Origin of the sequence: Bacillus sp. FSL L8-0528, from assembly GCF_038593085.1 — a bacterium.
Classification (GTDB): Bacteria; Bacillota; Bacilli; order Bacillales; family Bacillaceae; genus Bacillus; species Bacillus paralicheniformis.
This window is the reverse complement of sequence record NZ_CP151961.1, coordinates 1599947-1657617: the sequence shown is the minus strand read 5'-3', so window position 1 is coordinate 1657617 and position 57671 is coordinate 1599947. Positions and strand designations below refer to the sequence as shown.

Annotated in this window: 59 protein-coding genes and 1 other annotated feature (2 of these 60 running past the window's edge); of the genes, 5 read left to right on the top strand and 54 right to left on the bottom strand. The window is 47.0% G+C overall.

Annotation, left to right across the window (positions count from 1 at the left end; genetic code table 11):
• The 34 genes from ileS to MHI30_RS08290 form a co-directional block, all read right to left on the bottom strand.
• On the bottom strand, positions 1–1500 hold the 5' portion of the coding sequence (ileS, locus tag MHI30_RS08455; RefSeq protein ID WP_075752926.1) for an isoleucine--tRNA ligase. It extends 1269 nt beyond the left edge of the window; the window shows 1500 of its 2769 coding nt (coding positions 1–1500); the start codon lies at positions 1498–1500; its stop codon lies beyond the left edge, outside the window.
• 51 nt (positions 1501–1551) lie between these two features.
• Positions 1552–1781 (bottom strand) — a binding site (T-box leader).
• Between the two features lie 62 nt (positions 1782–1843).
• Positions 1844–2338 carry a DivIVA domain-containing protein gene (locus MHI30_RS08450; protein ID WP_020451319.1) on the bottom strand — a complete coding sequence of 165 codons (495 nt, stop codon included), beginning with the start codon at positions 2336–2338 and terminating at the stop codon, positions 1844–1846.
• 96 nt (positions 2339–2434) lie between these two features.
• Positions 2435–3211 (bottom strand): RNA-binding protein, encoded by a 777-nt coding sequence (locus MHI30_RS08445; protein WP_075752928.1) that lies wholly within the window; start codon positions 3209–3211, stop codon positions 2435–2437.
• 134 nt (positions 3212–3345) lie between these two features.
• Positions 3346–3612 (bottom strand): YggT family protein, encoded by a 267-nt coding sequence (locus MHI30_RS08440; RefSeq protein WP_252606919.1) that lies wholly within the window; start codon positions 3610–3612, stop codon positions 3346–3348.
• 10 nt (positions 3613–3622) lie between these two features.
• The gene (gene sepF, locus MHI30_RS08435) at positions 3623–4075 is read right to left on the bottom strand and encodes a cell division protein SepF (protein WP_003181594.1); all 453 of its coding nucleotides are present in this window, start codon (positions 4073–4075) and stop codon (positions 3623–3625) included.
• A complete protein-coding gene (locus MHI30_RS08430; protein ID WP_075752932.1) occupies positions 4072–4767 on the bottom strand; it encodes a YggS family pyridoxal phosphate-dependent enzyme in 696 nt (231 codons plus the stop codon). Before MHI30_RS08430 ends, sepF begins: the two co-directional genes overlap by 4 nt.
• A gap of 7 nt (positions 4768–4774) precedes the next feature.
• Positions 4775–5614 (bottom strand): peptidoglycan editing factor PgeF, encoded by an 840-nt coding sequence (gene pgeF / locus MHI30_RS08425; RefSeq protein WP_075753452.1) that lies wholly within the window; start codon positions 5612–5614, stop codon positions 4775–4777.
• Positions 5615–5837: 223 nt separating this feature from the next.
• Positions 5838–6071: a YlmC/YmxH family sporulation protein gene (locus MHI30_RS08420; protein ID WP_011197962.1), complete on the bottom strand. Its 234-nt coding sequence runs from the start codon at positions 6069–6071 to the stop codon at positions 5838–5840.
• Positions 6072–6155: 84 nt separating this feature from the next.
• Positions 6156–7043, bottom strand: coding sequence for a putative RNA methyltransferase (locus MHI30_RS08415; RefSeq protein ID WP_081379900.1), 888 nt, complete (start codon positions 7041–7043; stop codon positions 6156–6158).
• 264 nt (positions 7044–7307) lie between these two features.
• The gene (locus MHI30_RS08410; RefSeq protein ID WP_075752934.1) at positions 7308–8105 is read right to left on the bottom strand and encodes an ABC transporter ATP-binding protein; all 798 of its coding nucleotides are present in this window, start codon (positions 8103–8105) and stop codon (positions 7308–7310) included.
• A gap of 133 nt (positions 8106–8238) precedes the next feature.
• Positions 8239–9018, bottom strand: a complete 780-nt coding sequence (gene sigG / locus MHI30_RS08405; RefSeq protein ID WP_075752936.1) for an RNA polymerase sporulation sigma factor SigG — start codon at positions 9016–9018, stop codon at positions 8239–8241.
• Between the two features lie 139 nt (positions 9019–9157).
• Positions 9158–9877, bottom strand: a complete 720-nt coding sequence (gene sigE / locus MHI30_RS08400; protein WP_003181573.1) for an RNA polymerase sporulation sigma factor SigE — start codon at positions 9875–9877, stop codon at positions 9158–9160.
• Between the two features lie 59 nt (positions 9878–9936).
• Positions 9937–10866, bottom strand: coding sequence for a sigma-E processing peptidase SpoIIGA (spoIIGA, locus tag MHI30_RS08395; protein ID WP_075752938.1), 930 nt, complete (start codon positions 10864–10866; stop codon positions 9937–9939).
• A gap of 181 nt (positions 10867–11047) precedes the next feature.
• On the bottom strand, positions 11048–15346 hold the full coding sequence (locus MHI30_RS08390; RefSeq protein ID WP_075752940.1) for a S8 family peptidase: 4299 nt from the start codon (positions 15344–15346) through the stop codon (positions 11048–11050).
• A gap of 192 nt (positions 15347–15538) precedes the next feature.
• Entirely contained in the window at positions 15539–17047 is a 1509-nt protein-coding gene (locus MHI30_RS08385) for a S8 family serine peptidase (RefSeq protein ID WP_075752942.1), read from the bottom strand.
• A gap of 370 nt (positions 17048–17417) precedes the next feature.
• Positions 17418–18551, bottom strand: a complete 1134-nt coding sequence (ftsZ, locus tag MHI30_RS08380) for a cell division protein FtsZ (RefSeq protein ID WP_075752944.1) — start codon at positions 18549–18551, stop codon at positions 17418–17420.
• 34 nt (positions 18552–18585) lie between these two features.
• Complete coding sequence (gene ftsA / locus MHI30_RS08375) at positions 18586–19884, bottom strand: cell division protein FtsA (RefSeq protein WP_075752946.1); 1299 nt, start codon at positions 19882–19884, stop codon at positions 18586–18588.
• 183 nt (positions 19885–20067) lie between these two features.
• Positions 20068–20421 (bottom strand): small basic family protein, encoded by a 354-nt coding sequence (locus tag MHI30_RS08370; RefSeq protein WP_003181559.1) that lies wholly within the window; start codon positions 20419–20421, stop codon positions 20068–20070.
• The gene (locus MHI30_RS08365; RefSeq protein WP_223254806.1) at positions 20421–21107 is read right to left on the bottom strand and encodes a DUF881 domain-containing protein; all 687 of its coding nucleotides are present in this window, start codon (positions 21105–21107) and stop codon (positions 20421–20423) included. Before MHI30_RS08365 ends, MHI30_RS08370 begins: the two co-directional genes overlap by 1 nt.
• A 64-nt stretch (positions 21108–21171) precedes the next feature.
• Entirely contained in the window at positions 21172–21864 is a 693-nt protein-coding gene (locus MHI30_RS08360) for a DUF881 domain-containing protein (RefSeq protein WP_075752948.1), read from the bottom strand.
• Positions 21861–22649, bottom strand: coding sequence for a cell division protein FtsQ/DivIB (locus MHI30_RS08355; RefSeq protein WP_020451304.1), 789 nt, complete (start codon positions 22647–22649; stop codon positions 21861–21863). The genes MHI30_RS08360 and MHI30_RS08355 overlap by 4 nt, the downstream gene beginning before the upstream one ends.
• Positions 22650–22853: 204 nt before the next feature.
• Positions 22854–23765, bottom strand: a complete 912-nt coding sequence (murB, locus tag MHI30_RS08350) for a UDP-N-acetylmuramate dehydrogenase (protein WP_075752950.1) — start codon at positions 23763–23765, stop codon at positions 22854–22856.
• A 28-nt stretch (positions 23766–23793) separates the two neighbouring features.
• On the bottom strand, positions 23794–24894 hold the full coding sequence (murG, locus tag MHI30_RS08345; protein WP_075752952.1) for an undecaprenyldiphospho-muramoylpentapeptide beta-N-acetylglucosaminyltransferase: 1101 nt from the start codon (positions 24892–24894) through the stop codon (positions 23794–23796).
• Between the two features lie 71 nt (positions 24895–24965).
• Positions 24966–26066: a stage V sporulation protein E gene (gene spoVE / locus MHI30_RS08340; protein ID WP_075752954.1), complete on the bottom strand. Its 1101-nt coding sequence runs from the start codon at positions 26064–26066 to the stop codon at positions 24966–24968.
• 52 nt (positions 26067–26118) lie between these two features.
• Positions 26119–27474 (bottom strand): UDP-N-acetylmuramoyl-L-alanine--D-glutamate ligase, encoded by a 1356-nt coding sequence (gene murD, locus MHI30_RS08335; RefSeq protein ID WP_075752956.1) that lies wholly within the window; start codon positions 27472–27474, stop codon positions 26119–26121.
• Positions 27475–28449, bottom strand: coding sequence for a phospho-N-acetylmuramoyl-pentapeptide-transferase (gene mraY, locus MHI30_RS08330; protein ID WP_075752958.1), 975 nt, complete (start codon positions 28447–28449; stop codon positions 27475–27477).
• Between the two features lie 127 nt (positions 28450–28576).
• The gene (locus tag MHI30_RS08325; protein ID WP_075752960.1) at positions 28577–30043 is read right to left on the bottom strand and encodes a UDP-N-acetylmuramoyl-L-alanyl-D-glutamate--2,6-diaminopimelate ligase; all 1467 of its coding nucleotides are present in this window, start codon (positions 30041–30043) and stop codon (positions 28577–28579) included.
• Between the two features lie 207 nt (positions 30044–30250).
• Positions 30251–32185 carry a stage V sporulation protein D gene (locus MHI30_RS08320; RefSeq protein WP_075752962.1) on the bottom strand — a complete coding sequence of 645 codons (1935 nt, stop codon included), beginning with the start codon at positions 32183–32185 and terminating at the stop codon, positions 30251–30253.
• 146 nt (positions 32186–32331) lie between these two features.
• The gene (locus tag MHI30_RS08315; protein WP_075752964.1) at positions 32332–34467 is read right to left on the bottom strand and encodes a penicillin-binding protein; all 2136 of its coding nucleotides are present in this window, start codon (positions 34465–34467) and stop codon (positions 32332–32334) included.
• Between the two features lie 6 nt (positions 34468–34473).
• Positions 34474–34827: a cell division protein FtsL gene (gene ftsL, locus MHI30_RS08310; protein ID WP_043927563.1), complete on the bottom strand. Its 354-nt coding sequence runs from the start codon at positions 34825–34827 to the stop codon at positions 34474–34476.
• 31 nt (positions 34828–34858) lie between these two features.
• Positions 34859–35797: a 16S rRNA (cytosine(1402)-N(4))-methyltransferase RsmH gene (gene rsmH / locus MHI30_RS08305; protein ID WP_075752966.1), complete on the bottom strand. Its 939-nt coding sequence runs from the start codon at positions 35795–35797 to the stop codon at positions 34859–34861.
• Positions 35798–35863: 66 nt separating this feature from the next.
• The gene (gene mraZ, locus MHI30_RS08300) at positions 35864–36295 is read right to left on the bottom strand and encodes a division/cell wall cluster transcriptional repressor MraZ (RefSeq protein ID WP_009328555.1); all 432 of its coding nucleotides are present in this window, start codon (positions 36293–36295) and stop codon (positions 35864–35866) included.
• A gap of 125 nt (positions 36296–36420) precedes the next feature.
• Positions 36421–38037: a bacillithiol biosynthesis cysteine-adding enzyme BshC gene (gene bshC, locus MHI30_RS08295; protein ID WP_075752968.1), complete on the bottom strand. Its 1617-nt coding sequence runs from the start codon at positions 38035–38037 to the stop codon at positions 36421–36423.
• A gap of 78 nt (positions 38038–38115) precedes the next feature.
• Complete coding sequence (locus tag MHI30_RS08290; protein ID WP_075752970.1) at positions 38116–39003, bottom strand: 2-dehydropantoate 2-reductase; 888 nt, start codon at positions 39001–39003, stop codon at positions 38116–38118.
• 182 nt (positions 39004–39185) lie between these two features.
• Between MHI30_RS08290 and MHI30_RS08285 the strand changes: the two genes are divergently transcribed.
• Positions 39186–39665, top strand: coding sequence for an N-acetyltransferase (locus MHI30_RS08285; protein WP_075752972.1), 480 nt, complete (start codon positions 39186–39188; stop codon positions 39663–39665).
• 35 nt (positions 39666–39700) lie between these two features.
• Here the strand turns inward: MHI30_RS08285 and gerR are convergent, their stop codons facing one another.
• The 3 genes from gerR to MHI30_RS08270 all read right to left on the bottom strand — a co-directional run bounded on the left by gerR (position 39701) and on the right by MHI30_RS08270 (position 41165).
• Positions 39701–40306: a sporulation-specific transcriptional regulator GerR gene (gene gerR / locus MHI30_RS08280; protein ID WP_075752974.1), complete on the bottom strand. Its 606-nt coding sequence runs from the start codon at positions 40304–40306 to the stop codon at positions 39701–39703.
• Between the two features lie 146 nt (positions 40307–40452).
• Entirely contained in the window at positions 40453–40626 is a 174-nt protein-coding gene (gene rpmF, locus MHI30_RS08275) for a 50S ribosomal protein L32 (RefSeq protein WP_003181522.1), read from the bottom strand.
• 23 nt (positions 40627–40649) lie between these two features.
• Complete coding sequence (locus tag MHI30_RS08270) at positions 40650–41165, bottom strand: DUF177 domain-containing protein (RefSeq protein ID WP_075752976.1); 516 nt, start codon at positions 41163–41165, stop codon at positions 40650–40652.
• 217 nt (positions 41166–41382) lie between these two features.
• On the opposite strand from MHI30_RS08270, the gene MHI30_RS08265 reads away from it, so the two are divergent.
• Positions 41383–42633, top strand: coding sequence for a nucleotidyltransferase (locus tag MHI30_RS08265; RefSeq protein WP_075752978.1), 1251 nt, complete (start codon positions 41383–41385; stop codon positions 42631–42633).
• 19 nt (positions 42634–42652) lie between these two features.
• On the opposite strand, the gene MHI30_RS08260 is transcribed toward MHI30_RS08265, so the two are convergent.
• The gene (locus tag MHI30_RS08260) at positions 42653–43675 is read right to left on the bottom strand and encodes a SepM family pheromone-processing serine protease (RefSeq protein WP_075752980.1); all 1023 of its coding nucleotides are present in this window, start codon (positions 43673–43675) and stop codon (positions 42653–42655) included.
• A gap of 321 nt (positions 43676–43996) precedes the next feature.
• Between MHI30_RS08260 and ylbJ the strand changes: the two genes are divergently transcribed.
• Positions 43997–45217 carry a sporulation integral membrane protein YlbJ gene (ylbJ, locus tag MHI30_RS08255; RefSeq protein WP_075752982.1) on the top strand — a complete coding sequence of 407 codons (1221 nt, stop codon included), beginning with the start codon at positions 43997–43999 and terminating at the stop codon, positions 45215–45217.
• Between the two features lie 8 nt (positions 45218–45225).
• On the opposite strand, the gene coaD is transcribed toward ylbJ, so the two are convergent.
• The 10 genes from coaD to MHI30_RS08205 form a co-directional block, all read right to left on the bottom strand.
• A complete protein-coding gene (coaD, locus tag MHI30_RS08250; RefSeq protein ID WP_020451285.1) occupies positions 45226–45720 on the bottom strand; it encodes a pantetheine-phosphate adenylyltransferase in 495 nt (164 codons plus the stop codon).
• Positions 45713–46279 carry a 16S rRNA (guanine(966)-N(2))-methyltransferase RsmD gene (gene rsmD, locus MHI30_RS08245; protein WP_075752984.1) on the bottom strand — a complete coding sequence of 189 codons (567 nt, stop codon included), beginning with the start codon at positions 46277–46279 and terminating at the stop codon, positions 45713–45715. The genes coaD and rsmD overlap by 8 nt, the downstream gene beginning before the upstream one ends.
• A 48-nt stretch (positions 46280–46327) precedes the next feature.
• Complete coding sequence (locus MHI30_RS08240) at positions 46328–46462, bottom strand: hypothetical protein (RefSeq protein ID WP_256700665.1); 135 nt, start codon at positions 46460–46462, stop codon at positions 46328–46330.
• A 108-nt stretch (positions 46463–46570) separates the two neighbouring features.
• Positions 46571–46843: a YlbG family protein gene (locus tag MHI30_RS08235; protein WP_009328559.1), complete on the bottom strand. Its 273-nt coding sequence runs from the start codon at positions 46841–46843 to the stop codon at positions 46571–46573.
• A 70-nt stretch (positions 46844–46913) separates the two neighbouring features.
• On the bottom strand, positions 46914–47363 hold the full coding sequence (locus MHI30_RS08230; RefSeq protein ID WP_020451283.1) for a YlbF family regulator: 450 nt from the start codon (positions 47361–47363) through the stop codon (positions 46914–46916).
• A 72-nt stretch (positions 47364–47435) separates the two neighbouring features.
• Positions 47436–47564 (bottom strand): hypothetical protein, encoded by a 129-nt coding sequence (locus MHI30_RS08225; protein WP_256700666.1) that lies wholly within the window; start codon positions 47562–47564, stop codon positions 47436–47438.
• A gap of 77 nt (positions 47565–47641) precedes the next feature.
• Positions 47642–47881, bottom strand: a complete 240-nt coding sequence (locus MHI30_RS08220) for a YlbE-like family protein (protein ID WP_075752986.1) — start codon at positions 47879–47881, stop codon at positions 47642–47644.
• 14 nt (positions 47882–47895) lie between these two features.
• A complete protein-coding gene (locus MHI30_RS08215) occupies positions 47896–48294 on the bottom strand; it encodes a YlbD family protein (RefSeq protein ID WP_075752988.1) in 399 nt (132 codons plus the stop codon).
• Positions 48295–48471: 177 nt separating this feature from the next.
• A complete protein-coding gene (locus MHI30_RS08210) occupies positions 48472–49515 on the bottom strand; it encodes a CAP domain-containing protein (protein WP_075752990.1) in 1044 nt (347 codons plus the stop codon).
• A gap of 141 nt (positions 49516–49656) precedes the next feature.
• Positions 49657–50103 carry a CBS domain-containing protein gene (locus MHI30_RS08205; RefSeq protein ID WP_075752992.1) on the bottom strand — a complete coding sequence of 149 codons (447 nt, stop codon included), beginning with the start codon at positions 50101–50103 and terminating at the stop codon, positions 49657–49659.
• A gap of 168 nt (positions 50104–50271) precedes the next feature.
• On the opposite strand from MHI30_RS08205, the gene MHI30_RS08200 reads away from it, so the two are divergent.
• On the top strand, positions 50272–50631 hold the full coding sequence (locus tag MHI30_RS08200; RefSeq protein WP_020451278.1) for a YugN family protein: 360 nt from the start codon (positions 50272–50274) through the stop codon (positions 50629–50631).
• Between the two features lie 56 nt (positions 50632–50687).
• Here the strand turns inward: MHI30_RS08200 and ctaG are convergent, their stop codons facing one another.
• From ctaG to cyoE, 6 genes are all read right to left on the bottom strand, one after another.
• Positions 50688–51587 carry a cytochrome c oxidase assembly factor CtaG gene (gene ctaG, locus MHI30_RS08195; protein WP_237562683.1) on the bottom strand — a complete coding sequence of 300 codons (900 nt, stop codon included), beginning with the start codon at positions 51585–51587 and terminating at the stop codon, positions 50688–50690.
• A 34-nt stretch (positions 51588–51621) separates the two neighbouring features.
• The gene (ctaF, locus tag MHI30_RS08190) at positions 51622–51951 is read right to left on the bottom strand and encodes a cytochrome c oxidase subunit IVB (protein ID WP_003181487.1); all 330 of its coding nucleotides are present in this window, start codon (positions 51949–51951) and stop codon (positions 51622–51624) included.
• A gap of 2 nt (positions 51952–51953) precedes the next feature.
• Positions 51954–52577 (bottom strand): cytochrome c oxidase subunit III, encoded by a 624-nt coding sequence (gene ctaE / locus MHI30_RS08185; protein WP_020451275.1) that lies wholly within the window; start codon positions 52575–52577, stop codon positions 51954–51956.
• A complete protein-coding gene (gene ctaD / locus MHI30_RS08180) occupies positions 52577–54448 on the bottom strand; it encodes a cytochrome c oxidase subunit I (RefSeq protein ID WP_026579767.1) in 1872 nt (623 codons plus the stop codon). The genes ctaE and ctaD overlap by 1 nt, the downstream gene beginning before the upstream one ends.
• A gap of 29 nt (positions 54449–54477) precedes the next feature.
• On the bottom strand, positions 54478–55545 hold the full coding sequence (gene coxB / locus MHI30_RS08175; protein ID WP_075752996.1) for a cytochrome c oxidase subunit II: 1068 nt from the start codon (positions 55543–55545) through the stop codon (positions 54478–54480).
• Positions 55546–55822: 277 nt separating this feature from the next.
• Positions 55823–56749, bottom strand: coding sequence for a heme o synthase (gene cyoE, locus MHI30_RS08170; protein WP_075752998.1), 927 nt, complete (start codon positions 56747–56749; stop codon positions 55823–55825).
• Positions 56750–57150: 401 nt separating this feature from the next.
• Here cyoE and MHI30_RS08165 point away from each other — a divergent pair, with 401 nt between their 5' ends.
• Positions 57151–57671, top strand: the 5' portion of a protein-coding gene (locus MHI30_RS08165) for a heme A synthase (RefSeq protein ID WP_075753000.1). It continues 388 nt past the right edge of the window; the window shows 521 of its 909 coding nt (coding positions 1–521); the start codon lies at positions 57151–57153; its stop codon lies off the right edge, out of view.

Here is a 57671-nt window from a genome sequence, read left to right as displayed (position 1 = left end):
ATTCGCTTCTTTTTCAAACCAAATGTTCGAACCGTGCTCCCTGAATAGTTCAGAAACGTGGTCGATCGTTTCATCCGTGATGATCGGCTCCCCGTTTTCGGCATAAAATACCGGAATCGGCACGCCCCATGCGCGCTGTCTTGAGATACACCAGTCGCCGCGGTCGCGGATCATATTGTAGAGGCGCGTTTCGCCCCATTCAGGCACCCATTTTGTTTCTTTCACCGCGTCAAGAAGCTCGTCTCTAAAGTCTTTGATAGAAGCGAACCATTGGGAGGTCGCACGGAAAATGGTCGGTTTTTTCGTTCTCCAGTCGTGCGGATAGGAGTGGGTGATGAAATCGAGCTTCAGCAAAGCGCCTTTTTCTTCGAGCTGTTCTGTAATCGGCTTGTTGGCCTGATCGTAAAACAGTCCTTCAAAACCAGGGGCTTCGCTCGTCATATGTCCTTTTTCATCAACCGGGCAAAGCACGTCAAGTCCGTATTTCTGACCGATGTTAAAGTCGTCTTCCCCGTGTCCCGGAGCAGTATGGACGCAGCCTGTACCGGCATCTGTTGTTACGTGTTCACCGAGCATGACAAGCGAATCTCTGCCGTATAAAGGATGAACCGCGACAATATGCTCCAGGTCTTTTCCTTTAACGGTTTGAACGACTTCATGATCTTCAAAGCCGATCGCTTTTGCCACGCTTTCAATCAACGCGCTTGCCATCACATAGCGCGCGCCTCCGGCAGCAACGACGCTGTACTCCAATTCAGGGTGTACGGCGATGCCGAGGTTGGCCGGGATCGTCCACGGCGTTGTCGTCCAGATGACGATTTTTTCGCCGTTTGTTAATACACCTTTTCCATCTTTTACATCAAATGCAACATAGATAGACGGCGAGCGTTTATCATGGTATTCGATTTCAGCTTCAGCCAGAGCGGATTCGCTTGAAGGGGACCAGTAAACCGGCTTCTTCCCTTTGTAAATATAGCCTTTTTTCGCCATTTCGCCGAATACTTTAATTTGCTGCGCTTCAAACTCCGGCTTAAGCGTCACGTATGGGTTTTCCCAATCTCCTCTGACACCGAGCCGCTTAAATTGCGTTTTTTGGCCTTCGATTTGCTGCCATGCATATTCTTCGCAAAGCTTGCGGAATTCGGCTACCGTCATTTCTTTGCGCTTCACTTTTTTGTTTTTCGTGAGCGCTGTTTCAATCGGCAGGCCGTGTGTATCCCAGCCCGGAACGTACGGTGCATGATAGCCGCTCATCGATCTCGAACGGACGATGAAGTCCTTCAGTACTTTGTTAAGCGCATGGCCCATATGAATATCGCCGTTCGCATACGGAGGTCCGTCATGAAGCACGAACATCGGCCGGCCTTCGGTTCGCTTCTGAACGAGGCTGTAAATGTCCATATCTTCCCATTTCCCCTGAATTTCAGGTTCACGGTTCGGCAGGTTTCCTCTCATCGGAAAATCTGTTTTCGGCATTAAGAGCGTGTCTTTATAATCCATTACCATTCCTCCAAAACATCTTTTCTAAAACAAAAAAAGCCTTTTCATCCCATAAGGGACGAGAAGGCTTTGATCTCGCGGTACCACCCTTTTAGACAAGCCGATTCGGCTTATCCGCTCAAACATCGTAACGTGATGGGACGTCCTTTCCTACTGGACGGTTCAGAAAGGAAACTTGAGGGCTGATTCACAACGATTCCAACAATCCCGGGCTTACACCGCCCCCGGGTCGCTTTTATTGTTCTCAGAAATCAATGTCTGTCCCTCTCAAACGTTTTTCACTCAATTTATGAACGTATTATATGCGAACGGATGACGATATGTCAAGAACGTAAATGAAATTCTATTCTTTTTCATCCATGACGGCGTCTACTTCGTATTCAAGCAAATGATCCCAGTCGTCGTTTTTCAACAGGTCAAGCTGCGCTTCGATCAGCATTTGGAAACGGGTTCTGAACACTTTTGACTGCTTTTTCAGCTCTTCGATTTCCATCGCGATCTTTCTCGATTTTGAAAGAGACTCATTAATGATCCGGTCAGCGTTTTTCTCAGCTTCACGGATGATGAGCTTCGCTTCTTTCTCGGAATTGCGCTTTACGTCTTCTGCTGCTTCCTGTGCGACAAGGATCGATTTATTCAACGTCTCTTCGATCGTCGAAAAATGGCCGAGACGTTCGTCAAGCTCGTTCACCTTTGATTCAAGCTCATTTTTTTTGCGCAGAATGATCTCATAATCCTTTCTCACCTGGGCCAGGAACTCGTTCACTTCATCTTCGTCATAGCCGCGGAACGCTTTTGTAAATGTTTTATTATGAATGTCATTTGGCGTCAAAGGCATGCTGCCCACCTCCATTATTTTTCTTTATGTACACTTGTCCTAGTCAACATTATAAAGCAAAATTCGACCTGGCGGAGAAAAAACTGTTAAAACGCGTCATTTTTGTTTTTCAAACGTCAATCTCCATTTGCCCTTCTTCGTTTTGCCGTCAATGTTTTTCATCCTGAAGCGGCCAAACCCCCGGATCGAAACCATATCCCCTTCCGCCAGTGCATATGAAGGGTCTTCGATGACTTTCCAGTTCACCTTCACGAGGCCATTTTTCACGAGAACCTGTGCTTTTTGCCGGGATTGCCTGCTCATTGCCGAGCAAATCGCATCAAGCCTCAAAGATGAAACCGTATCATCCCTTATTTCGACATCCTGCTCCGGTACTTTAAGCTTTGAAAGCGGAATTTTTTCAAGGGAAACTTTCACCTTGCCGATTTGTGTCAGCTGGGTGAAAACAAAATCAGCGACTTCTTCCGAACAGATAAACTGCCATGTCCCGTCCGAAAAGATCAGGTCGCCGAACTTTTGGCGCCTCAATCCGATGCCCATCATTGAGCCGAGAAGCTCGCGATGCTCGATGGAGGCGAATTTTTGCGGATAGATGACTTCCCAGCCCTGAAGCTGAAAATCTTCGGCAGACGGCTCGGCATATTCAGGGAATAGTAAAGCCCTCTTTCGTTCGGCCTCAGGGAAGCCCCCGAAAAATTCAAGCCTCACTTCGTCCGACTGACCGATGACAGATTGCAGGATCACCTGTTCCCGCGGATCCAAAAAATCGGTCAGCTTCATCCGGTACTGTTCCGCCACGATTCTTTTCCACTCAAGAGCCTGGTCGATAAACGGCTCTTCGTCTTTTCTGAAATGCTGGTAAATATCGCTCATTCTCTTTCCTTTCTATGTAAAGAGGCCTGGCCTACAGCCAAGCCCGATACTCGGCCCGCAAAGATTGAAGGCACGCTCCTGAACCACGGCGCCGCTGCCACCGGCAAGTCTTACGGGAGATCGGCATAATGTCTTTAAAAAGCGCCGAGCATTCTAAAAACCGCAAGAAGCCCTGCATCTGCGAACCGCAGGATGAAAATCGCCACAATCGGAGAAATATCAATCATCCCGAGCGGAGGAATGATCCTTCTGAACGGTTCGAGATAAGGCTCGCAAAGTGAAGCAAGCACCCGGCCGAATGAAGACTCCCTTGCATTAGGCACCCAAGACATAAAAATGTAAATAATGAGCGCAAACGAATAAACGGTTATAAGCGTGCTTAAAATTTGATAAAGTAGGATCATCTGCGATTTACCACCTCTGATGTTCTTCTTCTATGAGCTCGGAAATCGTGCCGGAGACATCGACGTTTTCAGGCGTGCATAAAAAGATGTCCGCTCCGATCCGCTGAATATCGCCGCCGAGAGCATATACAGTTCCGCTCAAGAAATCAACGATTCTTTTCGCCTGATCGTGCTGAATGCGCTGCAGGTTCACGACGACGGCGCGGCGGTTTTTGATATGGTCTGCGATTTCCTGGGCTTCCGCGTACACCCGAGGCTCACTTAACACTACTTTAGAAGATTTCTGAACGCTTTGCAAACTTACGACATTCTGCTTCCCAGCCGCTTTAGACTGGTAGGCGGTTCTGTCTTTCGATTCATGCTCTTCAGGGATTTCCTCCCTGTCTGTTTCAATGTACTCGTATTCGTATTCCTCATCATCCAAGGAAAAAAAGTTTTTAAATTTGTTTTTCAAACTCATGATTGTCCACCTCCAGTTTCATTTCCGACTAAGGAAGATCCGATTCTGACGAATGTCGCGCCTTCCTCGACTGCGATCGTATAGTCATTAGACATACCCATCGAAAGCTCGCTGCACGGGGCGTTCCATTGACCGAGCCCGCGAACCTCGTCGCGCAGCTCTCTCAGCAAGCGAAAACAGCTTCTGATTACCGTCTCGTCATCCGTAAAAGGAGCCATCGTCATTAATCCCGCAATCCGGATGTTTTCATATGCAGACAGTTTTTTTACAAAAGGAAGAACCTCTTCTTTTGCCATGCCGTGTTTTGAAGATTCAAGGGATGTGTTGACCTGAACAAAACAGTCAATCGGTTTTTTTGCCCTCTTCTGAATCTCGTCGGCCAATGAAAGCCTGTCTAAAGAATGGATATATGAGACATGATCGATGATTGCTTTTACCTTTCTCGTCTGCAGGGTTCCGATAAAATGCCATACCGGTTCGCTGTCTTTCAAAGCGTCGAGCTTGTGAAGCAGTCCGGTATCGCGGTTTTCTCCCAAATGTCTGATTCCTGCATCAAGCGCTGCCTGCGCCCGTTCCGGGGAAACATATTTCGTGACAGCGATGACGGATATTTCGTCGGGCGTTCTTCCCGCTTTGATACACGCTTCGTTGATCCTGTCATTTATATGTCGTAAATTGCTTTTTACATCCACCTGTAAGCTATACCTCCTTTAATCCGATGAAGGACATCATCCGTCCGGTTTTTCCCCGGTCTCTCCGATGGGAGAAAAACAGTGAATGCTCGCAGCTTGTACAAAGGGAACTCACCTTGATCTGGCCGTTTGGAATTCCGGCGTGTACAAGCAGCTGCCTGTTCACTTCTTTTAATTCGAGACGGTACTCCCCTTCTTTTATCGTCAAAAAGGCTTTGTCTTCTTGCTGAAGAGGAAGATTTCTGATTTTGTCTATTACATGATCGTCGACAGTGTAGCAGCACGCGCCGATCGCAGGCCCGATCACGGCGTGGATGTCTGCGGGATTTGATCCTTCCCGGCTGACCCACGTGTCAACCATGCTGGCTGCGATCCCGAGCGCGGTGCCTTTCCAGCCCGCGTGAGCGATTCCGGCCAGCGAGCGGACCGGATCGTAAAAATAAACGGGAACGCAGTCGGCAAAGCAAAGCGCCAAAAACAGGTTTGGCCTGTCTGTATAAAGTCCGTCCGTAGCCTTCAGCGCCGTATCGTATCGGAAAGCGCCGCTGGCGCGATCGCCATCCGTCACTTTTTGAATCCGGTCTTCATGCGTCTGATCGGCAAATACCCAGTCGTGCAGATCAGTTTTTAAGTTGTCGGCAATCTGTTTTCTGTTATTGATGACATGCTGTTCATGATCCTGAACGTGCAGCCCTGTATTCAGTGAGTGAAAAGGCGGTTCGCTTTCTCCGCCGTTTTTTGTCGTAAATCCGGCTGTGACGGCTCCGCCGGTTTCCGCCGTCTGATTCCATTCCTCAATCAAAAGCATTGACGGAGCATCAAGACGAAAGGGGTTATATGTATTCATGGTGATCAGCCTTTCGACAAACATCGTAGTCTTTCATCATATCGCTCCTATTTTAACACATCTTGATGCATTCGTTTAGTTTCGTTTCAAAAAACTAAACGAAATGTATTGTTTGCAACATTTATCGCCGTTTTTGCAGACGGTCTCACCGTACACAATAATGTTGAAAAAAGCAGGCGGAAAAGGGCCCGCCGATTGATCAGGCATCATCTCATATGCTTGATCAGCTTAAACGCACAAGAATCACATCTTCTCCAATTTTAACAATATTTCGCCACGGAATGACGATTTCCTCTTCTTTTCCGAAAAATCCGAAAACTTTCCCCGTTCCACCGATGACAATCGCCTGTATTTTGCCTGTCGTTACATTAATATCGATATCGCCGATGCTGCCGAGCTTTTTCCCGTTTGATACGTTAACGACATCTTTTATCTGGAAATCAGAAATGTTCATCATGTCCACCGCACGCCTCCTCTGATCAAATGTCCTTTTAAGATTATATGAAAGGCAGTCCTTTATTTAGACTGCCTTTTCAGTGGTTTATTTCGTTTTTTTCCTGCCGGCTAAAATGTCGAGATGGACGGTCGTAACAGCGGCTTCCTTCTTTAAAAAGGCATTGATCCGCTCCTTTTCCGCGCGCCATGATAATGGCGTCATCTTGATGAGCGGCGCGAGGAGGCTTTGGTCTAAACGTTTGCTGTAGGCGATCTCCGTTCTGTCGATCAGATCGAAATGAGACGAGAACCGCTCAGCAGCATCCTCGCTCGTATAGGCTTGTTTGTCCAAGGCGTCGTACAAAAATCCCCGCAGTTCTTTCAGATAGCCGCTTTTCGGAATCACTTTCAAAACGATGCCGTCATCCGATAACAGCCGCTCGAATTCCGCGTAATTAGAAGGCGACAATACATTGAGGATCGCGTCGAATGAACGATTCCGAAACGGCGCGGCAGCCAGATCGGCGACACACCAGATCGCCTCTCTTTCTTGCTTAGCCGCCGACACAATCCCGGCTTTCGCCAAATCCAGCCCGACGCCAAGGACAGGCGTTCCGGAACGCGCATGAAGCATTTCAGCGATCCGCGCCAAATGCGAACCTTCCCCGCAGCCGGCATCAAGGATGCTGACAAAGTTGCAATACGGGAGGCCTGCTTGTTCGAGACGGTCTGTCAACGCGCCGCTAAGCGGTTCAAAAAAGCCGGCGGCGGCTAACATTCTTCTCGCTTCAAATAATTCTTTATCATATTTAACAGAAGGAGCATGCGTCGTGACATTGACATATCCCTCTCTTGCGATATCAAACGTATGTCCGTTTGCACAGATCAGGCTTTTTAAATCGGTGACCGCCATATTCGCCGCACATATCGGGCACTGAAACATCGTTTCATGCCTCTTCATGAGCGATGCTCTTTTTAATTTTTTATTCATCATTTTTACACCTCATTCATTCACATTTAGATCAATGAAAAAGGCATAGACAAATAAACCCGCTCCTTCGGCATTTTTTAAAGACGAAGGTGTGGATGGTTTAAGCGTTTGTCTATACCTTTCATTATCTGTAGCGAATGAATTGAATGATCATAATGATGAACCCCTCTTTAACATGACGTTCTCTATTATCTTACCAGCTTCTTTAAGATGAGGAAAGCTGAAAAAAAAGCCTCCAAACAAGGAGGCTGCAAAGAATCAGCAGTTTTAAACGCTGAGGTTTAGAGGCTTTTTCTTGGACAAATACGGTCTGCCGTCCGTCCATACCGCCTGCACGGGCATATCGAAAAATTCGGACAAAACCTCGCCGGACATCATCTCTCTTGTCTCCCCCAAGGCAAACACTTCACCTTTTTTCAACAGCAGCGTTTGGCTGAAAGCGGGGAGAATTTCTTCTGCATGGTGAGTAACATAAAGCATGGACGGTGCACTGTCTTTTTTTGCAATTTGTTCAACCGTCTCCAGCACCTGCTCCCTCGCGATGAAATCAAGACCGGTTACTGGCTCGTCGAGAATGAGCAGCTCTGGATCGGCCATCAAGGCCCTTGAGATCAGCACTTTTTGCTTTTCTCCCTGAGAGAGCGTTTCATATCTCCTGTCCGCATAGCGGTTGGAGCCGAATTCCTCCAGGAGGGCGATCGCTTTCTCCCTGACAGACTGTGAAGGCGATTCATAAAGGCCGATCGAAGCGAAAGCGCCGCTTAAGACAATTTCAAATGCACTGTCTTCAGGATACAGCTTCTGCTGCAGAGCCGCTGACACAAGGCCGATTTTTTGGCGAAGCTTTTCGTTCAGCTCCGTTTTTCCAAATTCGCGTCCTAACACGGTGACATTTCCTGTTGTCGGAAAATAATAAGCGCACAGCATGTTCAACAGAGCGGTTTTGCCGGCCCCGTTCAATCCGTATAGCGCCCAGTGCTCCCCCTTTTCCACCGTCCAATTAATATCCTTTAATATCCACTCTCCGTTTCGTTTTAGTGAAGCATTCTCAAGCTGCAAAACCATATGAAGTCCTCCTTTTATGTAAATATTCTGATAAATTAAAATATAATTCTTTTATTATAGCTTATTTATATAACAAAGTGAATGAGAGATTTTCCATTTTTAGCATGTGAAAAGCCGCAGATTGACTGCGGCTTTAGTGAATGTTCTTATTCATTTGTTTAATGGCGGCTTTTTCCAGCCTTGAGACCTGGGCTTGGGAGATTCCGATCTCATCAGCGACTTCCATTTGCGTCTTGCCTTGGAAGAAGCGTTTTCTGAGGATCATTTTTTCCCGTTCGTTCAGCCGTCTCATGCCTTCTTTTAAGGCGAGCTCTTCGATCCATTGCGAATCCTTGTTGCGCTCATCGCTGATTTGATCCATGACATAAATCGGATCTCCTCCGTCATTGTAAATCGGCTCAAACAAAGATACGGGATCTTGAATAGCGTCAAGCGCAAAAACGATTTCTTCATGGGACACTTCAAGCTCTTTAGCGATCTCCTGAGCCGTCGGCTCCCTGCTTGTCTCACTGATCAGCCGTTCTCTCACTTGCAGCGCCTTGTACGCGATATCCCTGAGTGACCGTGAGACGCGGATCGGGTTGTTATCGCGCAAATATCTGCGGATTTCTCCGATGATCATTGGTACAGCATATGTTGAAAACTTAACATTGTGGCTCAGATCAAAATTATCAATTGATTTCATTAGTCCGATGCAGCCGACTTGGAATAAGTCATCAACATACTCTCCTCTGTTGTTAAACCTTTGAATGACGCTTAAGACAAGGCGCAAATTACCGTTAACAAGCTTTTCTCTTGCTGTCGTGTCTCCTTTATCCTGCATTTGCTTGAACAACTTTCTCATCTCTTCGTTCTTCAGTACGGGCAGTTTTGATGTATCAACCCCGCAGATTTCAACTTTATTTCTCGACACTTTTTTCCCTCCCTACAGGAGCTGCTGTACAAAGTTCAGTATCTCCTCGGGTGGGAAAAATATGCATCGTTAATTTCCAAAAATAAGAAGATCAAGTCGAAAACCCTTGGCTGTCAACACTTCAAATTTCATAAAAAAATTAAACCATTTTGTTGAATTCTTTTCGCAGCCTTTTAATAATTCTTTTTTCAAGCCGGGAAATATAGGACTGGGAGATGCCGAGCATATCGGCAACGTCTTTTTGCGTTTTTTCTTCTCCTCCGACAAGCCCGAAGCGGAGCTCCATGATCTGTTTTTCTCTGTCATTGAGCTGTTCAAGTGCTTTTTTCAAAAGCTTCTTATCAACGTTTGCTTCGATATCTTTTGTAATAATGTCGTTTTCTGTTCCGAGCACATCTGAGAGAAGAAGTTCATTTCCGTCCCAATCAATGTTCAGCGGTTCATCGAATGATACCTCTGAGCGAATTTTATTGTTTCTTCTTAAATACATCAAAATTTCATTTTCAATACATCTGGAAGCATATGTAGCCAGTTTGATTTTTTTCTCGGGATTAAAGGTATTCACCGCTTTGATAAGGCCGATCGTGCCGATGGAGATTAAATCCTCGATATTGATGCCGGTATTTTCAAATTTTCTCGCGATGTAGACGACCAGCCTGAGATTTCGTTCAATCAAAATCGCCCGTGCCGCCTGATCACCATCAGGCAGCTTATGGAGAAGCACCTGCTCTTCATCTTTTGACAATGGCGGGGGCAGCGCTTCGCTTCCGCCGATATAATAAATTTCGTCGCTTTTCAGCCCCAGTTTCATTAAAAGTTTGTACCACAGATAGGTTAACCTTAATTTTAGTTTTTTCATCTTCCTCCCCCTTCTAAATAAACGTCTTCAGGAGTATGATAATGTAACAGACTGCGAGTTTAAGAAACGTGTTTGACCGGGTTTCCGGCCAGCATTTTCGGATGGACGATGGCGTCAAATTCGCCGTCCGCGGAAAGCGGTGATGTGCTGATGCCAATCAGGCATTTCGGCGCTTCAATCACCTCCTTTTCCGAAAAAATGAGCACATGATCCGGCTTTAGGCAGAGCAGAAACTGATGCTGATGGCCGACCCCGCGGTACGGAATCAGGCGGACCCGCCCGATATACGGGAGTGTTTCATCAAGTTTGCCGACGGCATCAAGCGGGCTCATTTCCTTGATGATCACACTCGCTTCTTCTCCCAATACACCTTTCAATTTTTCAATATTGACGATCATGACGGGCGTTTTTGTGATCGGATCGTAAAGCTGGTTTCCGGAGTCAATCAATCCGGTGAAATGAAGCGTATGTTCATCAATGCCGGTCTCTAGGCGGACGCGTTCTTCATATTGAATTTTCTTCGCTTCAGCATCTTCAAAACGCCTTTTTGAAAACAGCCATACAGCCGGAAAACCCGCACCGACAAACAGCCAGCTGACCGGGTCTCCAAAACCGGACCAATTCGTCATAAAGACGCCGTTTTCCATGATCGAATCCGTTTCAAGCAAAGAATGCGCTCCAATAATCCCTCCTCCCATTAAGAAAGTGGCAAAATAAAAAGAAAACAAATTTTGCAAAAAAAACCGGAACCGCTTAAAACCAAATGTCACAAAAACGATCACAACCGAAAACGACAGTTTGCCTGCAGGATGAAGGACGTACGGCGAAAAAGGTGTAAACATAAACAGAACGATGCTTGACGCGACAAACGCCCCTAAGATCAGCCTCCGCTTTTTAACCCTTCGCTTTAAAATAAATGCGGTCATCATTAAAAGCAGCAAGTCAAAACAAAAGTTTAACAGCCATATCGCATCTAAATAGATTTCCACATCCTTCCCCTTTCTTTGGGCTCGATGACCTTAGTGTGTTTTCCTAAGTATAAATCAAGCCCAAAGGTAAAGTCTGTCAATTAATGTTGCGCAAATCGTACATTTTTTGAAGTTTTCGTACTGAATTTGTCGATCATAAAACGAAAAAAACGCTGCCATTGAAGACAGCGCCTTTTCACCTTTATTTCAGCTTTTCATTGATGTACAGTTTGCCTTTTGCCGTTTGTCTCGTTTCATTGCCGTAATCATCCCGGACGGTGACCTCGATTTCCGCTCCTTTTGCTTTTGCGGTTGAAGTCGCAGTCCAATATCCTTCATACTTGCCTTTTGAGACTTCTCTGATCGGCAGCTCCGTTACGTTTTGGGCGGCTGTTTTGAAATTGGTAAGCGGCATTCTGATCACAAAGACAGCATCCAAATCAGCGGCGCTTTCAAACTCGATTTTCACGGTTTCTCCCGTTTTGAGCTCGAGGTCTTCAGCCGGTTTCAAGCCGGTGATTTGCGGCGCTTCAAAGTTGACATCCACCTTCACTTTTTTGGTCGTTTTGTTGCCTGCCGCATCTGCTGCCGTTACTTTGATTTCATTTTGGCCGTTGTCAAGCATAATCCTCGCAGAATATTCGCCATTGTCAACAGCCGCTTTTTTGCCGTTCACATGAACTGATTCCAAGTGGTCGTCTGATACTGTTCCTTTCACGGTGACAGTCTCTTTATTGAGTTTTGAGCCGCTTTTCGGCGTGTCGATCGTAAGCTTCGGCTTTTTCTGGTCAAGGACGATCCGGACCGGTTCTGAAGCATCCGTCGTTCCGGAAGCCGATGACGATTTGGCGGTGATCACATTTTCTCCTTTATTCAGCGGAATCTCTTTTGAGAAAGTGCCGTCTGCCCCCGTTTCCGCCGTTCCGGCTTCTTCATCCCCGTTAAAGAGATGAACGGTCGTATTCGGAGACGATGATCCTTCGATGACAGTGTTCTTTTTGTTGGTGATGAATCCGTCTTTAGGAGACGTGATCATAGGCACCGCCAATTCATAGTCGACCAAAGCGCGGATCATGAAGTTGCCTTGGTCTGATGGCGCTTTCGACCATGAGCCGTCCGTATACTGCCAGTTGCGGCCGGAATATTCCCCGTCTTCGTCTGTAGCAAGTCCAGGTGAGTTGGCCAGATCCTCTGTCTGGACGTACACGAGGTAAAAGTCTTTTCCGACGAGGATGCCTTCATCACCTAAATCAACGGTCGTCCATTCGCCTGTGCGGAGCGCTTCAGCCTTGAACGGACCGGCGAGTTTTTTGCCCGGAGATCCTTTTTCACCCGACGCATCGTAGACCTCGACTGCAAAATCAGTGCCGCCCGGATCCGGGAATTCTGTATCCCAGAATTTGAACAAGCCGCCTTTCAGCATGGCTTTTTCCTGCCCGTTTTCGAGCGTCATTTTAACAGCCAGCCCGTTGCCGGATTCATAGAAAGCCCAGGCGTTTTCCCCGGTTCCGTCATCATAGCCTATTTCCCCCGGATAGCCGATGAAAGGATCGAGCTCGATATCTTTCGAGACATCTCCTTTTAAATCAACGGAAAACTCGCTGCTGTAATATCCGTTTGCAGAGACCTTTACCGTATACGAGCCTTCATAGGCCGTTAATGAATAGCTTCCGTCGCCGTCCGTCTGAACCGGTTTTACGGATGCATCTTCAACGATATACAGCTTTGCATGTCGGACGGGTTCACCCGTTTTTTTGTTTTTTATCGTTCCGGTGAGCGTCCCTTTCTTCAGTTCTTTTAAGACAAAGTCTGCCGTCGTCGTCTTGTCGGCCTCGATTTTTACGGTTTGGGCATTTGATTCATATCCGTACGCTTCTGCTTTCAGCGTATACGTTCCAGGTGCATGAGCCAAGCTGTATGCGCCTGTTGCCTGGTTGGAATATGTCGATTTGCCCGTCTCCAGCACGCTGACCTGAGCCCGCACCGGAAGAACTGCAGGAGCTGCTTTTTTCGTCTCAGAATATTTTTGAACGGCTTCTGCCGGTTTTGCTTTTTTCGGATCAATCGTTTGTTTCTTCGTTTTCTTATCCTTTATTTTGGCCGGCTGTTTTTCAACGCCCAGGCGTTTTTTCGTGCCGGCGCTCTTCACTTCCTTCACAAGCGCTACATCATCGATATAGAGCCCGTCACCCTCAATGCTGTCGTCAGATTGAAGGTTGAACATAATCTTAATCGTCTGTCCCCCGTATTCCGACAAATCGATCTGTCCGTCTTTCCATTCTGACGTCCTGCCGCTGTACTCAGCAGCCGGGATCCATTCATCTTTCCCTTCAGGTTGTACATAAACGAAGCCGTAATCGAAGTCCTCTTCAATATCATGCCAATATTTGTATGTGAGATAAAGCTTTTGATTTTTTGGAACGCTGACAGGAGGCATGAGAAGATTCATATTGGCCGAACTTTCATACGGCCCTGTCAGATTTGTTGCAAATACGTTTTTTCCCGATGCTGCGGCATTCGGGCCTGACTGAGGAATACCGCGCTCCCATGAATTCTTCACACCTGATGTGATCCAGCCGTTGGCGGCATTCTCGAAATCTTGTTTATACCCTGTGGTCACAGCCGGAGAAATCGGGATTTCGTACACTTTGGATTCCGTTTTGTTTCCTCCGAAATCGGTGACAATCCATTTGTAGGAAAGCGCTTTCCCTTGAGAAACGGATACGGCCGCCTCGTACGTTCCTTTTTTATAGTCGCCTGAAGTTTGTTTGGCAGCGATCGTCACCCAATCGGAATCATCGGTTTTATAGCTCAATTTGACCGATATGATGCTGACATCGTCTTCCACATCAACTGTAAGAGGCGTTTCCGAGCCTGAGTAAATTTCGTTGATCTCTTGATGGTTTAAAACCGGCGGATTTTTGTCTTCGCCTTCTTTTCCGACTTGCCCTTCCGCTTTGCCCAACCCTTCTGTGACGGCGGACACCGCGTCAAATACGTTCACGAGCCCGTGGCCGTATCCGTTGTTCGGCGATTCGGTAAATTTGCTGTCTGTGAGCGGTGTTGCGGTTTTCATCAAAATCTTTTCGATTTCATCAACGGTGATCGACGAATCGGCCTGCTTGATAAGAGCGGCCGCGGCTGCGACATGCGGTCCTGCCATTGAAGTGCCGTCCCAGCCGTCTTGATAGCCGCTTCCAGGCACAGAAGAGCGAATGTTGACACCAGGTGCCGTTATTTCAGGCTTTGTCTCATCATACGGAGAAGGACCTTGAAGTGAAAAATCGGCTAAGCGATTATCGATGTCTGTCGCACCGGTCGCGAACGCTTCGGGGTAGTTTGCCGGATTGGCAATCGAAGCAGGTCCTCCCGGATTGGTGAAATCGGCGTTCCCCGCAGAGAACTCAGGGAAGATGCCTGCAGCACGCCACGCTTTTACGATATCCCTGTAAAACTCATCAATCCCGGCTCCCCCAGACCACGAGTTATTGACAACATCCGGAGCCATTTCAGGGTGCGGGTTGCCATCTTTATCTTTCGGCGCCAAAATCCATTCACCCGCTGCAATCAGGTCTTCGTCCGTTCCGCCGTCATCCGAAAAAGCTTTCACGGCAATCCACTTTGCACCCGGCGCCACACCGATTTGGTTTTGGCCGTCAGGCTCTGAGCCGACCATCGTCCCGGTTACATGCGTGCCGTGCTCCAGGTCGTCCAAAGGTTCAGAAGCGCCAGAAACCGCATCATACCAGCTGAATTCGTGATCAGGCTGATCAGGATGCTGCGGGTCATATCCGCGGTATTTTTCTTTTAAGGCCGGATGATCCCACTGCACACCCGTATCAATTGACGCGACAACCGTGCCCGTTCCGTCATATCCCAATTTCCAGGCTTTTGGCGCGTCGACTCGATTGATATTCCATTCGATTTCTTTTTCATCTTTAGCGGCCGATTTTTTCACAGACTGTTTAGCCGGTTTGATCAGCTGCCTTTTTTCGTTCGGGAGCACTTTCTCTACTTCCGGAAAAGCTGCTACTTGTTCCATGACCTCTTTCGTCGCATGAACGGCCATGCCGTTAACAATATAATAGGATCGGATTTTTTTTACTTTTCCTTGTTTTTCCTGATTTTTCAAATAACGTTTCAAATCGCTTTGCGTCTCATCCGCTTTGACTCTTAAAGCGGAGACAACAGCCGAGCGCTTTTGATATTCTGTTTTAGCCGCGCTCAGCGACTTTTTCTTCGCATTCTTTTCCGCCTGCTTGGCCACTTTTGGTGTATCGACTTGATCTTTCAGTTTAATCAAAAATGTGACTTGATCTTCTTTTTTGAACTGTTTGACGAGAGATTTCGAAATTTTTTCCTTCCCTGCAGCTGCTTGTTCTTTCATCGAAGTAAGCGCAGGCTTTGCCGCGGCATCTGAAACGGCGGGCATGAATAGCGAGCCGATTAATAAACCGCTTAAAATGGTGGAAAACGCCTTTTTTCTCAGCTTTCTTTTCAAATGAACATCCCCCTTTTTTATGAAATTGGCTGGATTTGTCCGTCCTCCTCTCCCTGTGGATGCCTTGTCTGACCTTGATGTAACTTAAATATAGTAAAAACTGGTTAATTTTTTTGTCGGTATTTGTCAAGGTCATGTTTAAAATTAGATAAAAAAAGGACAAAACCGTTAAAGCGGTTTTGTCCATTTTTATCATTTTGTTTTTTTAGCCGCGTCAAAAGCTTTTAAAGCGTTGACTAAGCCGTATCCGTAGCCGTTGTTCGGCGATTTTTCAAACGTTTTGTCAGTCAGAGGCGTCGCCGTATTCAGCAGGATGCGCTCAATTTCATCGACTGTGAGATCCGGATTGGCTTCCCTCATTAAAGCGACGATGCCGGATACATGCGGGGTCGCCATCGATGTCCCGTTCATTGCAGCATATTTGTGTCCCGGATAAGCAGAGCGGATGCTGACGCCCGGTGCCGAAATATCGGGCTTGATTTCGTCATATGGCGAAGGCCCTTGCAATGAAAAATCGGCTAACGCGTTTGCGCTGTCAACTGCGCCTATCGCAAAAGATTGCGGATAGTTGGACGGATTCTCAACTGAACCCGGTCCGCCCGGTTCCAATTCGCTGACATTACCTGCTGCGAATGCAGGAAAGATATCAGCTGCCCGCCAAGCTTTGACAATATCCAAATACCATTCATTGAGTCCGCGTTCCCCCGCCCAAGAATTGTTGACGACATCGGGAGCCTTTTCAGGATGCGCTTTTCCTTTTGTATCTTTCGGGGCCAAAATCCATTCTCCTGCAGCCAAAAGGGATTTTTCGTCTCCGCCGTCCTCTGAAAAGGCTTTGACAGCGATCCATTTCGCAGTCGGTGCGACACCGATCTGGTTTTTGCCGCCGGCTTCTGAGCCGACCATCGTGCCTGTCACATGTGTGCCGTGGCCCAAGTCGTCATATGGCGTTTTCTTATTGCTTACCGCATCAAACCAGTTGAACTCATTGTCTGGACTGTTCGGTTTAGAAGGGTTATAGCCTCTGTACTTTGTCTTCAACGCCGGATGATCCCACTCAACGCCGGTGTCAATCGAAGCGACGACGGCTCCTTTGCCTTTATAGCGCTTTTTCCAGACATCAGGCGCATGAACCTGCTCAATGTTGGAAGCAGGGGAACGATCCGTGGACGTTTTCGATTCTACCGTAGGTTTTTCAGTGTTGCCAAGCTTAATTTTTTGATTTGGCAGCACTTTTTCAACCTCCGGAAATGAAGCCGCTTTTTCCATAACATCCTTTGTCGCCGTCACAGCGATGCCGTTTACAATATAGAAAGATTCCACTTGCTTTGCTGTTCCTTTTTTCTCTTCTTTTTCCAAAAACGATTTTAAGTCTTTTTGCGTTCTCTCAGCTTTTGTACGCAGGGACGTCAGCACGGCCGAACGTTTGATTTCTTTCACTTTTTTCACTGTCATCACGCTTGCTTTCGCCCGGTTTTCAGCCGCTGTTGCCGCTTGCTGAAGATTCGCCTGGTTTTTCATTTTGATTAAAAAAGTCACTTTATCTTCTTTCTCAAAACGTTTGTAAAGAGCGCTTGATATTTTGCTTTGTTCCTTGGCCTTCGCTGCCGTACCTGTTTCAGCCTGCACAGCAGCCGGAGCGAGAAGTGAACCGATGAGTGCAGCGCACATGAATGTGCGGAATAATGGCTTTTTCTTCACATGACATCCTCCTTTAAGCAATAGCAAATATAGTCGTTTCTTGCGTTTCTTTGTCTAGAAACAGAAACTATTAATAATGGTAAAAGAAAAGACTTATAGATATTGTCGTATTTTGTCATTTTTCCTCTGTCAGTTTGTAAATTCGTTCTTTTTACATATGACTTGTTCACCGTCATAGTTCGGACAGATGACAAGACGAAAGGAAAATCCGTGCATTCGGGAGAAAAGAGAGAGGTTAGATGCAAGGCTTTTGAGGGAGGCGCTTCGATCAGGATGACAATTGATGCTTTTGGAGGGGAGAATCCGTTTCCAGCGCATAAAAAAAGCCGCCGACTTCTTGTCGGCAGCTTTCCAATGTATTGTAGACGTTTTAGCGTTTATTGCGGTTTCTTAAGAAAGTCGGGATGTCAAGCGTATCCTCGGCAGGCTGAGATGGGCTGCGGTGCGGCATGCTTGGCTCCTCGCGCTTCGGCTCCCGTTTCGGAGCAGGCTGATGATGCTGTTTTAAGCCTTGGTTTAAAGGTCTCTGCGGCTTAGATGCATCTTGATCCTGTTCGATAAAGCCGGTCGCGATGACCGTAACGACGATTTCGTCTTTCAAGTTTTCATTGATGACAGATCCGAAGATCATGTTGACGTCCTGGTCAGATGCAGCTGCCACAATGTCCGCCGCTTCCTGAACTTCGTAAAGGCTTAAGTTGGTTCCGCCTGTAATGTTCATCAGCACGCCTTGGGCGCCGTCAATCGCCGTTTCAAGCAGCGGGCTGGAAACAGCTTTTTTAGCGGCTTCTGCAGCGCGGTTCTCACCTGTCGCTACCCCGATACCCATCAGTGCAGAACCTTTGTTGGACATGATCGTTTTAACGTCGGCAAAGTCAAGGTTGATCAGTCCAGGTGTTGCGATCAGGTCTGAAATGCCCTGAACACCTTGGCGGAGAACGTTGTCCGCTTCGCGGAACGCTTCAAGCATCGGTGTGTTTTTATCGACGATTTCAAGAAGACGGTCATTCGGAATGACGATCAGGGTGTCGACGGCTTCCTTCATTGCTGAAATACCGCCTGCCGCCTGAAGCTGTCTTTTTCTTCCTTCAAAGGTAAACGGCCTTGTGACAACGCCGACAGTCAATGCGCCCAGATCTTTTGCGATTTGTGCGATGACAGGTGCCGCGCCCGTTCCTGTTCCGCCGCCCATTCCGGCTGTGACGAACACCATGTCTGCACCTTTCAGCGCTTCTTCAATTTGTTCTTTGCTTTCCTCTGCGGCTTTTTTGCCGACTTCCGGATTGGCTCCGGCGCCGAGCCCGCGTGTCAGCTTCGCACCAATCTGCATTTTCGTTTCCGCTTTTGACAGGTTGAGAGCCTGGGCATCCGTGTTGACTGCGATAAACTCGACTCCCTGAACGTCATTTTCGATCATCCGATTGACGGCATTGTTACCGCCGCCACCTACTCCTATTACTTTAATCGATGCTAAGCCGTCTATATTTGTTTCAAACTCTAACATGCTAAATCCTCCTAATCCGTCGAATGACTAATCTCTATTCCCAAAAGAAGTTAAATATTTTCTTCATTTTGCTCGGCTTTTTCTCAGCTTGAGCGTGCTGCTTGGATTTTGGCTTCGGTCGCTGCTGCACTTCTTTTTGATGTGTTGCCGCGACTTCCTGAACCGCTTGTTCCGGCATCTTAAACCCTACTTTTCTGCCTTGGATTTTTGCGTTGCGGTAAGCGAATTGGATGAGGCCGACTCCTGTCATGTATTGAGGTTCTCTTACACCGATATAATTCGGGATAGCCACTCTGACGTTATTTTGAAGAACATCCTGTGCGAGGCTGAGGACACCCGGCATTCCAGCCTGTCCCCCTGTAAGCACAAACCCTCCCGGCAATTCTTTTATTCCCATGTTTCGCAGTTCCTCTGCCACGAATAAAAAGATTTCTTCGAGCCTGGCTTCTATAATGTCTGCCACTTCCCGCTGAGAAAAGGTCTGCTTTTGGTCTGTTCCGATCACGGCGACTTCAAATGTTTCCTCTTCCGACGCTTCTTCATAGAAAGCATGTCCAAACTGCTTCTTCACCCGCTCAGCTTCGTCTGTGGAAGTGCGCAATCCGATTGAAATATCCTTGGTGATGTTTTCTCCTCCCAGGGGTATGACGCGGGTCGCAAGAAGATGGCCGTCCTCAAATACGGCAACCGTTGTCGATCCTCCCCCGATGTCGATTAAAGCCACTCCGAGGTTTTTTTCGTCCTTTGATAAAGCGACAGATCCGGCAGCCAGCGGCTGAAGGCAAATATCCGTTATTTCAATTCCCGCTCTTTCCACACAGCGCAGCAGGTTATGTAAAATCGTTTTAGAACCCGTGATCAGCGACCCTTCCACTTCAAGGCGGACGCCGAGCATCTTTTTCGGATCTGTGATATCGCCTCTGCCGTCAACGATAAACTGTCTCGGAATCACATCAACGATCAGCTGTTCAGGCGGGATGGAAACGACTTGAGCGGCCTCCATCACCCGGCGCACGTCTTCAACGTGGATCTCTTTATTCTCGCTTGAGACAGCCACAACACCGTTCGTATCTTGAATATGGATGTAGTTCCCGTTAACCCCGACGATCGCGTGGGTCAGCGGAAAACCTATCATTCTTTCTGCTTGTTCAAACGCTTTTTTTATAGAATGAACCGTTTCATCTATATCAACGATTGATCCTTTTTTCAGCCCCTCTGAGGGAACATTTCCGACTCCGATAATGTTAAGAGAATCGTCTGACATTTCACCGACGATCACTTTAATATTGGACGTACCGATGTCTAGACTAACGTAAAGTTCATTGTTGTTCATTCTATGGCACCTCCTCACATTTCAGTCAATTCTATTCTATTATTTGCCGAACAACAATACAATGAATCTGGTTTTACAAGTGTGTAACAATCAATACAAACCAATACGCTTCGTTTTTAGTTTTAGGATTACTGTGAATATTCGTGATATCCTATGTATATCCTCTTTTAAATCCGATTTTTTTTAATTTTTTCTCCTCGAGGCCGTCCATTTGGCGAGCAGTATTCTTCTGATGACCGCGATGTTTTGGAAAAGCCTCACGCCAAATGCAAACATCCCGACTAAATACAAGTCTACACCAAGATGAACGCCCAGAAAAGCCAAACTTATGGCGAGAATAATATTGAAGAAAAAGCCCGTCACAAAAACTAGTTCATCGTATACACTTTCCAAATGGGCCCTTATTCCCCCGATCAAAGTATCAAGGGATGCAAGAATCGCCAGGGACAAATAATTTGAGTATTCATCCGGAATGGTGAAGTTCGTGCTGAACCCGATTGTAATTCCGAGCAAAAGCCCTAAAACCGGAAGCCACATTAGGAATTCTCTCCTTTTGATTTCTCGAGCGGTTTCAATGGCGCAACTTGCATTGAACCTTCGTAAGCTTTGATTTTGATTTGTTTTTCAGGCCTTTTGATTTGTAAATCCAGATTTTCTCCCGCGAACAGATCCTGCAGGGATGAAGCATTCATTCGGCTATATAGTTTATCGGCGTTTTTGCCGATGACTTTTACCGTTATCGGATAGTTGTCCAAAGGATATCCGTCGATTTTGGTTGTTCCGTTGATATCCCTGATCACCGTCGTGTTGACAACCCTTCTGTCATTGATCGATATTTCTTCCGCTTCATACATATTCAGTTCATTAATCAGCTTTTTCAGAAGGTCGGGAGGGGGATTTTGAATGGATTCTCCCGTGAGTTCTTCCGAGAAGAGCTGAGAAATGGTGATGATGATTCCGTTCCCTGTGACATCTGTGAAGCCGGCCTGTTTTTTTAAGTTTTGAAGCGTTTCATTCAACGCTTTTGTCCGCGAGGTTTCTTCTTGATGACTGTATGTGTTCAGCATTTTTTCATACTTGTCAATTTCGCTGATCAGCTCAAGCTGTTTTTTCTGTTCTTTCTTCAGGTCCTCCCTGAGGTCCCAAATGTCCCGCGTATCGCGGACCTTCGGCGCTTTCAGGGAATTGAACTGCACGGACAGCATAATTCCGAAAATGAGCATCAGGATGCTCAAACTGATGAAACGATTATTTTTCTTCAACGTCCGCCCACCAACTTTTCAACGTTCATTCCCCCTGCTTTAAAAGGGGCTCCATCTCGATTTGGTCTTGTTTTTCGATGCTGACTGAAATATGATCGCGGCTCAGCTGGTCCACAATCCCTCCTGCAATGTTCAGCGCTGGCATCAGCACATCCGGATCCCCGATGGCCGAAATGACAAACGGTGCGGGATACTGGTTGCCGTCAACCGTGATGACAGGACCGTTGCACGATATGTAAGAATGATGTGTCACACGCTGTCCGTTGATCGACACCGCGGCCGCCCCGGAAATCCACAGCTCATTGAGCAGGCGGAATATGTGGCTTTCATGGACGATATAGTTGTTGACATTCTCACCTTCCGGTATGTAAGAAGCGTCTTTCAGCGTCACCTTAATTCCTTCGCCCTGAACGCCGATTTCCCCGACGAACATTCTGTACCTTTCAACATCTTCCACAATATTGTAATACTCTTTTTTTTCCTTTTTCAAAGCCGTCTCTGTTTTCTGTACTTCCTGCTGTTTTTTGTAAAGCTCCTGTTCCAGCTTCTTATTTTGCTTTTCCTGGGAAATCAGCCGGTCGCGCAAGGAATACTCCTCTTTCCAATTTTCAGCGGTTTCGTCATGGTCTTTGTTTTCCCTGGCGAATTGATAGGAGAAAGACAGCAGGAATCCGAGGACAAGCATGGCGAGTGAAAGATTGACTGTGTGCCTCTTCAATTTCCGTCTCCCTTTTTGCTTTCATCCGTTTTTTTCAGAGGTTCAAAATAAGTCGCGACTTCCATATGGATAATGCCTTTTTCCCCTTTCGGCAGCTCTTTTACGATCGCCGGATAGCTGTTCATTTTCTGTCCGAACGTTTTCAGCGAAGCCGTCACGATATAGCCGTCATTCATATACAGTCTGATCAGCCAAGGATTTGATTTTTGAGGCGTATAGTTAATCTCGGAAATCGACTTTTTCACGGAATCAGAAAGCTTGTTCAGCTGTTTTGCCATTTGAACGAGCTTTTCGTCTTCCTCCCAGTTATTAAGGGTCGGTCCGATGTCAGTCGGCGTCACCTCTTCAGGAAGCACCGTGCCGTTTTCAAGCACGGAGTAGTACACATTGTGTTTTTGCAAAAACGCAATGCTTTTATACTCTTCGATGGAGATGGCGATTTTGTTGGGCAGCTGTTTCGAGATTTCGGCTTTTTTGATCAGTTTATTCTGCTCGATCTTTTCTGCGGCTTTTTGCTTGCTCAGACTCCAGAATTCCGTCTGTCCTTTATGGATCGAAGACAGGGAAATGATCTGGTCTTTTGAAACGTTTTTGTTTCCTTTGATCTCTACCGTCGAAACTTTGCTGATCGGCGTCTGCAGGTAAATGATGATCAGCATCATCGTGAAAAAGAGCAGAATAAAGGTGATCAGCCGGCGGTTTGCCTTTTGCTTTCGCTGTTCTTTGATTTTGGGAATCCGTTCTTCTATATTCACTACTTTTTCTTTATCAATACCGGGTTTCACGTAGGCTCACCTCAGGTTAATAAAGCAGACAAAAAGACTTTTATTTGCTTATTTTTGTTCGAAAAAAGACGCGCTTCCCGACATATGAAAGCACGGGGCAAGCTAAAAAGCTTCCATTTAGCGAAACAAACGACATACTAGGATGCCGTTTGCTTGTTTGTTTCATACATTATATCATAAGGCGATCTGAAGTAGAGAGGCCGTTTACCGTTTTTCTCCGATAATTTCGACCTCAGTGTGCATGTCGATATCGTATTTTTCTTTAATCGTTTTTTGAATGAATGCAATCAAATCCAGGACGTCTTTCGCTGTTGCGCCGCCTGCGTTGACAATGAAATTGCCGTGCATCTCTGAAACCTTTGCCCCGCCGATCTGATGGCCTTTCAAACCAGCCTCTTCAACTAGCCGGCCCGCATGTTCAGGCAGCGGGTTTCTGAAGATGCTGCCTGCGCAAGGATTGGACACAGGCTGCGTTTCTTTTCGGTAGTCTTTGTTTTTCTGCATCTGCGCGACGATCTCATCGCGTTCTTTTTGCTCCAGCTGGAGAACGGCTTCAAGACATATGCCCGGCCGCTCGTTTTGCAGGATGGACGTGCGGTAGCTGAACGCCATCTCTTCATTCGTCAGCCAATCGATCGTTCCGTCTTCAAACAGGATCAATGCTTTCACCAATATCTTGCTGATATCAGAACCGTGGGCGCCGGCATTCATGTAAACCGCTCCGCCGACCGAACCCGGAATGCCCGCGGCAAATTCGAGGCCGGAAAGCCCTTTTTTGCTGATGCCTGTCGCAAGCCTTACGACAGAGTAGCCGCCGCCGACTGTTACTTGCTCGCCGTCGATTTCCATATGGTCAAGTCCTTGGCCGAGCTTGATGACAACGCCTCTTATCCCTTCATCGAGGACAAGAAGATTCGAGCCTCTCCCGATGGCCGTCCACTTGACGCCGTGCTTCTTGATCACCTTCATCGTATCTTTGACAGCTTGAATGTTTTTCGGAACCACCAGCACGTCAGCCGGTCCTCCGATTTTAATCGTAGTATGGTTGCTGAGCGGCTCGTTTTCCAGAACTTTGCCGACTTCAAGTTCTTTTAATTCTTGTATCACCTTATCCATCGAAAACCTCCAAAATCCTTCTGTCTTATCATTTTGCATGATGTTTCAGTTCTTTCAGCACATTGTACAAGCGTTCGGCCGCGTCCGGCACGCCAAGCGACTTCGCGCGGCTCTTCATCTCTTGCAGCGTCTTTTCGTCTTGTAAAATATGATCGATCGCCTGAATTAAGCGGTCTCCATTAAGCTCTGATTCTTTTAAAACGACAGCGGCGTTCTGCTCCCCTAGTGAGCGTGCGTTCACTTCCTGGTGGTTGGCCGTAACGTACGGACTCGGAATCAAAACGCTTGGAATGCCGAGCGCGGTGATTTCCGCTATTGTCGTTGCTCCCGCGCGCGCCACGACAACCTCGAACTCTTTTAAGTACTCGGGCATTTGATGGAGAAACGGCTGAACGACCATATTCGGAGCGGGGCCTTCTTTTTCAAGCGCAGCTGTTACTTTATCATAGTGAACTTCCCCTGTGACATAAAGAATCTGGTAATCCCGCTTTTTTAATTCGTTTTGCATCGCGATAACCGCTTCATTGATCGGAGCGGCACCGCGGCTGCCTCCGAAAATAAGGACCGTTTTTTTGCCTTCTGAAAGGCCCAAAGCGGTCAGGGAACGGCCCCCTTTTATAGAGACGACTTCAGACGCCCTCGGGTTTCCTGTAAAAACAACTTTTTCTGCAGGAAAATGCGGTTTCGCTTCATCAAAACAAATGGCTACCTTATCAACATATTTGGATAAAAACTTATTGGTGAGTCCGGGAAGGCTGTTTTGTTCGTGGATAATCGTCGGAATCCCCAGTTTTGAAGCGGCGTATACCACGGGTCCGCACACATAGCCGCCCGTGCCGATCACCGCGTCGGGCTTAAACCGTTTTAATTCTTTTTTGCATTCCTTTACACCCTTTAAAAAGCGCATGACGGTTTTGACGTTTTCAAATGACAGCTTTCTTTTAAAACCCGTAATTTCAATCGACTTGAAAGGGACCCCTTCCCGCTCGACAATATTTTTCTCCAGGCCTTTTTCGGTTCCGATATATAAAAACTCAACATCTTCATGATGCCGTTTCACTTCTTTAATAAACGCAAGGGCGGGGTAAATATGGCCGCCCGTTCCGCCTCCGCTAACAACAATCCGCATCTGTTCTCCCCCTTATTCCTTATGTACACGCCGATAACCCTGCTATCTCGCAACAGGGTTATCGCCAAAATCTAGTATCTAGAATACCTGCTGACATTCAGCAGCACGCCGACCGCCATAAGCATCAAGGTCAGTGATGAACCGCCATAGCTTAAAAACGGAAGCGTAATGCCTGTAACAGGAATCAGGCCGGTCACGACGCCAATATTGATCATAACCTGAATCGCTATCATCGAAATGACGCCGACGGCGACAAAACTGCCGTATAAATCGGGCGCACCGAGCGCGATTCTGATGCCTCTCCATAATAGAACGCTGAAGAGCAAAAGAATCAGCGATCCGCCGATAAAGCCGAGCTCCTCTGATAAAATCGCGAAAATAAAATCTGTCTGCGGCTCAGGCAGATAAAAAAACTTTTGCCTGCTCTGGCCGAGGCCGAGGCCGAACAGCCCGCCGGGCCCCACCGCATAAAGAGACTGAATGATTTGAAAGCCGCTTCCTAAAGGATCCTCCCAAGGGTTCAAGTATGAAGTGATCCTTTTGATCCGGTACGGCGCCGACAGCACAAGGCCGACAAAGCCGCTCAGACCCAGAAGACCGAGAAAGACGAAGTGCGAAATTCTCGCCCCCGCAACGAAGATCATAATGATGCATGTGCCGACCATTACGGTTCCTGTTCCAAGGTCAGGCTGCAACATGATGATCAGAAAAGCTGAAAAGACAATGCCCAGCGCCGGCACAAAGCCTTTTCTAAACGATGTAATATTCTTTTGCTTTTCAGATAAAAACTTGGCCAAAAATGCGATCATCGCGAGCTTCATAAACTCGGACGGCTGAATGCTGAAAGCGCCGACTCCGATCCAGCTCCTCGACCCGTTCCGTTCCATGCCGATCCCGGGAACAAGGACGATGATGAGCAGAAAGAAACATACTATGATCAGTATTTTCGCATAAGTCCTCCACGTCCAGTAGTCGACATTCATGATGAAAAACATGGCGATGACCCCGATGCCGGCAAACAAAAGCTGCCGTTTCGCAAAGAAAAAGGAGTCGTCGTATTTGTAAGTCGCCCATACTGCACTGGCGCTGTATACCATAATCAGTCCAATTGTTAAAAGCAATAGCGTAATGATAACCAGCAAAAAATCCGGTGACGTTTTTTTTGTTTGCAAAGCCGAACACCCCAAGCTCTAATTCTTAGGGCTATCTTTACGAGACAAGCCCTTATTTAAGCATATGCACGGCGTTTACAAACATGTCACCACGTTCTTCAAATGTTTTGTACTGATCCCAGCTTGCACAGGCCGGGGACAGAAGAATGACATCTCCTTCGTCTGACAGGCTGAACGCCGCAGTTGCCGCTTGTTCAACATTATCGACACGTTTAACCTGTTGTATTCCCATTTCTTCGGCCAGCTTCTCAAACTTCGGCGCGGTCTCGCCGAATGTGATCACCGCTTTGACAAAAGACATATGCGGCTTTAGTTCATCGAATTCATTTCCACGGTCAAGCCCCCCTGCCAGCAAAATGACCGGCTTTTGAAAGGCGGACAGCGCTTTTTTCGTCGCAAGAATGTTTGTCGCTTTGCTGTCATTGTAAAACAGTCTGTTTTTGATCGTCGTGACGTATTGCATCCTGTGCTTTACACCGGTAAAGCTCGTCAGCACCTTGCGGACGGCCTCATCGGAGACGCCTGCGGTTTTAACGATGCAAAGGGCGGCCAAAATGTTCTCCAAATTGTGCTCTCCCGGCAAAACGACGTCTTCCACCGGTATGACCGGTTCGCCGTTAAACATGATCACGCCGTCTTTCACGCACGCTCCGCGCTCAAGTGTCCGGCGGACCGAAAAATACACCTTCTCCGCTTTTGAACATTCGACGAGCCGGACGACTGTCTCATCGTCCAAATTGACAACGGCAACGTCTGTTTCCGATTGATTTCGATAGACCTGCTGTTTGGCAAGCTCATAATTTTGGCGCGAATGGTGATAATCGAGATGGGCATCAAATACGTTTAATAACAATCCGATTTTCGGTCTGAATTGATAAGTCCCCATGAGCTGAAAACTCGACAGCTCTGTCACAATCCATTCGTCTCCCCTGGCCTGATTGGCCATTTCGCTTGCCGCCGTGCCGATATTTCCAGCAACGAGCGCTTTTTTCGAATCGGCTTTCAGCATTTCATAAACAAGCGTTGTCGTTGTCGTCTTACCGTTTGAACCGGTAATGCCGATGAACGGGGCATCTGTCAGATGATAGGCAAGTTCAACCTCCGTCCAGACCGGTATGCCCCGTTTCAGCGCTTCTTCGACCATCACGTTTTCATAGCGGATGCCCGGATTTTTAATCAGAATGTCGATCGAATGAAGATCAAACAGTTCCGTCGGATGAGAGCCGCAGACGACTTCCACCCCTTTTTCCGCGAGAATCCGCGCAGGTTCATTTTCCTCAAAAGGCAGCTGGTCATTCACGACAACCTTTACGCCTTTCTCATGAAGGATCGAAGCGGCAGCATATCCGCTTTTCGCCAGCCCCAGTACGAGCACATTTTGATTTTGCAATAAATCTTGAGTATCCACTTATAACCACACCTCGATGTAAATTCCTAAGACGGCTAGCAGAAGCCCCGCTGTCCAAAAAGTGACGACAACTCTCCACTCAGACCATCCGACCAGTTCGTAATGATGGTGAAGAGGGCTCATTTTGAAAATTCGTTTGCCGGTCGTTTTAAATGAAATGACCTGCAAAATGACGGACAGTGTTTCAATGACGAATACGCCGCCGATGATGACAAGCAGGATTTCCAATTTCGTTAAAATCGCGATCGTCACAATCGCGCCGCCGAGGGCAAGCGATCCTGTATCTCCCATAAAAACTTTCGCGGGGTGCGCGTTAAACACGAGAAATCCTAACACCGCTCCGACAACAGCAACCGCGAAAATGGCGACATCGTATTGCGACTGGTTCCACGCCAAAATTGCAAACGCACCGAACGCGATGGCAGCGGTACCCGACAACAGACCGTCAAGCCCGTCAGTCAGGTTGACGGCATTTGAACCGCCGACAAGCATAAAGATGACGAGCACCGGATAAATCCAGCCGAAATCAAATGACAGCTCTGTTCCCGGAATGCGGATGTCAGTCGGCAGCCCTTGCACGTGGTAGACGGCATAGAATACCAGAGCAATCGCGATTTGGCCGATCAGTTTTTGTTTGGATGTGAGCCCAAGGTTGCGCTTCATCACGACTTTAATATAATCATCCAAAAAGCCAAGCAGACCGTATCCAACCGTAACAAACAAGAGGAGGATCATGTTCATGCTGACTTCGGAAAATTTCATCGTCATGGCAATGGTCGTCGCGATAATCGACAATATGATCATGACGCCGCCCATCGTCGGCGTTCCCGATTTTTTCTGATGGGATTTCGGACCTTCCTCACGGATGCTCTGCCCGAATTTCAGCCTTCTTAAAAACGGAATGAAAATCGGAGATAAAAGAACGCTGATTAAAAAGCCCATGATAATGGTAAATAAAATTACTTGTTCGAGCATCGTTCTTCTCTCCTTTCCGCGTGATATAAGTAGCAGCATACGCATTTATCATATTCACTGTTTTTTTTCATATGTTGATTTATTTCATCCATCATTTCAACAACTCTTTCCTGTAGTTCTTTTTCGGTTATTTCAGCTCAAGAATGGCTCTTTTGGCCACCTCAGCGTCATCAAAATCAAAGGTTTGACCGCCGATCTGCTGGTAGGTTTCATGGCCTTTGCCTGCGATCAGGACGACATCGCCTTTTTTGGCGTTTGCAATGGCAAAAAAGATCGCCTGCTCGCGGTTGACGATGCTGTGATAGTAAGCCCCTTTTACGCCTTCTTCCATATCGTTTAAAATGGCGAGCGGGTTTTCGCTTCTCGGGTTATCTGCTGTAAAGACCGGTTCATCGGCAAGGTCAACAGCGATTTTCGCCATTTTCGGACGCTTCGTCTTATCGCGGTCTCCTCCGCAGCCGACGACGACAAACAGCTTTCCTTCCGTTAAACCTCTGCACGTATTCAAGACATTTTCGAGGCTGTCAGGGGTATGGGCATAGTCGACGATCACCGGAAAATCCTGGCCTGCGTCCACAAGCTCAAATCTTCCTCTGACGCCTTTCAGCCCTTCAATTCCTTCTGTAATCGTGGCAAACGGGATATCCGCTGCAATCGCGATCGCCGCGGCCGTTAAAACATTGTAGACGTTAAAGAGGCCGACAAGCGGAATCGTCACTTGTGCAGTACCTTTTGGGGTCACCAGATCAAAGGTTGTCCCTTTCGGAGCGATTTTGATATTTTCAGCCTTGACATCGGCATCGTTTTGAATTCCGTATGTCAAAAGATGTGCTGACGTCACTTGGGCGAAATACGCTGAAGCAGGGTCATCCGCATTCAGCACGGCCCACTTCGGTGTATCGTGGTTAAAAGATCCGCCGAGCTGAGAGAAAAGCAGACTTTTCGCATGTTTATATTCTTCCATTGTCCGGTGGTAGTCAAGGTGGTCCTGAGTCAGGTTCGTAAATGCGGCGATATCGTAATCACACCCGTGGACCCGGCCCATGTGGAGAGCGTGTGAAGACACTTCCATGACGGCTGTATCCACATCCTGATCAACCATTTTTCTAAACGTTTTTTGAAGTGTGACGCTTTCCGGCGTCGTATTTTTCGCATCGAACGTTTCGTCATGGATTTTCGTGTACATCGTGCCGATCAGTCCTGTGCGGCTCCCGGCTTTTCTAAAGATCTCCTCCACCATGTGAGAAGTCGATGTCTTGCCGTTTGTGCCTGTAATGCCGATCAGCTTCAGCTGCTTCGTCGGCTGGCCGTAAAAGGCGTCCGACAGCACGGCAAGCGCCCTCTTCGTATGACGGACGATGATCACCGGTACATCGGCGTCCACTTCCCTTTCCGCCACGATGGCGGCAGCCCCTTTTTCAGCGGCTTGCCGGGCGTAGTCATGCCCATCGACTGTATAACCTTTTATACAAACAAAAAGACTCCCTGTCTTGACTTCCCTGGAGTCCATCTCAATTGAAGTTATATCAGGGTCTTCTTGGCCGGCATAGGACGGTGCATTTTTTAAATATGTAAGAAGCTTTGTTAATTTCATCGTATCAAACCTCTCAAGTCTAATCATTCTTCATTCGTTGTCATATTTTCCTGCGTTGATTAACCGCACGAGCTGCGTGCAGGCATACAGTTCATATTTTAGCGTAAAAAAGAGGATACATCCAGCTAATCCTTTAAAATCTATATATTTTTTAGGAGGAACGGCCCCCGGTCATCAGCCGGCTGCCGCTCCTCATCATGATCCGAATTAATCAGAGGCTCCGTCTTTATTGTCAAGGTAAATGCGAATGGTCGATCCTTCTTTTACTTTTTCGCCCGGTTTAGGGGACTGCTGAACGACGACATCGCCTTCTCCCGAAGCTTTCAGCCTGAGGTTGAGCAGCAATGGTTCAAGCTCTGTCACGGAAAGCCCTATAAGGTTCGGGACCTCGATCAGCTTTTTGTCCAGCCATTGATATTCGCGTTCAATCTGATCTTTCCGCTTCTTAACGCCAAGCTGCGGAAGGCTGTCTCTCATGATGTTTCCGACGATCGGCGCTGCTACCGTACCCCCGAATTGAATCGTGCCTTTCGGGTTGTCGACGGCGACGTAGACGACGATGCTCGGATCATCTGAAGGAGCCGTTCCGATAAACGAGACGATGTGGTTGTTTTTTAAATATTTTCCGTCCTTTACTTTTTGCGCCGTACCGGTTTTGCCGCCCACCCGGTAGCCGTCGACAAAAGCGTTCCGCCCCGTCCCCTGGGCGACAACGCTCTCCAGCGCGTAACGGATCTGTTTGGATGCTTCTTCAGAAATCACTTTTCTTTTGGCGATCGGCGTCTGTTTTTTTACTGTTTGTTTTGTTACGGGATCAATCCACTCTTTGGCAATATACGGCGTATACAGCGTTCCGCCGTTGACAGCTGCAGAAACAGCTGCGACCTGCTGGATCGGTGTCACCGATACCCCCTGGCCGAAAGCGGTTGTCGCCTGCTCTACAGGACCGACGCGGTCAAGCGGGAATAAGATGCCCGTTCCTTCGCCTTGAAGATCGATTCCGGTTTTTTGTCCAAAACCGAAATTTTTAATGTAGCTGAACAGTTTTTCTTTGCCAAGTCGCTGACCAAGCTCCACAAATCCCGGGTTGCACGAATTTTGGACGACTTCAAGAAACGACTGTGCGCCGTGTCCGCCGCGCTTCCAGCATTTCAGCCTCGCTCCGTCCACTTCAACGGAACCCTTATCATAAAAGTGGTCTTTTTGGAGGTTGACTTTGTTCTCTTCCAAAGCTGCGGCAAGCGTGATGATTTTAAAAGTCGAACCGGGCTCATATGTGCTCCATACAGGCAAGTTCCGATTATAGACTTTAGGATCGATTGATTGGTAGTTTGCGGGATCAAAGTCCGGCCGGCTGACCATCGCCAGTATCTCCCCGTTTTTCGGGTTCATCGCAACACCGACCATTCCGTCCGGATTATACTTCGCTTCTGCGATATCAAACTCCCGCTCCATGATCGTCTGCACCTTTGAATCGATCGTCAGCTTCATATCAAGCCCGTCTTTCGGCGGGGTATAGTCATCCGCCTCACCCGGCATCCTCTTGCCTTTTGCATCAGAATAAAATTTCACATAGCCCTTTTCACCTTTCAACTCTTCGTCATAAAAAGCTTCGAGGCCGAGCAGACCCTGGTTGTCAATGCCCGCGAATCCGAGCACATGGGACAGATAGCTGCCGAACGGGTAATGGCGGATTGAATCTTCTGCAATGTATACGCCTTTCAAGTTGAGATCTCTGACTTCTTTTGCTTTCTCGTGGGAAATTTTCCGGCCCTCGGGATTGATCCTTTCAATCGACGTTTTTTTCGTGACATGTTTGTACGCTTTTTCTTCCGACATATTCAACACGCTGGCCAGCAGTTTGCTCGTTTTGATCGGATTTTCAACCTGCTTCGGAACAACCAAAACCGATGGCGCGCTTTGGTTTGTCGCCAGCTTGACGCCGTTCCTGTCCAATATTTCGCCCCTTTCCGGCTCAAAAGGAAGGTTCCGGCTCCACGAATCTTTTGCTAATGTCGTCAGTTTATCCCCCAGAACGAACTGAACGTATCCGAGCCTTGTATCAATAATCAAAAAGATGATCACACCAAAAAGCAGAACGAATATTAAACGTTTTCTGACCGTTACATTGGAAACGCGCAAGAGACCGTTCACTCCTTATTTAGGCTTGTTTCATTTTATGCCTTGGAGCGTTTTGATAGAACGGCCCTTATTTTTATATGTTCAGGAGGCGGCCGCGCCCAAACGGAAGGCTATCGACTCTGAGCCGATAGCCTTTTAGACGGGATCTATTCGTTTTTCAGTCTGACTTTTACGACCGAGTTGGCTTTTAATTCTTTGCCTGCTTTTACATTTTGGCTTTTCACATAACCCTGGCCGCTCGTTTCGATATGAATGCCGGCCATGGCGCCGAAGCGGAGGGCGTCACGCTTTGACCAGCCCGTCATATCAGGCAGTGTGATTTTCCCGTCGGCCTTCAGGAAGACCCGCTGATTCGGCAGGACGGCTTCTCCTGCTTTCGGGTACTGTTCTTTCACAGCCAAGCCATCGCCGATCGTAATAGGAACAAGGCTGCTGTTTTGCGCCTCTTTTTCGGCGGATTCAGCTCGTTTGCCGGTGAAATCAGGCATTTCCAGCTGTTTTTCTTCCTGCTTTTCTTCTTTTTTGGTCTCTTTCGGTGTGATATTTAAATAGTGAAGACTGTTTTTCATCACCGGATTGAAAATTTTTGATACCGGAGCAGAGCCTGTTTCCGTAGCCTTTAATTGCGGCTGCTGTACGGCTACATAAACGAGAAGCTGCGGATTGTCCTTCGGCGCCATGCCCATGAAGGAGAACACGTAGTTTTCGCGGCCGGTCAAATATCTGCCGTCTTCTCCGGCAATTTGCGCCGTACCGGTTTTTCCGGCGACATCAAATCCTTCGATCTTGTACGGCTTCCCCGTCCCTTTATCAGATGTGACGACTTTGCCCAACAGGTCGCGCACTTCTTTTGCCGTTTTGGCAGAGATCGGCTGGCCGACTTTTTCCGGTTTATTTTGATAAATCGTTTTGTTTTTGTCAGAATCAACGACATGATCGATGACATAAGGCTTCATCATTTTTCCGTTATTCACGATCGCTGTTGCGGCCTGAAGCTGCTGGATCGGTGTGACCGCTGAACTTTGACCAAAGGCAGTTGATACTTTATCACGCAAATATTCAAAATTGATTTTGCTGTTCGCTTCCCCAGGCAGGTCGATGCCCGTTTTGTCGTAAAAATGGAACTTCCGCAAATATTGATTGAAGCGGTCTGTGCCAAGTTTATCATTGGCAAGGATCGCAAACGCGACATTTGAGGAGCGTTCAACACCTTCATTAAATGTGATCGGGCCCCAGCCGTTGCCGCCATTATGGTCTTTAATCGGCTTATCTTTTTTAGAAACCGAATATGATCCAGACTTGTATTGTTCCCCTCCATTATATACGCCTTCTTGGATGGCCGCCGCCAATGTGAAGATCTTCATCGTCGAGCCCGGCTCAAAGCTGTAGGAGACAAGGTCGTTGTAATAGTTCGTGACATCGCGCACGTTCGGGTTGAAGCTCGGCCTTTGCCCCATCGCGAGCACTTTGCCCGTTTTCGGATCAACAACCGCCGCCATGATCTTCTTCGGCTTGTATTCTTTTTGGACGGTCGTCATGCTGTCTTCCAAAAACGCCTGGATTTTTTGATCGATCGTCAAATACACGTTGTCTCCGTTGTTTGGCGCTTTAATACTTTCGTTGCTGTTCGGCAGGCGCCAGCCCGTTCTGTCGGTATCGTACGTCATGTATCCGTCCGTTTCTTTCAAATAATCGTTCAGCGTTTTTTCAAGGCCCATCATGCCTTGCATTTCACCTGTTTTTGCATTGATCTGTGAATAGCCGATGAGATTGGAAGCGAAGATTCCGTTTGGATAGTAGCGCTTCGTATCGCGTGTGAACACGATGCCCGGCAGCTTCAGCTTTTCGATTTTTTCTTTTTGGGCGTATGTCAAATCCCGACCCGCCGATCCGAATTCAACCTGAAACGCTCCTTTTTTATTGAGAATATCGAGCACTTTCCCCTCATCCATGCCGAGAATCGGCGCAAGCTTTTCAGCCGTCAGCTGCTTGTCTTTCACGTATTGAGGTTCCATCTTTTTGCTCATAATCGCAACGAGCTTATATGTCGAAGTGTCTTCGGCAAGCACTTTTCCGTTCCGGTCAAGGATCGATCCCCGGTGGGCTTCGATCGTCCGCTTTTTCTCATACTGTTCGTTCGCCTTCTGTGCAAGCACTTCGCCGTTCACTTTTCCCGTCGCTTGAATAAACGCAAATCGTCCTACGATAACAAAGAAAAAGAGGGCAAAACAAATACTGAGTATTGCCGCTCCTCTGTTCATGAATTTATTTTTTTTCGGCATTGTGCATCATTCCTGTATGTCTTTCACTTTTTTATCACCTAATTTAAGGCCTTTTTTCCGGGCGATGTCCATGATACGATCCGGCTCTTTCAGCATATCGGCTTCTTTTTCGAGGTCATCAACTCTGCTGCTTTCCGTTTCAACCTTCTTTTCGAGCTTTTGAATTTCAATATTGGTCTGATACGCGGCGAAAGCCTTTGAAATCATAAATAGTGAAGCGCTGAGTACAGCCAGGGCAAAAAGCACAATCAGTACCTTTTCCCCAAGCGTTATCGATGCTCTTCTCCGGATGATAACGGATTGTTCTGCACTGTTTGTCTGTCGTTGCTGTTTTTCTACTTTATAAGCCAAATTGCTCATAGACTGATGACCTCCTTTTAATTCGTACAGCTCACTCTCGTGCTTTTTCCGCGATGCGCAGCTTCGCTGAGCGCGCACGGTTATTGTGTTCAAGCTCCTCTTCGGAAGCTGTGATCGGCTTTCTGTTGACTAACTTTAATTTCGGTTCAAACTCCTTGGGGATCACGGGCAGTCCGTGAGGCAGTTCAGGAGGCGATGACATCTCTTTAAATGTCGATTTGCAGATCCGGTCTTCCAGCGAGTGGAACGTGATGACCGATACCCTTCCGCCCGGCTTCAGTACCTCAATCGCCTGCAAAAGCGCTTCTTCAAACACTCTCAATTCATCGTTTACCGCAATTCGAATCGCCTGGAAGATCCGTTTAGCCGGATGCCCGCCGCTTCTTCTTGCCGGTGCGGGAATCGCCTCTTTGATGATATCGACAAGCTGGCCCGTTGTTTCAATAGCCGATTGTTCTCTTGCTTTTTCGATTTTCCTGGCAATTTGCTTGCTGAACTTCTCTTCTCCGTATTTAAAGAAGATTTTCACGAGATCCTCATAAGGCCATTCATTGACGACTTCCTTTGCCGAAAGGCCCGCCGACAGGTCCATTCGCATATCAAGAGGTGCATCATGATGATAGCTGAAGCCCCTTTCAGGTGTATCCAGCTGAGGAGATGAGACGCCTAAATCAAATAAAACACCGTCCACTTTCGTGATGCCGATTTCGTTTAGACGGTCTTTTAAATACCGAAAATTGCTTTTTATGAAAACGACTTGTCCTTCATGATCCGCCAGTTTTTCCTTCGCGTGGCGGAGTGCGGTTTCATCCTGGTCAAAAGCGACCAGCTTTCCTTTTTCAGACAGCTGTGAAAGCAAATACTCGCTGTGACCAGCACCGCCTAATGTACAGTCTACATATGTACCGTCTTCTTTTACATTTAAACCGTCAACTGTTTCTTTTAATAATACTGTTGTATGCTCAAACATTTCTTTACTTGTCCCACCTTTATTCAAATGAACTGATTGCAGAAGCGCCGCATGCGCAAAGATTCATTATATATCAAATCCGATCATGTTTTCAGCTATTTCGGCAAATGAATCTTCCTGCTCTTCTACGTATTGTTCCCAAATCTCTTTGCTCCACAATTCAATTCGATTTGAAACTCCGATGACCACGCATTCCTTCTCAAGCTTTGCATAATTTAAAAGCGGCGATGCAATGTTGATCCGGCCCTGCTTGTCCAATTCGCATTCGGTGGCTCCGGAGAAAAAAAAGCGGGTAAAAGCGCGTGCATCTTTCTTCGTAAGAGGAAGGGCCTTCAGTTTTTCTTCGATGAGTTTCCATTCGGACATCGGGTAGCCAAACAGGCACTGATCAAGCCCGCGCGTCAGAACAAACTGCTCGCCGAGGCCTTCTCTGAATTTCGCCGGAACGATCATGCGGCCTTTTGAATCAATCGTATGCTGGTATTCACCCATAAACATGATCTCGGCCCCCACTTTCGTTCCTCAACTCACCACTATCCACCACTTCTCTCCACAAATTTATTTTACACTGTTTTAGAACAAAAAAAAACCCTGAACTACTCAGGGTTTTTTAAAAAATTATTTCAAAGTTTGACAACTTGATGCATGTTTTGAAATGAATATGGCAAATCCTTGTATTTTTCCAAGAAATTCGGACCGTATTTGTTCAAATAATACACGATGTTCCAAATTCTCTCCTGCGGAGCATCTAAAGGCTTGATACTCGTTTGAATTTTGTCAAAATCACGCAAAATGTAGTTTTCTCTTTCTTCAATCCTTTTGATGACCGTTTTCTCCAAAAATTCGAGCTGGTCTTGAATGAAGCCCGAGTTTTTTTCTAAAAGGGGGCCGAGGCTCCCGTCGATTTCGAGGGCTTCCGCGCGCACCGCGGAATGGATGTTTTCGATTTTTTCTTTCGCCTGTTTGACCGAATCGGTAAATCCGCTTGGAACCTTATCTTCAAAATACTGCTCTTTTTTGGCGCGCGCTCCCTTTTCAATCGATTCGCGGAGTTCGATTCCCCGTTCGCCCAGCTTTTTTTCGATGTGCCGTTCAAGGAATGTAACCTGAAGCCTCGGTACGACAGGCGGCATTTTATAGCCCATAACCTGAAAAGCGCCTTTCAGCTCGCCCCAATAATTGATCTCTCCGGGACCGGCGATGAACGCCAATGTCGGAAGAAGGTATTCCTGCATGAGCGGCCTTGTTACGACATTATTGCTGAACGCCTCCGGCTTTTGGCAGATCAAATCGCAAAGCTCTGCTTCAGACCACTGAATATGAAGCTCTTTTATAAAAAACGCGCCGTTTTCTTTTTCGATTAAAAAGCGCTCGCCGTCGTGCTCATAAAAAAGGTTCGCATGCTGTGCGGCTCCTTCGATAATCGGTGTGTAGCCCAGTTGTTGCATGAATTCCTGCTGCCGTTTGACAGAATCGGTCAGCTCGTCGTTTCTGTCCAGCAGCTGCCGGAAAAAACGCGCTTCAAGAGCTCTGATGCCCGGGTCGCCGGAATTCAGAAGGATCAGGCCGTCTTGTTCAAACATGCCGGCAACAAGATATTCGAAAAAATCGGTGAAGGAAAGAGACTGCCTTATACATCGGCGCAAATGGCCGAGAAGATCATTCGTATACTCCGTTTCTTCAAATGAGGTAAAAATCCCGTCCAGCCACTTTTCGGCTTTTTCGGCATCGAGCGCTGTTTTTGACGCCTGGCTTTTTTTCCAGTGGGACTGCGGGAGCTTGTGCTTTTTTACCTTGCCCCCGTCAGAAATGTAGACGTGGTTGATTTCTTCCAGATCGTGGTCTTCCCCCGCAACCCAGAATACCGGAATGACCGGAACGTTCAGCTCTTGTTCTTTTTGCTTTGCAAATACAAGGATCGATACGATTTTATGTATGGTGTAAAGAGGACCCGTTAAAAGGCCGGCCTGCTGCCCTCCGACAACGACGACGCTTTTCGGATCGCGAAGCCGTTCGATTGTTTCATTCATGCTTGCCGATTGAAATTTGCTGTGATAGTCGAGCAAATAGTCGGCTAAAGCATCGCGGTCATACGTCCGGGAGGAAAGGTCATCCAAACGGACACTCCAACTTTCATTGCTCAGGCCGTAATCAAAAAACGGCTCTATCTCCTTTTTTCCATTTATATAGTCTCGAACAAAAGGGTTTTGACTTTGTATGGAAAGTTCAGTAAGCTGCATCTTTAGAACTTCCTTTCTCCAGTAAATAGTTAGCTTTCCGAAACGAGTATAGCACGTTCCGCGATTCGGTCAAAAGATTTAGCTCCATTCGTTTTCAAGCGCCTTGATGCTGCGATATAAAAAGGTAAGGTGCGGAGCAGACTCCCCTGACTCTTTTGCCCGCTTCAGCAGATAGCCCATGATCGCATCGGCTTCCGTTTTTCTTCCGGCCAGCACATCGGCAAGCATCGAAGACGTGTTGCTTTTTGTCCGGCGGCAGACGGAAAGAACATGGTCCCACGCTGCTTGGCGGTCTTCAAGTTCCAAAATCCGGCCCGCTTCTTCAAAGACGAGCTTCATATAGGCCTCATACATCGGCTCTTCAAGCAGTGCGCCGTTTTCCACCCGCAAAAGAGCCGTCAGCGGATTGATGCACGCATTGACAATCAATTTTCCGGAGAGGGTCTTATACCAGTCTTCGCACCAAATAAAAGGGAACGCTTCATGAACCGAAGCGAGCTCTTTTTTCAGCCGGGCGGCGGATGGGCTTCGGAACGCGCTCCATTTTACGGCCCCTTTTCCCGTGTGCCGGAATGTGCGGTCATCCACCCTGACTGCTCCGTGTTCCACAGATCCCGTATAAATGCGGTGGCACGTCTGCCATTTTTCAAGCACGGGAATATGGGCCATTCCATTTTGCAGGAACATGATATCACGAGGAGCGGCCTGTTCCAGTTCCGGCAGAACGCCTCCGAGCTGATGCTCCTTTACGGCAACAAAAAGAAGGTCGCAGTCCGGATCAAGTTCAGTCCTGCCTCTGACGTTCACGATCATCTCTTTGTCGTCTTCTAGAAGGCGGATTCCCTTTTCTTCAATCGCTTCAGCCTGTTCCTTTCTCCGAGCGATCACCGTCACTTCGTGGCCGAATGAAAAATAGTATGCAAAAAGGAGGCCGACCGAGCCTCCTCCGATGACTCCGATTCTCACATTCTCACACCCTGATTTTTTCATATACTGTATATCATAGCAGAAATTTTCGCCGTTGACTTGTAAGTTGTTTCAAATATTCAGAACCATTTCGCTTCATTATATTAGAAAATTTTTATCATTTGGATTTTTTGAAAAAAGCGTTTACAATAGAAGTAGACCACAAACAAGGGGGTAACATAATGGTCAAAGTCGAACGTTTGCTGATCAACTACAAAACGCTTGAAGAATTTAAAAAGTTCAGGGAGTACGGGATTCAAGAGCTTTCCATGCTGGAGGACCTTGAAAGCAACATGATTGAAAACGACAGCAATTCACCTTTTTACGGCATCTATTACGGGGATCGGCTCGTTGCAAGAATGAGCCTGTATAAAGCGGATGGAAAAACCAACCAATACTTTGAAGAAGGCCAAGATTACCTCGAGCTCTGGAAGCTTGAAGTTTTGCCGGGGTATCAGCGCAACGGCTACGGTACGATGCTGGTGGAGTTCGCCAAATCATTCGGACTCCCGATTCGCACAAGCCCGCGCGTCAAATCATCCGATTTTTGGAGCAAGATGGGCTTTACACCGGTTAAATATGATATGGCCCGGGATAAAGGGGAAAATCCGCTCGTTTGGTATCCTGCGAGCGAACCAAATCAAAGTTCTGAATCAGCCTAAATGAAAAAAGCCGGCCGAAAGCGGATGGCCGGTTTTCATTTTTCAAGCGTCTCGAGATTTTCATTCGACTCCGGCTGGAGCTTCACCTTTTTGTTTCGTTCGCCTTCTTGAAGAACGACCATTTTTCGGGCTCTCTCCATGATTTCAATCAAGGCTTTATAATCCTCTTCCGTCAATTCAAGCCGTTTTTTCAGCGATTGATTTTCGCTTCGCAGCTTTTCAACTTCTTGTTTCAGCTCATTGATTTCTTCAGCGAGCTTTTTCTTCTCATCTATAAAGTCTTTTTGAACCGGGGCTTCTTTCAGCTTTTCAAGGTATTGAATAACATCATCGAGCGTCAGATTTTCCGCATTGCTCCCGGAAACCGTTTTGACAGATCCAGGAAGATTCGCGGAATGGACGCCTATTTTTTTGCGCAGCTCTTTGCGCTGCTTTTTTGCCAGTTCAATGCCTGATTGGTATTGCTTTCTGACAAAGGAATTCCAGCGGAATCCGCAGGCAGCGGCCGTTCTGCTTAAAGCCTTGCCCACTTCTTCAAAGGCCGAAAGCTGTGTGCCGCCTTCCCGAATGTGCCTTAAAACAACCTCAGCCAGCAATATATCTTCATCCTGTGTCCATGCATCCTGCCTTGTAATCGTCAAATGTTATCCCCCTCCATGACTTTATGAATTTAACTCATACATATGCGGCTGATAGAGTAGATAGACTATTTTCTTTACAGGAAATAAAAGGATGAAGGGAATAAAAAAACACAAGACCTGAAGTCTTGTGCTTTCATTGTTGACGATTAGTTGCTTTTTACGTCTTTTCCTTTGTATGATCCACATGCTTTGCAGACGCGGTGTGAAAGTTTCATCTCACCGCAGTTTGGGCATTCTACCATACCAGGCACTTGCAATTTAAAGTGTGTACGACGAAGTCTTTTTTTCGTTTTAGAAGTTCTTCTAAAAGGTACAGCCATTATTCCCACCTCCTTAAAGAGCGTTAAGATTCATCATCTTGTTTTAAGAGCTTCTCGAGTCCGGCAAGTCTCGGATCGATCCGGTCTTTCCGGTCATCTTCTGTAATGACCTGCCAATCCTTGCCCTCCTGCGGAGCACCTTCTTCTTTTTGAACAGACTCACAAAAGATTTGCATAGGGATCTCAAGAAGGATTTCTTCTTTCACGACCGGAGTCAAGTCGATAAGGTCATCCTCAACAACATGGACGTCTTCATCTTCCAATTCCTCGGTCTTATGAAATATAAACAGTTCTTTTGTAGAAATACTGAATGGATAACGAACATCAACAAGCGTTCTTGAGCAAGGCAAGATCATCTCGCCTGAAATGGTAAAATCAAATGCAGCCTGCTTTGAGCGGATTTCCGCGCGCCCTTTCACCCGCACCGGTGAAATGCTGCGTATTTCCGAGCTTTGAGAGAGTTCGCTTAAATCAACGGTTTCATCAAATTCAAAGTCTTTCTTCGGCATTTGATTCAACTGATGTATCGTCCATTTCATTGTATCACCTCTAAGTGAGCAACAAACATGATTATAGCTTTCATCATGTTTTTTGTCAATATTTTTTCTTTACAGATATGCGCCTGCGCTTTTCATTCGTTGACATTGTGAACAACAATTCATACACTTAGAAAAAATGCTGTTTTCGCTAGGCGTCTGGACATTCCATGTGTAAATGTATCATAACTATTTCAAGAGATGCAAGAGAGGTGAAAAAATGAAAGCGGTCGGCCTTGTTGTGGAATACAACCCATTTCATAACGGACATTTATATCATATAAAGGAAGCAAAATCGGAAACCCGGAGCGAGGTGGCGGTTGCCGTTATGAGCGGCTCCTTTTTACAGCGCGGCGAACCCGCCGTCGTCTCAAAGTGGGCGCGAACGAAGATGGCGCTCGCATCTTTTGCCGATGTCGTCGTTGAACTTCCTTACATATTCGCTGTTCAAAAAGCGGAAACGTTTGCTGAAGGCGCCGTCGCGATTTTAAATGAATTAGGGTGTGCTTCTTTGTTTTTCGGAAGCGAGCACGGCGATATTGAGGCGTTTCTCAATACAGCTGCACATACGATAGAGCACGAAGACGGGCTCAACGAAGAAGCAAAAAAACAGATAGCTTTTGGGCTGAGCTACCCGCAAGCGATGGCAAAGGCGTTCCGGGCTGTAACCGGAGACGGCAGAAACATTGTTGACCTTTCAAAGCCGAACAACATACTCGGATTCCATTATGTGAAAGCCATCGTGCAAAAGCAATACAGCATGAAGCCCGAAACCGTCAAGCGCCGATCCTCGGGCTATCACGATTCGGCCTTCCCGGAAGCGGACCGAATCGCAAGCGCCACAAGCATACGCAAATCGATCTTTGAAACGGGGAGCCTCGCGAACAGCCGCTTCTACCTTCCAAAGCCATCGATCGACGAGCTTAATGAATACGCCCGGACTTTCGGCATGTGGCACTCGCCCGAAGATTATTTCCCCTTTTTGAAATACAGCCTCCATACAATGGATACAGAAGAGCTGAAAGGGATTTATGAAGTGGAAGAGGGACTTGAGCACCGCGCCAAAAAAGCGATCCGAAAAGCAGGCTCATTTAAGGAATACATGGAGCTTTTGAAAACGAAGCGCTATACGTGGACAAGGCTGCAGCGCATGAACACCCACATCCTCACAAAAACGAAAAAAGCCGACGTCAAGCGCATGTTAAACGAACCGTATCCGGCATACATCAGACTTCTCGGCATGACAAAAAAAGGTCAGGCCTATTTAGCCGAAAAGAAAAAAAGCTTGAGCGTACCCCTTATTACAAAGACGGGATCTTTTTCCCACCCTTCCCTTCAGCTCGACATAAAAGCGGGCCAAGTATACAGCGCCCCGCTCAAAGAGCCGGAGCGGACGATGCTGACGGAGCAGGAATATTCCCTTTCGCCGATCAGGTATGACGAAGACAGCCGGATATTTTTGCGCAAATAAAACCGCCTGATGTTGTCCATCAGGCGGTTTTTACTTTATCTTCTAAATAATGAATCGCATCATCCATCGTGTCGACAGGGACGATTTTCATATCGGTTTTAATATCTTTTGCCGTTTTGACCGCTTCTTCGTAGTTTGATCCTTTTTTTCCGCCTTCGTTCGGAGCAAAAAAGATGTCGGCTCCCGCCTTGTCTGCGGCAACGACTTTCTGGCTGATGCCGCCAATCGGACCGACTTTGCCTTCGTCATCGATCGTTCCGGTTCCAGCAATATGGTGTCCTTTCGTCTCGTCTTCTTTTGTAAGCTGGTTATAGATCTCCATTGACATCATCAGCCCTGCCGAAGGGCCGCCGATGTTTTCAATGTCCATATCGACCTCCGGCTTCACCTTGACATTGCGGTCTGTGATGAGGGATACGCCGAGCCCGGCTCTCTTCGGATCTTCTTTAAATGTTTTCAGCTTCATCTCATATGTTTTTTCTTCTTTATCCCGTTCAACTACGATTTTTACGCGGTCTCCGGCTTTTTTTGATTCGATGTAGCGGACGAAGCTCTCCGCTGAGCGGAACGTTTTTCCGTCCGCTTTTTTAATTTTGTCTCCGACTTGTATTTTTCCTTCGGCAGGCATGCCGTTGACGACCGTCATGGCATATACGCCGTTAAACGTGTAGCTGACTTCTTTTCCGGCCCGCTTATAAGCGGCGATCATCGCATTTTCCTGGGAATCTCTCATCATTTGCAGCTGGCGCTTCATATATTCCTGATCAGATTCGCCTTCTTGTTTGAAATTTTCTTCCGGAAGAATTTCGTGGTAAGGGCGCACTTTTGCCCATATGTATGTAAGCGGATTTGCAGGGCCGACTTTAACTGTCATTAAAGAAAAGCTCCCTTTTTCAGGATAGCCGTTATCGACTTTAATTAAAGGTTTCAGTTCAGTCGCTTCGCCGGGTTCTGTGATGTAATAAGGCAGCTTCACAAATGACAGCGCGGCCGTGATGATAACGATCAGTAATGCGATGCGTATAATTCTTTTTTTCAGCATGAATATGTAACCCTCCATCTTTATTTTCACCGGCTCACATCTTCGATCCGGTTCCAAATTTTCAGCCTGCATGAATTCACAGATGTATGCAATCCTTCTATTGATGCTTATCAAGGAGAAGGGCATCAGCAAGTCTAAAGCAGCTTACGGTTCATTTGTATCGCCGATCTGCAATCTGGTGGTCTAAAATGAGGACCAGCCTTCGTATAATGATAAAGAAGTTTCACGGAGAAGGCTTCCGCACAAATCGGGCAAGCTTTTCGTTTATTTTATCATGATCCTGTTTCCAATGTGTATTCACAGCCGCAAAGGGGGTTAGAAATGGACATGTCAAAGGTAAAGACACTTATGATTGCCGTTTTGCTGCTTTCGTTTACAGCCGCCGTCATCACCCATCCGCAAGAATCATTTAACGCTTCTAAAAGTGGACTTGCCATGTGGTGGGAGGTCGTATTCCCTTCCCTTTTGCCTTTTTTTATTTTATCAGAGCTCTTGATCGGGTTTGGTGTCGTCAGGTTTGTCGGGCTGCTGCTCGAGCCTTTCATGAGACCGGTGTTCCGCGTCCCCGGCGTCGGAGGGTTCGTGCTCGCGATGGGAATGGCATCTGGAAATCCGGCCGGCGCAAAACTGACTTCAAGGCTGAGACAGGAGCGGCAGATTTCCCGGGTCGAAGCAGAGCGGCTCGCTTCGTTCACCAACTCATCTAACCCGCTGTTTATTTTCGGAGCCGTTGCGGTCGGCTTTTTCCATAATCCTTCTCTCGGCGTCGTGCTTGCGGCAGCCCATTATTTGGGCAATTTCGCAGTCGGATTGACGATGCGTACTTACGGACGAAAAGAAGAAAACCGCACCGCTGTGCGAAAGAAGCTTCCTTTGCCTTCCATTAAAGATGCCTTAAAAGCGCTCCATCAGGCAAGACTTGAAGAAAAGCGGCCGCTCGGCAAACTTTTGAGCGATGCTGTCATCTCTTCCGTCCAAACGCTGTTAATGGTGGGCGGCTTCATCATTCTTTTTTCGGTTTTTAATAACATTCTTTCTGTGATGCACATCACCGACATTCTTTCGCACGCCACACGAATGGTTTTGACTGCTCTTCAATTGCCCGGTAATTTTGATAAGCCTTTATTATCGGGATTGTTTGAGATTACGCTCGGCAGCAAACTGGTCAGCACCACGGATGCGGCGCTTCTCCAGCAAGCGGTGATCGTCAGCTTTATTTTGGGTTTCAGCGGCTTCTGCGTTCAGGCGCAGGTTGCAGGCATTCTTGCTGAAACCGATATTCGCTTTAAGCCGTTTTTTATCGCCCGCATCCTCCAGGGAATTTATGCAGCGATCTTTGTTCTTATTCTTTGGAAGCCTCTTTATACATCGTTCTATTCCCCGACGGAGCCGGCCTTCTCCTTTCTGACGGCCGGGAAAACGGAATCTTTCTTTCTGCAGATGTGGAACGCGTTGGCAGAGATCGGTCCGCTCCTTACGATCGGCACCCTTCTCATCTACAGCATTCTTTATGCCAAATCTTACGCCCCTGCTAAAAAATGAGCAGCCGGTTACGGCCGCTCATTTTTTGCAAACTTTTTTTCAAGTGCAGCCTCGACCGCTTCCGGCACGAGTTCTGCGACTGAACCTTTATATTTTGCCACTTCTTTGACAATGCTTGAACTGAGGAATGAGTATTGGTTATTCGTCATCATAAAAAACGTTTCAATATTTTCATCGAGCACTTTGTTCATCGAGGTTCCCTGCATCTCGTATTCAAAGTCAGATACCGCTCTAAGCCCCCGCAGGATGACGTTCGCCTGCTTGCTCTTTGCATAATCAATTAATAGCCCCTGGAAAGATTCCACTTGCACATTCGGGATATCCTTCGTCACTTCGCGAAGCAGTCCGCAGCGTTCTTCCACCGTAAACAGCGGCTTTTTCGAAGAATTGTTCAAGACGCATACATACACTTTGTCAAACACTTTCGCCCCGCGCCTGATGATATCCAAATGTCCAAAAGTCACCGGATCAAAACTTCCGGGACAAACGGCAATGCTAGCCATCCCCATTCCCTCTCTTTCTGTATATGGTCACGCCTGTTAAGCCGTATATTTCCTGCCGGGCAAGCTGAAGTCCGCCCGCCTCGGCCGGAAGGATAACTTCCTTCCCATGCTCAGCCACAATAAACCCTCTGTCAGTCAGCATATCCGCTTCATCAATCTTCGATAAAAGCGCTTCCAGCTTTTGTTCTCGATATGGCGGGTCCAAAAAGACGGCGTCAAAGCTTGCGCCCCTTTTCACCAGCGCATGGAGAGCCCGTTCAGCGTCATTCCTGTACACCTCGGCGCGTTTTTCCAAGCCCAGTGTTTTCAAATTCCCTTTTACGGTTTGAATTGCTTTAAAATCACGGTCGACAAAAATGAAGCGGTCAAACCCCCGCGACAGCGCTTCAATGCCCAATCCGCCGCTTCCCGCGTACAGATCAAGACCCGTGCCGCCTTCAAAATACGGGCCGACCATATTAAAGATGGATTCCTTTACTTTATCAGTCGTCGGCCTTGTCGACGTGCCGGGAACCGCTTTTAAGGCACGTCCCTTATACGTCCCAGAAATCACTCTCATACTTCCACCACTTTTTCTTAAAACTCGAAAAAAATCATTCCTATCTTATCATAAAGTGTTTTCTGGCACAAACACCCAAAGTACAAATTCATATGTATAGCAAAAAGGCACAGTGGTGATAATAGTAGCAACAGCATCGATTGATGTTGTTGCCAACCGCGGAGAAGACTTACGTTTCCCCATAAGTTCTTCCTCCGGTTTCTCCTCTCCCTTTGCCTTCTCCTTAATTTTTAAGGAATAGAAGGACCCCGCAGAGGTATTTCTGCGGGGATTTTTTTAAAATAAACCAAGTTAGAGCCCGGCTTTATAGTCGTATTCTTTCGCTTTATCCTGCTTGGATTCAAACTCCATTTTCAAGAACGGTTTGTATGAAAGATCCACCTGTTTGACAAAAGAGTACGAACGTATTTTAGCGATGATTCTTTCGGCATCTTCCATATTGCAATAAACCACTACATATTTCAGCCGCTTTGAAACGTAATGAACATTTCCGAATTTCCTGAGCATTTTCGCCTGCTTCAAGGAGTGCAGCCAAACGATTAAGCCTTGACGCCTGATTTCCAAATTGTTCACCTGCCTGTCGCTCTGTGCATGAAGTTCTAAAAAAAACGAGACTCGGGGCGACCGAGCCTCATCAGGAAACTTTACAGCCGCAGCTTCCGCCTGACCCGCAGCCGCCGCCGCAAGATGAAAGATTATCAAAATAAGGGTTTCCAGTCGGTACTTTGATATGTTTTGATACAGCCTGACCGATTTCCACGCTGACTTCGTCAAGGATGGATTGCAGCTCTGTTTCCGCCTTTTTAAATTCGGCTACTGTATCGTGAAGGTCAAGCTCCCGTTTGATTTCCCTCATTTTCTTGGATATCTCTTTATAATCAGGATGATACTTGCCAAAGCGCTGCACATCCTCATACTGTTCTTTTATTTTCGTAAACGAAGCGATAATACGTCCGGCCTCTTCATCTTCGCGGAGACGCTTGTAGCATTTTCTGTAATGTTCAGCCGCCTCTGATTGAAGAATCATGTTGGCCAAATCATATGCTTCATTTTGAAGCCGCAACGATTCCATTGTGGCAAACATAGACATGCACCTCCAGCTATAGTGTATCACAAAACAGCCGTTTTCAAAAATGTCTGTGCCGCCTCCGAACTATTATTTTCCAAAAACTTCGCTTGCACAAGCAGCAGCGCGCCAATCCGAAACACCCTTGGGCTTCGGTTTATGGGTGGCGCAGCCGGCCAGCAAGAGGCACAGCGTGATCACAAGCCAGCACTTTTTCATCACAGATCAACTCCTTTACACCTAGCTTTGCCAGAATGACGCGATTTATCATCATAAAAAAAGACTCAGGCTTTAAATTAATCCTGAGTGCGCATCGCTTGAAACATTTGAAGCATCATCTGGGCCATCTGAATGCCGCCCGATAGCTGGTTGACCCTGTGAGGAATCGTTTTTTCATAAAAGTTCATCATATCGAGATGAAAGGCTGACAGGTCATTCGGATTCCGCGAAAGCTTGCGGTACCAGACCGGCTGCTCACGGATGAACCGGCGGCGCTCTTCATCAGCGAACACATACTCCTGCACTTCTTTACGCATGTCTGACTCCTTCCCTAATCTTTTCGGAAAGAAAACGGATGCTCGCCGCCGCTTTGATTCTGCTGTTTTTGGCTTCCGCCCGAAAACTGGCTGAGCAAGCTTTGCAGCGAAGAAATAGACTGGCTCATTTTATTGATCTGCTCATTCATTTGATTGGCATCCATCTTTCGGACGGCCGTCACCATTTTTGAAATGAAATCGTTTTTGCCGATAGCAGAAGGCTCCTTTTCTGCCGAAGCTTCTTGTTCCCTGTACGGATCCCAAATCGAATCGTCTTCCCCGAGCAAAACCCAGTTTTCATATACTTCCTGCCAGCTTTTTTCTTGTTTCCGGACTTCGGAAATCAACTTAGGATGCCGTTTAATAAATTGCTTAAATTTATCAATGGATGATTGCGCGTTTTGATTTGCCAACGTCTACACCCCCTCCGAAAACATATGCCTGCTATAGTGTAATCCGCCCCGGCAAAATGTGTTCGCCTAAAATTCCTCTTTTTATAGGAACCAGTGCGAAAGAGTGAGCAGCCGACCAAACATTAAAAGTTTCATGGTTTTCTCTAAAAACTAAAAACCCGGGTATGATCCCGGGCTCTAGTGCCATTCTTTAATAAAGTTCTGCGTATAATATTTCTCGTCCACCCCGACTCCGAGATGAGTATAGTCGGCATTTAACAGCGCTTTTCTGTGTCCTTCGCTGTTTAACCAGCCTTCAACCGCCGCAGGCCCGTCGACATAGTTGAGCGCGATATTTTCCCCCGCCTGCTCAAAGTTGACTTTCCCTTTTTCCAGCCTGTCTTTGAGCGTGCCTTCCGTTTCTGACACATGGGAGAAATAATGGTGCTCTTTCATGTCGCTGCTATGGCCGTATGCCACTTTTGATACGCCTTCATCCCAAGAGAGCTGAGAAAGGCCGTGTCTTGCGCGGATGACATTCGTCAAATCAAAGATCTGCTTCTCATTTGCTTTCTCGATTTTTTTCCAATCCGATTCTGTCAATGCATGAGGTTCGATCAGGGTGCCTCTGTAGACAACTTCGTACGGCCTTTGCTTGATGAAAGTCGGGGCATCAAATGCCCTGATGCTTGACAGCGTCCCCTCGAATTTATCCATATACAGCTGAACATAAATGTCTCCGACTTTCACCGTCGGCCTTGTATTCATGTCTTCCTCGGAAAACTCAAAACGGTATGAACTGCCTTTATATTGAACATTGACATACGGGGCGATCTGGGCGGTTTTGAAAACTTCCCTTGACGGCCGTCCAATTTTAAACGGAGCGGTGTTCAACCCGTCGCCTGTCGCAAACAATGTCACGGCCTTGCCGCCAAGCAAGCCGATTTGAACGTACTGTTTTTCCCCTTGGCGATAGACCCACCATTCATAATCATATGCTGAAGGATCGACCCTGTCCGGTTTCCCCAGTTTCTTTTCGATCGTCTCAGCCGACTCTCCGATAAAAGAAAGCAAGCCGGAATCGGGAATGTTCAAGGATTTCTCTTTTTTCGCATCCTCGTTTGAGACTTGCGGCTTGTCTTCCTTCACAATTTTCTCAGGCGTTGAACCGTATTGAATAAACAGCGTGTATGAAGCCGCAACGATGAGAAGGATCACAACCGCTCTTAATATATTTTTCAAACTTTCACCTCCGACTGACGGATCAATCTATCCATAAAACGGCGCACCGCATCAAAAACTTGCCTTTAGTGTCATTTAAACAGAACTGACATGAATTTTCAATGATAATACAGCCTATTAAGATGTGCGACAAAATATGTTTTAATGAAGAAAATCTCCAGGCCTCTCTTCGTTTTCCGATATAAATGTCAGCGCGTCGCCAGCCTGCCGGTTTGATTTTTTGTGGGTTGAAACATCGCCGAGCGTAATGATGCCCGCAAGCGTTTTTCCCCGTGTAACCGGGACCCTTCTGATCTGATAATCTCCCATGAGATCAACCGCTTTTTCAATTGAATCGTCTTCACTTACCGTAATGAGATTCGTCGTCATAACATTTGTAATTTTTTGCGAATTCGGTTTTTTAACGGCGATCCCCCGCAGCACCAAATCCCGGTCAGTGACGATCCCAACCAGTTCCAAGCCGTCATCAAGCACAACCGGAATCGCTCCGACATTTCCGTCTTTCATTTTCACGGCAGCCTCGTACACATTATCAAGAACTGTACAATATAATATTTCCTTTGTCATGATATCCTTCACACGTGTCAATCAGAAGACCTCCTCTTGTCTTTCGTTTGTTCATATTGTCGTCAAGCCGCCCGCGATTCATACTGTTCACAAAAATATTTATATATCGGCTAAAGCCAGGATTGAAAGTTTAACGCTTTCATACTATGATTGTCAGTAAAGGTAATTTTTTAAAGGGGGTTTTACGGGATGAAATTTGAAGAATCCGGTATTGAAGGCTTGACTGCTGACCTTAACCGGTTAGACGACATCATGGAAAACGAAGGGTTCGTAAGAGCTGGCCAATGGGATTATGAACGCGTCACATATGACCGCAAATTCGATATGGTGGAAGGCAGGTACTACCTCCGCGTGTTCGGATATGCCGTCGAAGGCGATGTGGGCGCCCGGCGCGCGGTCATCAAACTGATGACACCGCTTTTGGGCAAATATTATTATCCGCATGGAGTGGAATACGGTGAAAACGAACATTTCCCGCCACAGCTCCTCAAAACAAGCAAAACGGTGCTGAATTCGATCAAAGAAAAAGTTTCAGCGCTTGAAGTGTAGCAGACGTACATAAAAAGGGTACAGCTCCTCTGGTGAGGCTGTACCCTTTTTTCATCTTAATGAACCGTAGACGGCGAGTATCGTTCTTCTTCCAGTTCCTTTTCGTCTTTGGCTCTTTCCTTCCTCGCCCATCCGAAAAAGATAATCGCCAAAAATGTCCCGTACACGATTTCCTGTATGATTTTCATGACGATCGCGCCAAGCTGCTGATCTTCCAGAACAGGCATGCTGCTGAACATTTCCGGACCTGTAAGCGTCATTCCGCTCAGCGTATCTAGAGGAACGCACAGTTTCATTGCCTCCGCCCATGCGGCCGGATCTGAATATGTCGAATACAGAGTCGTATCGCTGAACATGATCAGCGCGCACGCCGGTGTCAGCAAAATGCCGTCAGCCATAATGTAGCCGAGTTTCAAAAGTCCGTTCATTTGCGGAAGCTCCTCGACCTTGTGAACGAGCGGCCACCACATGAAGAACGCCGCAATAAAGATCAGCACCGTAATGACGGCATGATAAACGGCATCCGTCTTAATAAAATCAAACACCAAAGGAATGTGATACATCGAAAATAAACCGTTAAACACGATAATCGCGATCAATGGTTTTGAAAAAAACCGGAACAGCGGCTTGACGACCGGCAGAAAAATGACCTTTTTCCAAAACCAAGGCGGTATGCCAAGGATGATCAAAGGCGGCACGATCAAATACAAAACCGCCATTTGCGCCATATGCGCGCTGAACATAATATGTCCCAGCAAATCAATCGGACTGCCTTTAGACGCGTATAAAAGAAGCATCGCCGTCAGGAATAAACCGATTTCTTTCCTGGATGCCCGCTCTTCTTCTGATCCAAATCGTTTCATCAGAAAAAAGTAAAGGACGGTTATGAAAACGACAGCCCCTAGGAAATAGGGGCTCCACAGGGCGCGAAAACCGAATATTTCAAGGCTGCCCAACATGAGGCATCCTCCTTTCTGTATGTCGGTTCGATTACCACCAGATAAGCGTCACAAAAGCCAAAACGGTAACAAAAGCGACCAAAACGCCCGAATAAAGGAACAAAGTCGGCGCTTCGTGCCCCCGCTGACTCATATGCATGAAGTAGTACAGCTGAAATGCAACCTGAATGACGGCCAGCAGCAGAATAAACGGCACCGTAAACCAAACGCCGGCATCTGAGGCGACCGTTAAAAAAGCGACAATGGTCAGGCCGATCATCAAACCGAATGAAATAACCTGATATCTCATGTCCTCCGCGTTTTTCTTTTTGCGGTAGGCAAGATCTGTTTTAGGATTCCCTCTGTTTTCGTTATTCACCATTTTTATCCCACCATCCCCATCAAATATACAACGGTAAAGATAAACACCCAGACAACGTCGATAAAATGCCAATAGAGGCTTGCGACAAAAAACTTCGGCGCGTTGTAAAGGCTTAATCCGCGGCGCGCATTTCTGATCATCAAAGAAAGAATCCAGAGCAGCCCGAACGTAACGTGCGCTCCGTGCGTGCCGACTAGCGTATAAAAAGCGGAGCCGAGAGCCGAGCTTTGAATGGTGAACCCATATTCGTGAATATAATGGGTGAATTCATATATTTCAAGCGCCAGGAAGCCTGCACCGAGCAGAACAGTGATTCCAAGCCAAACCTGCATCTTTTTAAAAGCAAAGTTCTTCATATGATACATGGCATATACGCTCGTTAAACTGCTCGTTAAAAGGAGCATTGTCGCAAGAAAGACCAGCCCCATGTCAAACATCTCGGTCGTTTTCGGCCCTCCTGCATTCGAATTCTTCAGCGCAAGGTATGTTGCAAAGAGAGACGCGAAAAGAACCGTCTCTCCTCCGAGAAATAGCCAAAAGCCGATAAACTTATTTTTTCCTTCTAACGTAGCTTTTTCAGGAGAAGCCGGGAAGGTTTCAGCCGTCAATTTCTCTTCTGTATGCATTATGCCTTCACCCCTTTGTCGTCATCATCCATCAGATCTTCTTTATGAATATGATACCCGTGGTCATCAATTACAGACCGGAGAAGCATCATAAATAATGTGATCCCTAATCCGATCAGAATGACAGGCAGCCCCCAGGCAAATTCCGTCCGGTACATGAAGCCGAAGGCGGATATAAACAGCCCGAGTGACATGATGAACGGGAGAATCGATCCGTTTGGCATATGGACGTCCTGAAGCGGCTCCGCGGCGGTCATTGACTGCTTGCCGGCTCTTTTTTCGATCCATAAAGCATCGAGGCCTCTGACCAAAGGCAGCTGTTTAAAGTTGTACTCAGGAGGCGGCGAAGAAACAGCCCACTCAAGCGTTCTTCCGTCATGCCAAGGATCGCTGCCGACTTTTTCCCCTTTGGCAGTCGTCACGATAATATTGATCACGAGTATGATGACCGCAGCCGCCATAAACACAGCTCCGATTGAACTGATCAGGTTCGCCATGTCAAATCCCTGATTCGGCAAGTAAGTGAACACGCGTCTCGGCATTCCCCATAATCCGAGCCAATGCTGGATGAAGAAAGTCAGATGGAACCCGATGAAAAACAGCACAAATGTTATTTTGCCCAACGCTTCGCTCAGCATTTTCCCGAACATTTTCGGCCACCAGTAATGAGCTCCGGCGAGGATGGCAAACACCACTCCGCCGATGATGACGTAATGGAAGTGGGCCACGACAAAGTACGTGTCGTGGAACTGATAGTCAGCCGGTGCAGCAGCAAGCATGACACCTGTCACCCCGCCCATGACAAACGACGGTATAAAGGATATCGCGTAAAGCATCGGCGTTGTAAACTTAATGCTCCCGCCCCAAGCCGTGAGCAGCCAGTTGAAGATTTTAATTCCGGTCGGGACGGCAATGGCCATCGTCGCCACCGCAAAAATGGCGTTCGCCACAGGCCCGAGTCCCGTTGTAAACATATGGTGGGCCCAAACCATGAAGCCTAAAAAGCCGATCAATACGGTCGCAAATACCATTGAAGAATAACCGAACAGCCTTTTTCTCGCAAAAACCGGAATGATTTCCGAAAAGATTCCGAACGCAGGGAGTACGAGAATATAAACTTCAGGGTGTCCGAAGATCCAGAACAGATGCTCCCAAATGATCGTATTACCGCCTAATTCCGGATTGAAAAAGCTCGTTCCGAACAACCGGTCCAGCATCAAGAGCGCGATGCCTACGGTCAGCGGCGGGAACGCGAACAAAATCAAAGCCGAAGCGACGAATGTCGTCCATGTGAAAAGCGGCAGCCTCATGTATGTCATGCCCGGCGCCCTCATATTGATAATCGTCGCGAGAAAGTTAATCCCGGCAATCAGCGTACCGATCCCGGCAATTTGCAGGCCGAGAACATAGAAATCGATCCCATGCCCTTCAGAATGAAGGGAAAGCGACGCGTAAGACGTCCAGCCGGCATCGGGTGCCCCTCCCAAAAACCAGCTTAAATTCAGAAAGATGCCGCCGAAAAGAAACAGCCAGAAGCCGAGCGAGTTCAAGAATGGAAACGCAACATCCCTCGCGCCTATCTGCAGCGGAACGACGGCGTTCATCAGTGCGAACAAAAGCGGCATCGCTGCCAGGAAAATCATCGTTGTACCGTGCATCGTCATGATCTCATTGTAGACTCCGCCGCTCATGATGTCATTGTTCGGTATCATCAGCTGAACCCTAATCAGCATCGCTTCGATTCCACCGAGCACAAAGAAGAACCCGCCGCCCAGCAAATAAAGGATGGCAATCTTTTTATGATCGACAGTCGTTAAATAGTCCCATAATACAGCCCCAAAACCTTGCTTTTTCTTAAGCGTACTCACAATGTAACCTCCCTCATTCTCCCTTTGAAGCGTTAGTCTTCCGTTTTTAACCCCTTTAAATATTCAGTCAGTGCATCAAGTTCCTTGTCGCTCAAATCAGGGTATGTGCCGGTCATTTTGTTGCCCGGTTTTATGCTTTCAGGATCCTTGAGCCACGCTCTCAAGTTTTCATCGCTGAATTCCTTCACCCCGGCGATCGTCGACCGGTCTCCAAAAGTCGCGAGGTTCGGAGCCGTTCTGGCCGCTTCCGCCCTTTGGTCTTTTGAATCGGTCGCATGACAGCTCAGGCAGTTTTTCTCTTTGAACACTTTTTCTCCTTCAACAGCGAGATCGGTTTTCGCCCCCGCTTTATAGTTTTCCATATCGCTCATCCATTTCTTGAACTCATCCTTCGAAACCGCTTTAACTTTAAAGTCCATTAAAGCATGGGAAGGTCCGCAGAGCTCGGCGCATTTCCCGTAGAAATAGTCTCCGGCTTTTTCCGCGCGTTTTGAATCGAACGTTAAGAAGAATTTGTTTTCATTGTCTGTGTTCGTATCAATCTTACCCCCGACTGAAGGAACCCAGAATGAATGTTTGACATCGGAAGCTTTCAGCTTAAAGTAAACGCGTTCATCGGTCGGCACGACCAGCTCCTGGCTCGTCACCACGCCGTAGTCAGGATATTCGAATTCCCACCAGTAAAGGTTCGCCCGGACGTTGACGACCAGCGCCTTCTCCGGATCCCTGTTTTTCTTATCCATCGGTTTTGTATCAGCAAGATCAAAGGTCTGTGCGACAACAGGAACAACCAGGATAAGAAGGAGAATAATTGGAATAACAGTCCATAAAATTTCTAAATTGCGGTTTCCTTCAACCTGTTTCGGGATGTGGTCATCACCGAGCTTAGATCTTCTGTACTTGACGATGACAAATACGAAAATGAAACTTACCACCACTACAACAACAACCATGATCAGCGTGCTGAGAATCATTAGGAAATACTGCTGATCAGCCACCTCGCCCGCCGGCTGCAGCGTTGATATGAACGGTTCTCCGCACCCTGCTAAAACGAGTGCCAAAATAGTGAACAGCGACATCAGACGCCATTTCTTTAACATTTCTTCCCAACCCCTTTTCAATCAATCCTTTTGAAACTTTCACTGTTCAAACGTTTATAGGACACCTATTCATTCATCTGACTCCCCACTTAAATTAAAGCACTTACATTTCCTCATTTCTTAAATAATGAGGTTTTTTACTCAAAATACCATCTATGTATGAACGTAAAGCCGCCTTGTTAAACATAATCGAAAAAATCGATAAGGCGGCTTTTACATGATTGTTGTCTGTTTGAAGTGTTAAGTGACAGCCTTCAATGTGATGAATTATAGAGTTCTATCCAATTTTAAAAAGTGTGAATACGACCATGGCAACAAAGAATATGGTCAAGTAATTTAATGAATATACAAACATGAGCGTTGCCCACTTCATGATATTTTTGCTTCTGTAACCGACCAGACCGCAAACGAGCCAGCCGATATTGAGCACCGTCCCCAAAATGACGATCGGCAGTCCGAGTCCGCCCAGGAAAAACGGCAGCGGCATTAAGCAGGCAATCCAAATGATGATTTGCCTTTTCGTCACTTCAAAACCGTGTACAACAGGCAGCATCGGTATATTTGCGGCTCTGTATTCCTCCGTTTTCTTAATCGCAAGCGCCAGAAAGTGGGGAATCTGCCAAATAAACATGATTAAAAACAGCACCCACGCCTCAACTCCGATGGAGCCTTGGACAGCGGTCCATCCGATCAAAGGAGGAACAGCCCCTGACACACTTCCGATAATCGTATTAACGGTATAGCGGCGCTTTGACCACATCGTGTATAGAAACACGTAAGTAAAGACGCCGACAAAGCCTACTGCGGCAGTTGTCAGATTGGTCATCAGCAGCATGATAAAACCGAGCGCAGTCAGCAGAATGCCGAACCACAATGCCTGTGAAGGCTGGATTTTTCCAGTCACCGTCGGCCTTGTTCTCGTCCGCTGCATGAGCTGGTCAATATCACGGTCATAATAGTTGTTGATGACGCATGATCCTGCAATAATAAGCGAGGATCCCGCTAAAGTGAACAGCACGATATCAAGGTTTCCTAGAAAGCTCAGATTTGAAAAGTAAAAAGCGAGCCACATGCCCGTAAAAGTTGTTATCAGGTTCGAGTAAACAATCCCGACTTTGATAAGGGCGAGGAAATCTTTCCATGCTGTCGTCTCTTCTATTTGTCCATTCATTGCTGTATCAGCTGTAATTCTTGTTTCAGCCATAATACTAACCCCCCTTACTCAAACCTTCATCACGTCAAGAGAAGCGGTATATTCATAAAAAACCTACAACTCTATCATACAAGATTACCGGTTGGAAAAAAACAGCCTATTAAATATTAATCGACAAACCGGTTTATATTTGTGAACTTTTTATGACTTTCTTTACAGATGAAGGAAAAGTTGTGAACAAGAGCGGAAAACCACTGTCATTCTAATATAGTTCTATCAAACGAAGCCAGAATTATCAAGTCTTCAAAACCAATAAAAATGTGAACGCCTTCTATTGCATTTTTGTGAACAATAATCATTATGAATTGCAGCAGAACATCAATTCGCTTACACTTGAAGGTGGTAAATATCTTTTTATTAGTCAGTTTGCATTAAAAAGGAGAATTGAATTTATGAATAAAGCATTAAAAGGCTTGGGAATTATCACAACTATCGCCATGCTTTTCGTGCTGATCGGCGGCGCCCTCGTCACAAAGACGGGTTCAGGAATGGGCTGCGGCAGATCTTGGCCGCTTTGCAACGGAAGCATTTTCCCGGCTCTAACCCTTGAATCGATTATCGAATGGAGCCACAGGTTTGTCAGCGGCACATCCGGCGTCCTTGTGCTGGCTCTCGCCATTTGGACATGGAAAAAAATCGGCCATATCAGAGAAACGAAATTTCTCGCGGTGATGTCGGTCGTCTTTCTCATTCTTCAGGCGCTCTTGGGTGCTGCGGCGGTCGTCTTCGGATCGTCGGCCCTGATCATGGCTTTGCACTTTGGAATCTCGCTAATTTCCTTTGCATCTGTTCTGCTGTTGACGCTCCTCGTGTTTGAAGCTGACAGCAAGCAGAAAGCCGAATCGTTTTATATAGGAAAAACCATGCAGTTTCATATGATAGGAATCATTATATACACATATATCGTCGTTTA

What these genes read in the sequence shown, in the direction of transcription:
- MHI30_RS08450 (WP_020451319.1), bottom strand. Translation starts at nt 2,338, where the DNA reads ATGCCTTTGACGCCAAATGACATTCATAATAAAACATTTACAAAAGCG.
- MHI30_RS08445 (WP_075752928.1), bottom strand. Translation starts at nt 3,211, where the DNA reads ATGAGCGATATTTACCAGCATTTCAGAAAAGACGAAGAGCCGTTTATC.
- sepF (WP_003181594.1), bottom strand. Translation starts at nt 4,075, where the DNA reads ATGAGTTTGAAAAACAAATTTAAAAACTTTTTTTCCTTGGATGATGAG.
- pgeF (WP_075753452.1), bottom strand. Translation starts at nt 5,614, where the DNA reads ATGAATACATATAACCCCTTTCGTCTTGATGCTCCGTCAATGCTTTTG.
- MHI30_RS08420 (WP_011197962.1), bottom strand. Translation starts at nt 6,071, where the DNA reads ATGATGAACATTTCTGATTTCCAGATAAAAGATGTCGTTAACGTATCA.
- MHI30_RS08415 (WP_081379900.1), bottom strand. Translation starts at nt 7,043, where the DNA reads ATGATGAATAAAAAATTAAAAAGAGCATCGCTCATGAAGAGGCATGAA.
- MHI30_RS08410 (WP_075752934.1), bottom strand. Translation starts at nt 8,105, where the DNA reads ATGGTTTTGCAGCTTGAGAATGCTTCACTAAAACGAAACGGAGAGTGG.
- sigE (WP_003181573.1), bottom strand. Translation starts at nt 9,877, where the DNA reads ATGAAAAAACTAAAATTAAGGTTAACCTATCTGTGGTACAAACTTTTA.
- ftsZ (WP_075752944.1), bottom strand. Translation starts at nt 18,551, where the DNA reads ATGTTAGAGTTTGAAACAAATATAGACGGCTTAGCATCGATTAAAGTA.
- ftsA (WP_075752946.1), bottom strand. Translation starts at nt 19,884, where the DNA reads ATGAACAACAATGAACTTTACGTTAGTCTAGACATCGGTACGTCCAAT.
- MHI30_RS08370 (WP_003181559.1), bottom strand. Translation starts at nt 20,421, where the DNA reads ATGTGGCTTCCGGTTTTAGGGCTTTTGCTCGGAATTACAATCGGGTTC.
- MHI30_RS08365 (WP_223254806.1), bottom strand. Translation starts at nt 21,107, where the DNA reads ATGCTCATTTTCGGAATTATGCTGTCCGTGCAGTTCAATTCCCTGAAA.
- murB (WP_075752950.1), bottom strand. Translation starts at nt 23,765, where the DNA reads ATGGATAAGGTGATACAAGAATTAAAAGAACTTGAAGTCGGCAAAGTT.
- murG (WP_075752952.1), bottom strand. Translation starts at nt 24,894, where the DNA reads ATGCGGATTGTTGTTAGCGGAGGCGGAACGGGCGGCCATATTTACCCC.
- mraY (WP_075752958.1), bottom strand. Translation starts at nt 28,449, where the DNA reads ATGCTCGAACAAGTAATTTTATTTACCATTATCATGGGCTTTTTAATC.
- MHI30_RS08325 (WP_075752960.1), bottom strand. Translation starts at nt 30,043, where the DNA reads ATGAAATTAACAAAGCTTCTTACATATTTAAAAAATGCACCGTCCTAT.
- MHI30_RS08315 (WP_075752964.1), bottom strand. Translation starts at nt 34,467, where the DNA reads ATGCCGAAAAAAAATAAATTCATGAACAGAGGAGCGGCAATACTCAGT.
- ftsL (WP_043927563.1), bottom strand. Translation starts at nt 34,827, where the DNA reads ATGAGCAATTTGGCTTATAAAGTAGAAAAACAGCAACGACAGACAAAC.
- rsmH (WP_075752966.1), bottom strand. Translation starts at nt 35,797, where the DNA reads ATGTTTGAGCATACAACAGTATTATTAAAAGAAACAGTTGACGGTTTA.
- mraZ (WP_009328555.1), bottom strand. Translation starts at nt 36,295, where the DNA reads ATGTTTATGGGTGAATACCAGCATACGATTGATTCAAAAGGCCGCATG.
- bshC (WP_075752968.1), bottom strand. Translation starts at nt 38,037, where the DNA reads ATGCAGCTTACTGAACTTTCCATACAAAGTCAAAACCCTTTTGTTCGA.
- MHI30_RS08285 (WP_075752972.1), top strand. Translation starts at nt 39,186, where the DNA reads ATGGTCAAAGTCGAACGTTTGCTGATCAACTACAAAACGCTTGAAGAA.
- rpmF (WP_003181522.1), bottom strand. Translation starts at nt 40,626, where the DNA reads ATGGCTGTACCTTTTAGAAGAACTTCTAAAACGAAAAAAAGACTTCGT.
- MHI30_RS08270 (WP_075752976.1), bottom strand. Translation starts at nt 41,165, where the DNA reads ATGAAATGGACGATACATCAGTTGAATCAAATGCCGAAGAAAGACTTT.
- MHI30_RS08265 (WP_075752978.1), top strand. Translation starts at nt 41,383, where the DNA reads ATGAAAGCGGTCGGCCTTGTTGTGGAATACAACCCATTTCATAACGGA.
- MHI30_RS08260 (WP_075752980.1), bottom strand. Translation starts at nt 43,675, where the DNA reads ATGCTGAAAAAAAGAATTATACGCATCGCATTACTGATCGTTATCATC.
- ylbJ (WP_075752982.1), top strand. Translation starts at nt 43,997, where the DNA reads ATGGACATGTCAAAGGTAAAGACACTTATGATTGCCGTTTTGCTGCTT.
- coaD (WP_020451285.1), bottom strand. Translation starts at nt 45,720, where the DNA reads ATGGCTAGCATTGCCGTTTGTCCCGGAAGTTTTGATCCGGTGACTTTT.
- rsmD (WP_075752984.1), bottom strand. Translation starts at nt 46,279, where the DNA reads ATGAGAGTGATTTCTGGGACGTATAAGGGACGTGCCTTAAAAGCGGTT.
- MHI30_RS08240 (WP_256700665.1), bottom strand. Translation starts at nt 46,462, where the DNA reads ATGGGGAAACGTAAGTCTTCTCCGCGGTTGGCAACAACATCAATCGAT.
- MHI30_RS08230 (WP_020451283.1), bottom strand. Translation starts at nt 47,363, where the DNA reads ATGTTTGCCACAATGGAATCGTTGCGGCTTCAAAATGAAGCATATGAT.
- MHI30_RS08225 (WP_256700666.1), bottom strand. Translation starts at nt 47,564, where the DNA reads ATGAAAAAGTGCTGGCTTGTGATCACGCTGTGCCTCTTGCTGGCCGGC.
- MHI30_RS08220 (WP_075752986.1), bottom strand. Translation starts at nt 47,881, where the DNA reads ATGCGTAAAGAAGTGCAGGAGTATGTGTTCGCTGATGAAGAGCGCCGC.
- MHI30_RS08200 (WP_020451278.1), top strand. Translation starts at nt 50,272, where the DNA reads ATGAAATTTGAAGAATCCGGTATTGAAGGCTTGACTGCTGACCTTAAC.
- ctaF (WP_003181487.1), bottom strand. Translation starts at nt 51,951, where the DNA reads ATGGTGAATAACGAAAACAGAGGGAATCCTAAAACAGATCTTGCCTAC.
- ctaE (WP_020451275.1), bottom strand. Translation starts at nt 52,577, where the DNA reads ATGCATACAGAAGAGAAATTGACGGCTGAAACCTTCCCGGCTTCTCCT.
- coxB (WP_075752996.1), bottom strand. Translation starts at nt 55,545, where the DNA reads ATGTTAAAGAAATGGCGTCTGATGTCGCTGTTCACTATTTTGGCACTC.
- cyoE (WP_075752998.1), bottom strand. Translation starts at nt 56,749, where the DNA reads ATGGCTGAAACAAGAATTACAGCTGATACAGCAATGAATGGACAAATA.